Source organism: Streptomyces sp. NPDC019396 (assembly GCF_040632375.1).
In the GTDB taxonomy this organism is placed as follows: domain Bacteria; phylum Actinomycetota; class Actinomycetes; order Streptomycetales; family Streptomycetaceae; genus Streptomyces.
In genome coordinates this window covers 227,665-283,899 of sequence record NZ_JBEYBS010000006.1, presented here as the reverse complement: position 1 = coordinate 283,899, position 56,235 = coordinate 227,665, and the positions used below count along the sequence as shown (strand labels likewise).

Annotated in this window: 50 protein-coding genes and 1 pseudogene (1 of these 51 only partly in view); 15 read left to right on the top strand and 36 right to left on the bottom strand. The window is 71.2% G+C overall.

Annotated features, from left to right (window positions below):
* Positions 1–406, top strand: the 3' portion of a protein-coding gene (locus tag ABZ532_RS09680; protein WP_361280746.1) for a TetR/AcrR family transcriptional regulator. The gene continues 200 nt to the left of window position 1, outside the view; 406 of the gene's 606 nt are visible here — the last part of the coding sequence; the start codon falls outside the window, past its left edge; it ends in the stop codon at positions 404–406.
* Positions 407–435: 29 nt separating this feature from the next.
* Here ABZ532_RS09680 and ABZ532_RS09675 read toward each other — a convergent pair whose 3' ends face one another.
* From ABZ532_RS09675 to ABZ532_RS09650, 6 genes are all read right to left on the bottom strand, one after another.
* Positions 436–1,641, bottom strand: coding sequence for a cytochrome P450 (locus ABZ532_RS09675; protein ID WP_361280745.1), 1,206 nt, complete (start codon positions 1,639–1,641; stop codon positions 436–438).
* Between the two features lie 183 nt (positions 1,642–1,824).
* Positions 1,825–2,478 carry a GPP34 family phosphoprotein gene (locus ABZ532_RS09670; RefSeq protein ID WP_361280744.1) on the bottom strand — a complete coding sequence of 218 codons (654 nt, stop codon included), beginning with the start codon at positions 2,476–2,478 and terminating at the stop codon, positions 1,825–1,827.
* A 27-nt stretch (positions 2,479–2,505) separates the two neighbouring features.
* On the bottom strand, positions 2,506–3,531 hold the full coding sequence (locus ABZ532_RS09665; protein ID WP_361280743.1) for an alcohol dehydrogenase catalytic domain-containing protein: 1,026 nt from the start codon (positions 3,529–3,531) through the stop codon (positions 2,506–2,508).
* A gap of 93 nt (positions 3,532–3,624) precedes the next feature.
* Entirely contained in the window at positions 3,625–4,371 is a 747-nt protein-coding gene (locus ABZ532_RS09660) for a succinate dehydrogenase/fumarate reductase iron-sulfur subunit (protein ID WP_361280742.1), read from the bottom strand.
* The gene (locus tag ABZ532_RS09655) at positions 4,368–6,329 is read right to left on the bottom strand and encodes a fumarate reductase/succinate dehydrogenase flavoprotein subunit (RefSeq protein WP_361280740.1); all 1,962 of its coding nucleotides are present in this window, start codon (positions 6,327–6,329) and stop codon (positions 4,368–4,370) included. Before ABZ532_RS09655 ends, ABZ532_RS09660 begins: the two co-directional genes overlap by 4 nt.
* A gap of 1 nt (position 6,330) precedes the next feature.
* Positions 6,331–6,999 (bottom strand): succinate dehydrogenase cytochrome b subunit, encoded by a 669-nt coding sequence (locus ABZ532_RS09650; protein ID WP_361280808.1) that lies wholly within the window; start codon positions 6,997–6,999, stop codon positions 6,331–6,333.
* 129 nt (positions 7,000–7,128) lie between these two features.
* Here ABZ532_RS09650 and ABZ532_RS09645 point away from each other — a divergent pair, with 129 nt between their 5' ends.
* On the top strand, positions 7,129–8,052 hold the full coding sequence (locus tag ABZ532_RS09645) for a LysR substrate-binding domain-containing protein (RefSeq protein WP_361280739.1): 924 nt from the start codon (positions 7,129–7,131) through the stop codon (positions 8,050–8,052).
* A gap of 176 nt (positions 8,053–8,228) precedes the next feature.
* Here the strand turns inward: ABZ532_RS09645 and ABZ532_RS09640 are convergent, their stop codons facing one another.
* The 3 genes from ABZ532_RS09640 to ABZ532_RS09630 all read right to left on the bottom strand — a co-directional run bounded on the left by ABZ532_RS09640 (position 8,229) and on the right by ABZ532_RS09630 (position 12,543).
* Positions 8,229–10,418: an EAL domain-containing protein gene (locus ABZ532_RS09640; protein WP_361280738.1), complete on the bottom strand. Its 2,190-nt coding sequence runs from the start codon at positions 10,416–10,418 to the stop codon at positions 8,229–8,231.
* Positions 10,415–11,227, bottom strand: coding sequence for an SAM-dependent methyltransferase (locus ABZ532_RS09635; RefSeq protein ID WP_361280737.1), 813 nt, complete (start codon positions 11,225–11,227; stop codon positions 10,415–10,417). Before ABZ532_RS09635 ends, ABZ532_RS09640 begins: the two co-directional genes overlap by 4 nt.
* A gap of 344 nt (positions 11,228–11,571) precedes the next feature.
* Complete coding sequence (locus ABZ532_RS09630) at positions 11,572–12,543, bottom strand: SCO0930 family lipoprotein (RefSeq protein WP_361280735.1); 972 nt, start codon at positions 12,541–12,543, stop codon at positions 11,572–11,574.
* Between the two features lie 202 nt (positions 12,544–12,745).
* Between ABZ532_RS09630 and ABZ532_RS09625 the strand changes: the two genes are divergently transcribed.
* The 3 genes from ABZ532_RS09625 to ABZ532_RS09615 all read left to right on the top strand — a co-directional run bounded on the left by ABZ532_RS09625 (position 12,746) and on the right by ABZ532_RS09615 (position 14,819).
* The gene (locus ABZ532_RS09625; RefSeq protein ID WP_361280733.1) at positions 12,746–13,264 is read left to right on the top strand and encodes a hypothetical protein; all 519 of its coding nucleotides are present in this window, start codon (positions 12,746–12,748) and stop codon (positions 13,262–13,264) included.
* A gap of 15 nt (positions 13,265–13,279) precedes the next feature.
* On the top strand, positions 13,280–14,044 hold the full coding sequence (locus ABZ532_RS09620) for a DUF4239 domain-containing protein (protein ID WP_361280731.1): 765 nt from the start codon (positions 13,280–13,282) through the stop codon (positions 14,042–14,044).
* Positions 14,045–14,255: 211 nt separating this feature from the next.
* Entirely contained in the window at positions 14,256–14,819 is a 564-nt protein-coding gene (locus ABZ532_RS09615) for a hypothetical protein (protein WP_361280730.1), read from the top strand.
* Between the two features lie 90 nt (positions 14,820–14,909).
* Here ABZ532_RS09615 and ABZ532_RS09610 read toward each other — a convergent pair.
* Positions 14,910–15,161: pseudogene (locus ABZ532_RS09610) on the bottom strand (hypothetical protein); the annotation flags it as partial.
* Between the two features lie 1,258 nt (positions 15,162–16,419).
* Between ABZ532_RS09610 and ABZ532_RS09605 the strand changes: the two are divergent.
* Entirely contained in the window at positions 16,420–17,079 is a 660-nt protein-coding gene (locus ABZ532_RS09605) for a class F sortase (protein WP_361280729.1), read from the top strand.
* A gap of 93 nt (positions 17,080–17,172) precedes the next feature.
* Here the strand turns inward: ABZ532_RS09605 and lysX are convergent, their stop codons facing one another.
* A complete protein-coding gene (lysX, locus tag ABZ532_RS09600) occupies positions 17,173–20,496 on the bottom strand; it encodes a bifunctional lysylphosphatidylglycerol synthetase/lysine--tRNA ligase LysX (protein WP_361280728.1) in 3,324 nt (1,107 codons plus the stop codon).
* A gap of 359 nt (positions 20,497–20,855) precedes the next feature.
* Here lysX and ABZ532_RS09595 point away from each other — a divergent pair, with 359 nt between their 5' ends.
* Both ABZ532_RS09595 and ABZ532_RS09590 read left to right on the top strand, forming a co-directional pair.
* Entirely contained in the window at positions 20,856–21,413 is a 558-nt protein-coding gene (locus ABZ532_RS09595) for a sigma-70 family RNA polymerase sigma factor (RefSeq protein ID WP_361280727.1), read from the top strand.
* 210 nt (positions 21,414–21,623) lie between these two features.
* Complete coding sequence (locus tag ABZ532_RS09590; protein ID WP_361280726.1) at positions 21,624–22,148, top strand: hypothetical protein; 525 nt, start codon at positions 21,624–21,626, stop codon at positions 22,146–22,148.
* Positions 22,149–22,294: 146 nt separating this feature from the next.
* On the opposite strand, the gene ABZ532_RS09585 is transcribed toward ABZ532_RS09590, so the two are convergent.
* From ABZ532_RS09585 to ABZ532_RS09565, 5 genes are all read right to left on the bottom strand, one after another.
* Positions 22,295–23,518 carry a histidine kinase gene (locus tag ABZ532_RS09585; protein ID WP_361280807.1) on the bottom strand — a complete coding sequence of 408 codons (1,224 nt, stop codon included), beginning with the start codon at positions 23,516–23,518 and terminating at the stop codon, positions 22,295–22,297.
* A complete protein-coding gene (locus ABZ532_RS09580) occupies positions 23,515–25,332 on the bottom strand; it encodes a cation acetate symporter (RefSeq protein ID WP_361280725.1) in 1,818 nt (605 codons plus the stop codon). The genes ABZ532_RS09585 and ABZ532_RS09580 overlap by 4 nt, the downstream gene beginning before the upstream one ends.
* Positions 25,333–25,354: 22 nt before the next feature.
* Complete coding sequence (locus ABZ532_RS09575) at positions 25,355–25,744, bottom strand: hypothetical protein (protein WP_361280723.1); 390 nt, start codon at positions 25,742–25,744, stop codon at positions 25,355–25,357.
* Positions 25,745–25,906: 162 nt separating this feature from the next.
* Positions 25,907–26,200: a hypothetical protein gene (locus ABZ532_RS09570; protein ID WP_361280722.1), complete on the bottom strand. Its 294-nt coding sequence runs from the start codon at positions 26,198–26,200 to the stop codon at positions 25,907–25,909.
* A gap of 414 nt (positions 26,201–26,614) precedes the next feature.
* On the bottom strand, positions 26,615–27,403 hold the full coding sequence (locus tag ABZ532_RS09565) for a LytTR family DNA-binding domain-containing protein (protein ID WP_361280720.1): 789 nt from the start codon (positions 27,401–27,403) through the stop codon (positions 26,615–26,617).
* Between the two features lie 165 nt (positions 27,404–27,568).
* On the opposite strand from ABZ532_RS09565, the gene ABZ532_RS09560 reads away from it, so the two are divergent.
* A complete protein-coding gene (locus ABZ532_RS09560) occupies positions 27,569–28,255 on the top strand; it encodes a zf-HC2 domain-containing protein (protein ID WP_361280719.1) in 687 nt (228 codons plus the stop codon).
* A 67-nt stretch (positions 28,256–28,322) separates the two neighbouring features.
* On the opposite strand, the gene ABZ532_RS09555 is transcribed toward ABZ532_RS09560, so the two are convergent.
* The 4 genes from ABZ532_RS09555 to ABZ532_RS09540 form a co-directional block, all read right to left on the bottom strand.
* Positions 28,323–29,186 carry a DNA-formamidopyrimidine glycosylase family protein gene (locus tag ABZ532_RS09555; protein WP_361280717.1) on the bottom strand — a complete coding sequence of 288 codons (864 nt, stop codon included), beginning with the start codon at positions 29,184–29,186 and terminating at the stop codon, positions 28,323–28,325.
* A 68-nt stretch (positions 29,187–29,254) separates the two neighbouring features.
* Positions 29,255–30,637: a wax ester/triacylglycerol synthase family O-acyltransferase gene (locus ABZ532_RS09550; RefSeq protein ID WP_361280715.1), complete on the bottom strand. Its 1,383-nt coding sequence runs from the start codon at positions 30,635–30,637 to the stop codon at positions 29,255–29,257.
* Between the two features lie 220 nt (positions 30,638–30,857).
* Positions 30,858–32,945 (bottom strand): SpoIIE family protein phosphatase, encoded by a 2,088-nt coding sequence (locus ABZ532_RS09545; protein ID WP_361280713.1) that lies wholly within the window; start codon positions 32,943–32,945, stop codon positions 30,858–30,860.
* Positions 32,946–33,014: 69 nt separating this feature from the next.
* Positions 33,015–34,442 (bottom strand): DUF6777 domain-containing protein, encoded by a 1,428-nt coding sequence (locus ABZ532_RS09540; RefSeq protein WP_361280711.1) that lies wholly within the window; start codon positions 34,440–34,442, stop codon positions 33,015–33,017.
* Between the two features lie 339 nt (positions 34,443–34,781).
* Here ABZ532_RS09540 and ABZ532_RS09535 point away from each other — a divergent pair, with 339 nt between their 5' ends.
* A complete protein-coding gene (locus ABZ532_RS09535; RefSeq protein WP_361280710.1) occupies positions 34,782–36,224 on the top strand; it encodes a lipase maturation factor family protein in 1,443 nt (480 codons plus the stop codon).
* 85 nt (positions 36,225–36,309) lie between these two features.
* On the opposite strand, the gene ABZ532_RS09530 is transcribed toward ABZ532_RS09535, so the two are convergent.
* The 3 genes from ABZ532_RS09530 to ABZ532_RS09520 form a co-directional block, all read right to left on the bottom strand.
* The gene (locus tag ABZ532_RS09530) at positions 36,310–36,483 is read right to left on the bottom strand and encodes a hypothetical protein (protein WP_361280809.1); all 174 of its coding nucleotides are present in this window, start codon (positions 36,481–36,483) and stop codon (positions 36,310–36,312) included.
* Between the two features lie 353 nt (positions 36,484–36,836).
* A complete protein-coding gene (locus ABZ532_RS09525) occupies positions 36,837–38,333 on the bottom strand; it encodes an SDR family NAD(P)-dependent oxidoreductase (RefSeq protein ID WP_361280709.1) in 1,497 nt (498 codons plus the stop codon).
* 100 nt (positions 38,334–38,433) lie between these two features.
* Positions 38,434–39,138, bottom strand: a complete 705-nt coding sequence (locus ABZ532_RS09520; protein WP_361280708.1) for a (2Fe-2S)-binding protein — start codon at positions 39,136–39,138, stop codon at positions 38,434–38,436.
* A 193-nt stretch (positions 39,139–39,331) separates the two neighbouring features.
* Here ABZ532_RS09520 and ABZ532_RS09515 point away from each other — a divergent pair, with 193 nt between their 5' ends.
* Complete coding sequence (locus ABZ532_RS09515) at positions 39,332–40,333, top strand: DMT family transporter (protein ID WP_361280707.1); 1,002 nt, start codon at positions 39,332–39,334, stop codon at positions 40,331–40,333.
* Here ABZ532_RS09515 and ABZ532_RS09510 read toward each other — a convergent pair.
* Positions 40,214–41,464: a transglycosylase family protein gene (locus tag ABZ532_RS09510; protein WP_361280706.1), complete on the bottom strand. Its 1,251-nt coding sequence runs from the start codon at positions 41,462–41,464 to the stop codon at positions 40,214–40,216. The two genes, ABZ532_RS09515 and ABZ532_RS09510, sit on opposite strands and share 120 nt — an antisense overlap.
* Positions 41,465–41,776: 312 nt before the next feature.
* On the opposite strand from ABZ532_RS09510, the gene gndA reads away from it, so the two are divergent.
* The gene (gndA, locus tag ABZ532_RS09505; protein ID WP_361280705.1) at positions 41,777–43,219 is read left to right on the top strand and encodes an NADP-dependent phosphogluconate dehydrogenase; all 1,443 of its coding nucleotides are present in this window, start codon (positions 41,777–41,779) and stop codon (positions 43,217–43,219) included.
* Positions 43,220–43,248: 29 nt separating this feature from the next.
* Here the strand turns inward: gndA and ABZ532_RS09500 are convergent, their stop codons facing one another.
* The 3 genes from ABZ532_RS09500 to panD all read right to left on the bottom strand — a co-directional run bounded on the left by ABZ532_RS09500 (position 43,249) and on the right by panD (position 44,488).
* Entirely contained in the window at positions 43,249–43,443 is a 195-nt protein-coding gene (locus tag ABZ532_RS09500) for a hypothetical protein (protein WP_361280703.1), read from the bottom strand.
* Positions 43,444–43,691: 248 nt separating this feature from the next.
* Positions 43,692–44,036 (bottom strand): GNAT family N-acetyltransferase, encoded by a 345-nt coding sequence (locus ABZ532_RS09495; protein ID WP_361280702.1) that lies wholly within the window; start codon positions 44,034–44,036, stop codon positions 43,692–43,694.
* Between the two features lie 17 nt (positions 44,037–44,053).
* Positions 44,054–44,488, bottom strand: coding sequence for an aspartate 1-decarboxylase (gene panD, locus ABZ532_RS09490; RefSeq protein WP_361280701.1), 435 nt, complete (start codon positions 44,486–44,488; stop codon positions 44,054–44,056).
* A 599-nt stretch (positions 44,489–45,087) separates the two neighbouring features.
* Here panD and ABZ532_RS09485 point away from each other — a divergent pair.
* Positions 45,088–45,543: an ATP-binding protein gene (locus ABZ532_RS09485; RefSeq protein ID WP_361280700.1), complete on the top strand. Its 456-nt coding sequence runs from the start codon at positions 45,088–45,090 to the stop codon at positions 45,541–45,543.
* Positions 45,544–45,616: 73 nt separating this feature from the next.
* On the opposite strand, the gene ABZ532_RS09480 is transcribed toward ABZ532_RS09485, so the two are convergent.
* From ABZ532_RS09480 to ABZ532_RS09445, 8 genes are all read right to left on the bottom strand, one after another.
* Positions 45,617–45,997 (bottom strand): Rid family hydrolase, encoded by a 381-nt coding sequence (locus tag ABZ532_RS09480; protein WP_361280698.1) that lies wholly within the window; start codon positions 45,995–45,997, stop codon positions 45,617–45,619.
* A gap of 50 nt (positions 45,998–46,047) precedes the next feature.
* Positions 46,048–47,484, bottom strand: coding sequence for an aminobutyraldehyde dehydrogenase (locus ABZ532_RS09475; protein WP_361280805.1), 1,437 nt, complete (start codon positions 47,482–47,484; stop codon positions 46,048–46,050).
* Entirely contained in the window at positions 47,484–49,118 is a 1,635-nt protein-coding gene (locus tag ABZ532_RS09470; protein ID WP_361280697.1) for a thiamine pyrophosphate-binding protein, read from the bottom strand. The genes ABZ532_RS09475 and ABZ532_RS09470 overlap by 1 nt, the downstream gene beginning before the upstream one ends.
* A 144-nt stretch (positions 49,119–49,262) precedes the next feature.
* Positions 49,263–50,600, bottom strand: coding sequence for a M20/M25/M40 family metallo-hydrolase (locus ABZ532_RS09465; protein WP_361280696.1), 1,338 nt, complete (start codon positions 50,598–50,600; stop codon positions 49,263–49,265).
* 14 nt (positions 50,601–50,614) lie between these two features.
* A complete protein-coding gene (locus tag ABZ532_RS09460; RefSeq protein WP_361280803.1) occupies positions 50,615–51,367 on the bottom strand; it encodes an amino acid ABC transporter ATP-binding protein in 753 nt (250 codons plus the stop codon).
* A gap of 8 nt (positions 51,368–51,375) precedes the next feature.
* Positions 51,376–52,323 carry an amino acid ABC transporter permease gene (locus tag ABZ532_RS09455; protein WP_361280695.1) on the bottom strand — a complete coding sequence of 316 codons (948 nt, stop codon included), beginning with the start codon at positions 52,321–52,323 and terminating at the stop codon, positions 51,376–51,378.
* 4 nt (positions 52,324–52,327) lie between these two features.
* The gene (locus tag ABZ532_RS09450; RefSeq protein ID WP_361280694.1) at positions 52,328–53,305 is read right to left on the bottom strand and encodes an ABC transporter substrate-binding protein; all 978 of its coding nucleotides are present in this window, start codon (positions 53,303–53,305) and stop codon (positions 52,328–52,330) included.
* Between the two features lie 111 nt (positions 53,306–53,416).
* Positions 53,417–54,421, bottom strand: a complete 1,005-nt coding sequence (locus ABZ532_RS09445; protein ID WP_361280693.1) for a pyridoxal-phosphate dependent enzyme — start codon at positions 54,419–54,421, stop codon at positions 53,417–53,419.
* Between the two features lie 95 nt (positions 54,422–54,516).
* Here ABZ532_RS09445 and ABZ532_RS09440 point away from each other — a divergent pair, with 95 nt between their 5' ends.
* Positions 54,517–55,443 carry a LysR substrate-binding domain-containing protein gene (locus ABZ532_RS09440; RefSeq protein ID WP_361280692.1) on the top strand — a complete coding sequence of 309 codons (927 nt, stop codon included), beginning with the start codon at positions 54,517–54,519 and terminating at the stop codon, positions 55,441–55,443.
* A 124-nt stretch (positions 55,444–55,567) separates the two neighbouring features.
* Positions 55,568–55,870, top strand: coding sequence for a hypothetical protein (locus ABZ532_RS09435; RefSeq protein ID WP_361280691.1), 303 nt, complete (start codon positions 55,568–55,570; stop codon positions 55,868–55,870).
* Positions 55,871–55,901: 31 nt separating this feature from the next.
* Here ABZ532_RS09435 and ABZ532_RS09430 read toward each other — a convergent pair whose 3' ends face one another.
* A complete protein-coding gene (locus ABZ532_RS09430; RefSeq protein ID WP_361280689.1) occupies positions 55,902–56,156 on the bottom strand; it encodes a hypothetical protein in 255 nt (84 codons plus the stop codon).
* Positions 56,157–56,235: the final 79 nt, after the last annotated feature.

Here is a 56,235-nt window from a genome sequence, read left to right as displayed (position 1 = left end):
CACGGAACTCGAACGGGACGCCGACTCCGTGCCCGCCTCGGTGATCCTGGCGCGGATCCTGCACAGTCTCCTGCCGACCGACCCGGTACTCAGACAGGACTGGCGTCTGTGGCAGGAGTTGTGGGTGCGGGCCCTGCGGGACGACACCACGCAGAAGTTCGCCGTCGACCTCTACGACCAGCTGCACACCTGGGTCGGTAGCGCGCTGCGGCGGGGTGTCGACTCCGGCGAGTTCGCGGCCTTCGACGTGGACGCGACGGCCACCCTGCTGCTCGCGCTGTGCGACGGTTTCGGCATCCGGCTGATGCTGGGGGACCCTCGGGTGACCCTGGACTCGGCCCAGTCGGCGATCTGGAGGGCGGTGGCACCGGCCCTCGGCGTGTCCGGGGAGTTCCCGGAGTTCTAGGCCGCGGGCCGGTGCTGCGTGCGAGGTGGCTACCAGGCCACCGGCAGTTCGACCGGGAAGCGCCTGATGGTCTCCGTGTCCCAGCGCACGTCCGGCGCAGGGATGGCGAGGCGCAGCCCGGGGAAGCGCTCGAGGAGTCGTCCGATCGCCACTTCCAGCTCGGCCATCGCCAACGGGACGGCGATGCAGCGGTGGCCGCCCCAGCCGAAGGTCATATGCGGCACGTTGGGGCGGTCCGGGTCGACGGTGTGGGGGTTCGTGAAGCGCTCCGGGTCGCGGTTCGCCGTCAGGTACGACACATGGACGAAGTCGCCCGCCCGGATCTTCACCCCGCCCATCTCCACGTCCTCCAGCGCCACGCGGGGGATGCCGACCCCCTTGCGGAACGGGATGTAGCGGAGCAGTTCGTCGATGACGGCCGGCAGGCTGTCCGGCTTGTTCCTGACCCGCTCCAGCAGCCAGGGGTGGGTCAGCAGGAGGTACGAGACGTTGCTGATCTGACAGGAACCCGTGTCGTGACCGCTGAGCAGCAAGGTCAGCGCCATCACGGTCAGTTCCTGGTCGTCCAGGGCGTCCTCGCCGTCCTGCGCCGCGGCCAGCGCGCTGATCAGGTCGTTGCCCGGAGTGTGCCGCCGTTCCTTCACGAGCTGGTCGAAGTAGGACCGCAGTGACGCCTTGGCGCTGGCCTCGGTCTGCTGGCTGTCCTCCTCGGTGGAGAGCAGCCGCTGGGCGTAGCCCTGCATCTGGGCCCGCTCGTCGCGTGGGATGCCGAGCACCTCACAGATGGTGTGCTGGGGCAACCGGTTCGACAGGTGCTGCACGAGGTCCGCGGGCGGCCCCTGCTCCGCCATCTCGTCGAGCAGCTCGTCCGCGAGCTCGACGATGGACATCCGCATCTGTTCGACGTGCTGCCGGGTGAACGCGTGGGACACCAGCCGTCGCAGCCGGCTGCTGCGCGGCGGGTCCATCACGTTGATCGACTCCGGGGAGACGATCGGCTCCGGCGTCAGCCGCGGATAGTCGTGCTGCATGATCCCCGCGCGACTGAAGCGTTGATCAGTGGTCACCTGCTTCACACCCTCGAACCCGGTGACGAGCCAGGCCTCTCCGTCGCCGTACGGCAGCCGGATCCGGGTGATGGGGCCCTGGGCCATCAGCTCCGCGAGGGAGGGGTCGAAATCCAGGGCTTCGCTGAAGTCGAACGGACAGAGGATTGCATCGCCCGCTTCGGCCATTGTGTACCACTCCGCTCCGGGATGACGCGCGTTCGTTGCTCACGGGGGGTCATGCGGAAGCAGGACACGACCGGCCCGGTCATGTCCCGCCCATGTGTCTATGTGCGCGCTGCCCCGGCCCCGGACACCTCCCGGCGCCCTAATTGCCCCTCGTGGAGTAATGCGACGAGTGGCGCTACGCCCTCATTGGCCGCGCCAGATGTTGTCGAAGGCGGCCTGCTCGACGGCGCGCCGCTGCCGCAGCGCTTCCAGCTCCGTCAGCGCTCCGTAGACGGCGGCGAGCACGGTGTCCACTGCGTCATCGCCCGTGCTCGGTACATCGGCACCGGAACCGGTGTCGGAGGTGTCTGCGATGTCGGTGGTGTGGTGCTGGATCCGGACCGCCGCCGCGAGGGCGGCCAGCACGGGCTCGTCCGACACCCAGCGGTCCACGGCATCGCGACGGGCCGGTGAATCGGCCAGCTCGACGCGTCCGGCGCGGAAGGTCACCCCTCGGCGGCGAGCCCGACTCAGCAGCCCGTCCGCTTCGAGGGCCGCCAGGTAGGCCGCGGAAAGGCCCCGGCCTCTGCGCCAGAGCCAGTCGTCCACCGACTCGTACGGCTGCTCACGGACGAGTGACTCCGCGGCCTGGTCCAGCAGGGCGTCGGCGGCGGTGGGGCGGTCGCCTGGCACGAGACGATCGCCGTCCAGGGTGACGGCCCCGGCGCCGATGAGGTCGATCGCCTCGGCGCCCGCCAGGGCGAGGGAGAAGTCGCCGTGTTCCACGGAGCGGCCGGGCTCCGCGTCCATGGCGATGATCAGCAGGTCCTGTGCCGTGGTGGTGAATCCCGTGGTCATAGATCAGATCCGCATCAAGACGGTGTGTCAGCCGGTCGTGAGCACCATACGGAACCGAGCGGCGCCCGAGAGCATCTTGTCGTACGCCTCACCCGCCCGGTTCAGCGGAAGGACCTCGATCATCGGGCGGATCCCGTGCAGGGCGCTGAACTCCATGGTGTCCTGGATGTCCTGCGCGGTGCCGGAAGCATGGCCGCGAACGGTCCTGGAACGCATGATCAGCTGGGCCGGGTTGATGCCCAGCGGCTCCGAGTCCGCGCCGATCACGACCAGTTCGCCGCGGTGCGTGAGACCGTCGACGGTCGCCGCGATGGCGGCGGAGTTGGCCGCGGTGGCCAGTACCACCTTGGCGCCCCCGAGGGACTGGAGGGCGTCTGCGACGGACATGCCCGCGGTGCTGTCGATGTAGTGGTGGGCGCCGAGCTGCTTGGCGAAGTCGGACTTGGCGGCGCCGCGGGCGATCGCCACGGTCTCGTAGCCCATCGCGACCGCGTACCGCACCGCCAGGTGCCCCAGCCCGCCGATGCCCAGGACCGCGACCAGGTCTCCGTGCCGGGCGGAGCTCCGCCGCAGACCGTTGAAGACGGTCACGCCCGCGCAGGCCAGCGGGGCCGCATCGGCCGCGGTCAGCGAGCCGGGAATCCGGGCCAGGGCTCCGGCCGGCACGATCACCGCCTCCGCGTAGCCCCCGTCGTAGGCCCAGCCGGGCGCCTTGAGGTTGTCGCAGACGACGAAGTCGCCCTGACGGCAGGGAGTGCAGTGCCCGCAGCTGCCGCCGAACCAGCCGACGGCCACCCGGTCCCCGGCCTGCCAGCCCTGGTCCTCGGTGCCGTCGCCCAGGACCTCGACACGGCCGGCGATCTCATGGCCCGGGACCACGGGAAAGCCCACACCGGGTAGCGCGGCGTTCACGAACATGGCATCGCTGCGGCAGATCCCGCAGGCGTCCACGGCGATCCGTACGTGTCCGGGACCGGGCTGCGGCACCTCGCGCTCGGCGAGTTCGAAGGGTCCGCCCGCGGTGGCGACCTGCGCGACTCGGTATGTGCTCATCTGGATCTCTCCCGGGAACGGGGCAAACATCCCCCACCATCCAGCAGATCAGCTCCGGGCCGTTCCCGCGCGCCGAAGCGGGTGGGGCGGCGCTCAGCGCCCCTTCCCGCGCACCGCCCGCAGCCACTCCCTGTTCATCGCCGCGATCGACGGCAGCGGAATCCCCTTCGGGCAGGCCGTCGCACACTCCCCCGCCAGCGTGCAGCCGCCGAAGCCCTCCTCGTCCATGGCCGCCACCATGCCGAGCACCCGGGTCTCGCGCTCCGGTTCCCCCTGAGGGAGCACATTGAGGTGGTTGACCTTCGCCGAGGTGAACAGCATCGCCGAGCCGTTGGGGCAGGCCGCCACACACGCTCCGCAGCCGATGCACTCCGCGTGCTCGAAGGCGTGGTCGGCGTCGGCCTTGGGAACCGGGGTGGCATGGGCCTCCGGTGCGGCTCCCGTGGGTACGGACACATACCCGCCTGCCTGGATGATCCGGTCGAACGCCGAGCGGTCCACCACCAGGTCCCTGACCACCGGGAAGGCCGAGGCCCGCCAGGGCTCGACGTCGATCGTGTCGCCGTCCTCGAAGGCGCGCATGTGGAGCTGGCAGGTGGTGGTGCGCTCCGGTCCGTGCGCATCGCCGTTGATGACCAGGGAGCAGGCACCGCAGATGCCCTCGCGGCAGTCGTGGTCGAAGGCGACGGGGTCCTCCCCGCGCAGGATGAGTTCCTCGTTGAGGGTGTCGAGCATCTCCAGGAACGACATGTCCGGTGAGATCCCGTCCACCTCGTAAGTGGCCATGGCGCCCGGTGCGCCGGTGTTCTGCTGCCGCCAGACGCGTAGTTCGAGCTTCATGCGTAGCTCCGCTGGGTGGGGTGGACGTAGTCGAACACAAGGTCTTCCTTGTGCAGGACAGGGGGCTTGCCGGTGCCGGTGAACTCCCAGGCGGCGGCATACGAGAACTCCTCGTCCCGGCGTGCCGCCTCGCCGTCCGGGGTCTGGGACTCCTCGCGGAAGTGGCCGCCGCACGACTCGGTGCGGTGGAGTGCGTCGAGGCACATCAGCTCGGCGAGCTCCAGGTAGTCGACGATCCGGTTGGCCTTCTCCAGCGACTGGTTGAACTCTTCGCCGGTTCCCGGGACCTTGATCCGCCGCCAGAACTCCTCGCGGATCTGTGGGATGCGTTCCAGTGCCCTGCGCAGGCCCGCCTCCGTGCGAGCCATGCCGCAGAACTCCCACATGAGTCCGCCGAGTTCGCGGTGGAAGGAGTCGGGGGTGCGGTCCCCGTCGACGGTCAGCAGCCTGGTGAGCCGATCGCGTGTCAAGGTCAGCGCTTCCTGGACGACGGGGTGTTCGCCGGTGACCTTGTCCTGGTGCGGGTTGCGGGCGAGGTAGTCGCCGATGGTCGACGGCAGCACGAAATAGCCGTCGGCGAGGCCCTGCATCAGAGCGGACGCACCGAGCCGGTTGGCGCCGTGGTCGGAGAAGTTGGCCTCGCCGATGGCGAAGAGCCCGGGGATCGTGGTCTGGAGGTCGTAGTCGACCCACAGGCCGCCCATCGTGTAGTGCACGGCCGGGTAGATCCGCATCGGCACCTCGTACGGGTTCTCCGCGGTGATCCGCTCGTACATGTCGAAGAGGTTGCCGTACTTCTCCTCGACCTTCTCCCGTCCCATGCGGCGGATCGCGTCGGCGAAGTCGAGGTACACGCCCTGGCCGCCCGGGCCCACGCCCCTGCCCTCGTCGCAGACGTTCTTGGCGGCGCGCGAGGCGATGTCGCGGGGCACGAGGTTGCCGAAGGAGGGGTAGACGCGCTCCAGGTAGTAGTCGCGCTCGTCCTCGGGGATCTCGTCGGCCGGACGCCGGTCGCCCCCGGCCTTGGGCACCCAGATGCGGCCGTCGTTGCGCAGCGACTCGCTCATCAGGGTCAGCTTGGACTGGTGGTCGCCGGTGCGCGGGATGCACGTGGGGTGGATCTGGGTGAAGCAGGGGTTGGCGAAGTACGCCCCGCGCCGGTGGGCCCGCCAGACGGCCGTGGCGTTGGAGTTCATGGCGTTGGTCGACAGATAGAAGACATTGCCGTAGCCACCGGTGGCGAGCACCACGGCGTCGGCGAAGTATGTGTCGACCTTGCCGGTGATCAGATCGCGGGCCACGATGCCCCTGGCCCGGCCGTCGGCCACGATCAGGTCGAGCATCTCGGTGCGCGGATGCATCTCGACCCTGCCCGCGGCGATCTGCCGGGACAGCGCCTGGTAGGCGCCGAGCAGGAGCTGTTGCCCCGTCTGGCCGCGGGCGTAGAAGGTGCGGGAGACCTGGACACCGCCGAAGGAGCGGGTGTCGAGGAGGCCGCCGTATTCACGAGCGAACGGGACGCCCTGGGCCACGCACTGGTCGATGATCTCGACGGAGATCTGCGCGAGCCGGTGGACGTTGGACTCTCGGGCGCGGAAGTCGCCTCCCTTGACGGTGTCGTAGAACAGGCGGTGCACGGAGTCGCCGTCGTTGCGGTAGTTCTTGGCGGCGTTGATACCGCCCTGGGCGGCGATGGAGTGGGCGCGGCGGGGCGAGTCCTGGAAGCAGAACTGGACGACGTGGTAGCCCTGTTCGGCGAGGGTCGCTCCGGCGGAGCCGCCCGCGAGTCCGGTGCCGACGACGATGACGGTGTGCTTGCGGCGGTTGGCCGGGTTGACCAGTCCTGCCTCGAAGCGGCGGCGGTCCCAGCGCTCGGCGATGGGTCCGTCCGGTGCCATGGTGTCGGCGATCGGGGCGCCGGTTTCGTAGGGGGAGCGGGTGTCGTCGTGGTTGCGCATGTCAGTTCACCAGTCCCGTCATCACGGCGACGGGTACCGAGACGAAGCCCGCCGTCAGCACCAGCGCGAGGGCGTTGGCGGCGGTCTTGAGGATGCGGTCGCGGTTCGCGTTGCCCGCGCCGAGGGTCTGGGCGGCGCTCCAGAAGCCGTGCCGGACGTGCAGGCCGAGTGCGAGCATCGCGGTCAGGTAGACGGTGTTGCCGTACCAGGTGGAGAAGCTCGCGACGACGTTCTCGTAGGGGCGGCCGTGCTGGGCGTTCTCGTTGACGGTCAGCGTGGTCAGGTCCAGCAGGTGCCAGACGATGAACAGCCCGAGGATGACCCCGCCCCAGCGCATGGTGCGGGTGGCGTAGCTCGCCCGGCGGCGCTTGTGGACGTACTTCTCCGGGCGGGCACTGATGTCGCGCCTGCTGAGCTGGTACGCCGAGACCCCGTGCAGCACGACGGCAGCGAGCAGTACCACGCGCAGCGCCCACAGGGCCCACTCGTGGTGCAGCAGTGGCTCGCCCAGGGTGCGCAGCCAGTGGGCGTAGCCGTTGAACTCGCCCCGGCCGAAGAAGATCTTGAGGTTGCCGAGCATATGGGCGACCAGATAGCCGAGCATGATCAGGCCGGTCAGGGCCATGACCGTCTTCTTGCCGACGGTCGATCGCCAGAGCGTGCGCGTCATGGACGGGCGACGGCCCGTCCGCGTTGCCAGAGCCATGCCCACGACGCTAGGACCGACAGGTACGAGAGGTCCAAGACATGGATCCGCTCATCTCCATAGGCGACACCTATCACCGCGTATCGTGGTGGTGTGCAGTTCCAGCAGCTTCAGTACTTCGTGGCCGTGGCGGAGGCCCGGCACTTCACCCGTGCCGCCGAGCGGGTGCACGTCGCGCAGCCGTCGCTGTCCCAGCAGATCCGTGCGCTGGAGAAGGAGCTGGGTGCGGAGCTCTTCAGCCGGGCCCGCGGCAACATCGCGCTCACCGACGCGGGCGAGGTACTGCTGCCGCTGGCCCGGCGGATCCTGGCGGACGCGGACACGGCCCGGCACGAGGTGCAGGAGCTGGCCCAGCTGCGGCGCGGGCGGGTCAGGCTCGGAGCGACGCCGAGCGTCTGCACGGGCCTGCTGCCGGATGTGCTGCGGGCCTTCCACGACCGTCACCCGGGCATCGAGCTGCTGATCGACGAGGGTGGCTCACACGATCTCGTACGGGAGCTGGCGCGCGGCGCGCTCGACCTGGCGCTGGTGGTGCTGCCGCTGCCGACCCCGGCGCCGTCCCTGACGACGGTACGACTGCTGGAGGAGGACCTCGTGGTGGTCTCCGCTCCGGAGCTGCGCCTGGGCGGAGCCCGGGGGGCGGGGCCCCTGCGGATCACCGCGCTCCAGGACGTACCGATGGTGATGTACCGGCACGGCTACGACCTGCGGGAGCTGACCGTGGCCGCCTGCCGGGCGGCCGGCTTCGAGCCGACCTTCACAGTGGAGGGCGGCGAGATGGACGCCGTGCTCGGCTTCGTACGGGCAGGGCTTGGCGTGACGGTGGTGCCGCGCATGGTCGCGGCGCGCTCCGGCCGGGACCTGCGGGTGACGGCACTGGCCCCGCCGGGGCTGCGGCGGACCATCGCCCTGGCGCACCGCAGCGATGTGGCTCCGCCCCGGGCCGCGCGGGAGCTTCAGCGGATGCTGCTGAGTTCGCACGGACAGCAGGGGGCGGGCCCGGGCGTGCGGGACTGAGCCGATGGCTCGGTCCTCACCCGCGTCACCCGCGCCCGCCGAGGCGCGATGGCCGGTGCGGCCCGGGATGAACTCCCGTACTGACCGGGCTGCCGTCGGCTGCAGGGTCCGGGCCGCGCCGCCGCGCCCGGGCCACACCGGCGCGGGCACGGACCGCCCGAGGGCGGTACGGACCGTCACACCGCGTCCGCCAGGGACAGTGCGTGCAGCCGGTCCGGTGGGCCCGGGCGGGCGTAGTACCAGCCCTGGGCCGTGTCACAGCCCAGCTCGCGCAGCTGCTCGGCCTGCGCGCCGGTCTCCACGCCCTCGACCGTGACAGCGAGTTCAAGGCTGTGGGCCAGCGAGACGATGCCTTCGACGATCTTGATGTCGACGGGGTCCGCGGGGTGCTGCTGCATGCCCTGGGTGAAGGAGCGGTCCAGCTTGAGGATGCTCACCGGGAGCCGCCGCAGACTGGCCAGATTCGAGTAGCCGGTGCCGAAGTCGTCGAGGGCGATGTCGACGCCCATCTCCGCCAGTTGCCGCAGCGGCTTGAGGAGGTCCTCGTCCGCGCCGATCAGGGCCGACTCGGTGACCTCGAGACACAGCGCTCCCGGCTCCAGGCCCGAGCGCTCCAGGGCGTCCACGGTGTCCGAGACCAGTCCGGGGTGGTGCAGCTGGGCCGGGGAGAGGTTCACATTGATCCGCAGCGGCCGGGCGCCGCTGTCCAGCGGGAACTGATCGTGCCAGAAGCGTGCCTGCCGTGCGGCCTCCTGGAGCACCCAGCGGCCCAGCGGCACGATGAGCCCGGTGTGTTCGGCGAGTGGGATGAAGCGGTCGGGGCTGAGCACACCGTGCTGCGGATGGCACCAGCGCACCAGCGCCTCGGCCCCGTGGACACCGCCGTCGCCGAGTCGGACCAGGGGCTGGTACTCGATGAAGAACTCACCGCGCTCCAGCGCCGCGGGCAGCGCCGTGGTCAGCCCGTGCCGGGTGATCGCGCGGGCGTCGGCCTCGGGATCGGCGAACTCGTAGCGGTTGCCGCCCGCGGACTTGGCCCGGTACATGGTGATGTCGGCGCTGCGCAGCACCTCGGCCGGGGTACGTTCCCCCGCGGCTCCCTCGACGATGCCGATACTGCCCCGGACCCTGATCTCGCGCCCGTCGAGCATCACGGGAGTGGCCAGTGCGCCGAGGATCCGCCCGGCCAGTTCACGGGTCTCGTGCCCCGTGTCCCTTCCGGTGGTCAGCGCCACGAACTCGTCGCCGCCGAGCCGGGCCACCATCTCGCCGGGCGCGGTGGCGCAGCTCTGCAGGCGGTCGGCAATCTCCACGAGCAGCCGGTCCCCGGCCGCGTGGCCCAGGCTGTCGTTGATGGCCTTGAAGCCGTCCAGGTCGAGATAGCAGAGCCCGAAGCGGTTCCCCTCCCCCGCGGTCAGCGCCTTCTCGAGGCGCTCGAAGAACAGTGTGCGGTTGGGCAGACCGGTGAGCGCGTCATGGGTGGCCTCGTACCGCAGCCGGAGGTTGAGCAGCCGCCGCTCGGTGGTGTCCTCGATCAGGGCGAGCTGGTACTTGGGCCTGCCCTCGGCGTCCCGCAGCAGCGACACCGTGAGATTGGTCCACAGCACGGTGCCGTCGTTGCGGTAGAAGGGCTTCTCGACCCGGAAGTGCTCACGCTCGCCGCGTATGAGTTCCTCGTGCAGGTCCCAGACGTTGGGCCGGTCCTCGGGGTGCACCCACTCGTTGACCTTGCGGCCCCGCACATGGTGCTCGAGCCCGCCGAACATCCTCGTGAGGGTGTCGTTGACCTCCAGTACGTTGCCGTCGAGATCGGCGATGCCGATGCCGATCGCCGCCCCTTCGAACACGGCGCGGAAACGCGTCTCGGTCGCGTGCAGCGCCTCCATCGCGTCGCTGCGGGCCGAGAGCGCCGAGCGTGCGATGGCCTCCTGCTCGCTCAAGGTGCGCTCGCGCAGCGCCCGGGCGTATCCGGCGGCGATGGAGTGCTGGAGCCGCGCACAGCGGGCACGGCTGTCCTCGGCGGGCTCCTGGTCGTTCCCGCAGTACAGGACGAGGTAGGCGTCCACGACGCCGAGCGTGCGGCTGAGCGCGTCCGGGTCGGTGCAGTGGGCGTCGACGAGGGCCCCGCCGACCGTCTGCGCGGCGGTGCTCGCGGCGTTGGCGGCCGTGCCGGAAGGGCGCGCGTGCAGCGCGTCGCGCAGCTTCCGTGCCAGTGGCAGCAGATGCTGTTCGAATTCGGCCCGGGTCAGCGATGTGGCCGTGACCGGGAAGATCGCCCGGCTCCAGATGGTGGCGAACCGCTGGAGTCTGTCCTCGAGGCAGTCCGGCTCAGCCGCTGAGCCCGTCGCCTGTGACGGCAGGTTCACGCCTTGCGCCCCACCCCTGCGTAGCCGGAGAAGGCGTACGGGTCCTCCTGCTCGGCCGGGGTGTCGGGGCGCCACTTGGCCATCGACACCAGTCCGGGCTCGACGAGTTCGAATCCGTCGAAGAACCGCGCTACCTCCTCGCTGGTCCGCATGACCAGCGGGTTGCGGATGTCCTTGTAGACGTCGACCGCACCGCCCACCCGCTCCTTGTCGACCGGGATACCGTCGTAGGAGGCGTGGGTGACCAGGAGCAGGCTGCCGGGCGCGAGTGCCTCGCGCAGCTCGGCCACCGCGCGGTGGGGTTCGTCGGAGTCCTCGATGAAGTGGAGCACGGAGACCAGCAGCAGCGCGACGGGCCGGTCGAGATCGAGAAGCCGGGTGACCTCGGGGCTGTCAAGGATGTCGCAGGGTTTGCGCAGATCGGCACCGGCGATGTCGGCCTCGTGATTGCCCTCCAGCACGGCGCGGCTGTGGGCGACGGCCACCGGGTCGTGGTCGACGTACACCACGCGCGCCCCGGGGCTGGCCTCCTGAGCCACTTCGTGAACGTTGCCGAAGGTCGGGATGCCGGAGCCGATGTCGAGGAACTGGGTGACGCCCTCACCGACGGCGAAGCGCACCGCCCGCCGCATCACGGCCCGGTTGGCCTGCATGATCTTGGGGAGGCCGGGAACGAACTCCATGGCCTTGCGCGCGGCTTCCCTGTCGACCTCGAAGTTGTGCGAACCGCCCAGATAGTAGTCGTAGATACGGGACACACTGGGCACCGATATGTCGATGCCCGGTGGGGCCCAGGCGGGACGCTCCATTGATGTCTCCAACAAGTCGCCACGGGACGTACGGCCATATTGAAGGCCGGTGTTCGAGCCGAGGCTACTGATCGACCGCCAAGAGAGCGAGCAGAAACGGAAATTACCGGTCCGTTCTTGGTCACACATGTCGCTGGCACGTGCAGCCGGCCCGTCTGTGTGCCGTCTGTGTCTCGTCGGCGAGCCGCCGGTGTTGTGCCTGTGTTCTATTGGGGTGCTGCTGATGATCCGCCTGCGTTCCGTAGGTGTGCCACCGACTTCACGCCATTATGCAGGGCGGCCCGCCGTCATGCGTTGGGGCGCATGACGGCGGGCCGAAGGGCCGGAACGCCGCGTGGGGATGGTTACTTGGGCGCTCCGACCGGCTTGCCCTGGGGCGAGACGGCGTACCAGGTGCCACCCACGCCCTGGCCCTCGGTGTCACCGGGCTTGGAGTCACCGGAGTAGGTGTAGATCGGCCAGCAGTCGATGGTCTGCTGCTTGACTCCGTCGGGACGGTCGAAGGTGACGAAGCCCTTCTTGATGATGCCCTCGGTGTCGTTCTTGTCGACCGGCGCCACAACCGGCCACTTCTCCAGGCAGGAGCCCGTGCAGGCCGTCTTCATCGGCCAGGCCGAGTCCCTCATGAAGCGGTAGACGGTCATACCGTTCTTGTCGACGACGATCTCGCCGAGCTTCGGGTCCTTGCGGACGGAGAGACCGGCGAGGTCGGCGGGCTGGCCGCCTTCACCAGCCGCGCCACCCCCACCCGCGGAGGCCTTCTTGCCGTCAGGGGCAGAGGCGTTCCAGGTGCCGCCCACACCCTGGCCGTTGATGTCGCCGGGCTTGGTGTCCTTGGCGTAGCGGTACATCGGCCAGCCACCGATGGTCAGCTGCTTGGTACCGTCGTCACGGGTGACCTCGCCGATCAGGGAGGCGTTGGTACCGGGCGCGGCGGTCACGTCGCCCGCGGCCACGACCGGCCAGGCCTTCGCGCAGTCACCGTTGCAGTTGGACTTCGGCGGGGTGGCGGTGTCCTTCTCGAAGCGGTAGAGCGTGTAGCCCTCGCTGTCGGTGAGGACTTCGCCGAGCTTCTTGCTCTCCAGGACGGCGAGTTGTCCGGCGGTCTTGGCCGCGGAGCCACCAGGGGCCGCGGAGCTGCCGGCGGACGATCCGTAGCCCGAGCCGTATCCGTCGGCGGCCTGCTGCTGACCCGCCGGCTGTGCGGCGACGGCCTGACCGGGTGTTGTCGTGCCCTGTTCCTGACCGCACGCCGTCGTCAGCGCGAGTACGGCTGTCGCGGTGACCGCGAGCGAGGCGTTCCGCCAGGTATTCATGTCAACTCCCGTGAGCCCTGATCCGCTTGTGGCGCCGGTGCGCCGTTCACGGCCCTAAGTACGGGCCGGGGCGTCCCAGGTGTTCAAACGGCCCGGAAAAAACTTCCGGAGCCGCAAACCCGAGCGGCCGACAACCCCTCCATCAGGCGAATCACCACCCGTACTGGCGTGTTCCGGGCATGAGCGGATCATGCTCATCGGCGTGTCCGGATCGCTCGTCGGGCGGCTGTTCTCGGCCGCCGCACTCATCTGGCTGCTGGCGGCCCCGTCGCCCGCCGCCGCCACGACCGCCGACAACTGCTCGCACGCAACGATCGAGCAGGGCGGCCCGCCCGCTCCCGGCTCCGCCGACTCCTTCGACTCCTTCAGCTCCGCCGCGTCGGCCACCGGCACCGGTGACTGCTGGGCGGGTCCCGTGCCCGCACCGGAGCCGCGACGCCCGAAACCACCCCCGCCGCCACCTCCACCCCCTCCCCCTCCCCCTCCGGCGCCCCGCGTCGAGCCCGAACCGGCCCCGCCGCCGCCCCCACCGCCCACGCCCACTCCGTCTCCCTCCCCCACCGCCCGGCCGGAGCCCGCCCCAACGCCCCCGGTCGCCCTGCCCGCCTACCGCAAACCTCCGCGCAAGGAGCCCCGCGGCGGACCGTCACTCGTCACGCTCACACTCCTGGTCACCGCCCCCGCGGTGCTCGCCGCCGCCTTTCTGCGCCCCCGCTCCTGAATCCGGAGGTAGCCCGTGTCGGAATGGGCCGTACTCACCATCGCCATGGCCGCGGCCTGCGCGGTCGTGCTGACCATCACCGTCATCAACCAGCGCCGTGTCGGCGACGACGACGATCCGTCGGAGACCCCCGACGTCATCGAGTACATGACGATGATGATCGGCGTGGTCTATGCCATCGTGCTGGGACTGGCCATCGCCGGTGTCTGGGAGGCCCGCAGCGCCGCCCAGGACTCCGTGCGCCACGAGGCGCAGGCACTGCACGAGGTGTACGAGCGCGCCCAGGTCTACCCGGCCGACGTGCGCAGGCAGATCCGCGCCGATGCCGAGGCCTATGCCACCCATGTGGTCCACTCCGAGTGGCGGCACATGGTCGAGCAGGGTTCCCTCACCGATGAGGGCACCCGTCTGCTCGACCGGCTGCGGAACGATGTGACGGACTACGTGCCGAAGACCGACCACGAGGGGCAGGCGTACCAGCCTCTGGTCGACCAGGTCGCCGCTGTCGACGACGCCAGAGGCGCCAGAGGAAGCAGCATCGAGGCGACCATGCCCGGGGTGGTCTGGTTCGGCCTGATCACGGGTGCCGTGGTCACGGTGGGCCTGATCTTCACCCTCCAGATCCGCCGGACCTTCCGGGAACTGCTCCTCGCGGGGCTGTTCAGTGCGCTGATCGCCTTCCTGCTCTTCCTCATCTGGGACTTCGACGCACCGTTCGGACGGAGCATCGGCGCCACGGCCGAGCCGTTCATCGCGTTCTTCCCGAAACTCGGCGGCTGAGCCCGCGCCCGGGTGGCCGACCGGAGAGATCCGGGGACACGGCGTCTCAAACCTTCCGTAGGCCACTCGGGCGACACAAATAACCCATTCGCCCGACACCGATCGCGCGTACGAGCGGGACACTCCTAGCGTTTCGGATATCGAGGTGCATTCCCTGCCTTTGTGGAAACCCGTTCCGCAACTGCTCCTCGGGGACACGGAGGAATAGACCATGCGCGCGATACCCATCGCGTCCGCCGCTCTACTGGGAGCGGCCGCCCTCGCCCTGACCCTGCCGGCCGCCGCGGCCGCCGGCACCGACAGCGACGGTGCCGCGGGCTCCGCCCGACAGCAGCCGTTCTCGTTCGCCGTATCCCCGTCGACCGTCGCCCCCGGCGGGCAGGTCACACTGACCGTGTCGGGCTGCAACAGCCGGGCCACGGCATCGTCCGGTGTCTTCGACACCGTCACCATCCCGGCCGGTATGACAGGTACCGCGATGGTCGACCGCGACGCCCGGCGCGGCGCCGTCTACTCGGTGACCTTCACCTGCGGCGCGCAGTCGGGGACCACGGACCTGAACATCTCGGGCGGTGCCGCGGCAGCGACCACCAGCTCGACAGCCACCTCTCCGGCCACCTCGGCGACTTCGCCGCAGGGCGTCAGGGGCGGTCTCGGAGGCAGTGTCCGCGAGACGAACACCGGCATGATCGCGACCGGTGCGGTTCTGGTGGCCGGTGCGGCGGGCGGCCTCTTCTACGTGCTGCGCCGCAGAGCGGGCAGCCGGCTCCACTGATCCGCACTCCCGCCACAAGCCCGTCGCCCCGAGTCCTGGACGAGGACTCGGGGCGACGGGCGGTTCGGGCCGACCGGGAGGTTCGACCGGTCACACCCTTCCGCTGCTCATACGCCGGCGGCGGGCGAAGAAGAAGACACCGCCCGCAGCCGCGGCGACGACGAGCCCACCACCCACGGCCATCTCGGCGGTGGAAGGACGGTGCGAACCACCGATACCACCCTGTGCGCCGCGGGCGGACAGCACGGTGAACGTCCGGGTGGCGATCCGGTTGTTGTCATTGCACCGGACGGCGAGGTTGTACTGCCCCGGTGTGGCGTTGTCGTAGATACGGGCCGTGGCGTCGGCGACACCGCTGCCCACCCGGAAGAAGCGGTCATCGAAGTTGCCGCCCCGGCCGCGGTCGTTGAAGTTGTTCCGGCGGTTGTTGTTGTTACCCCGGCCGCGGTCGTTGAAGTTGTTATTGCGGCCTCGGTCGTTGAAGAACGGGTCACGCCGGCCGTTGGCGTCGGCGTTGGCGTTGGCATTCGCGTTGCTGTTCTCGTTCTGATTGAAGTTGAAGTTGAAGTTGCCGTTCCCGTTGCCGTTACCGTTGCCGTTGCCCGAGCCGTCCCCGGTCCCGTTGTTGTTCCCGGTCCCGTTGTCGTCCGCGTCGTCGCGGCCGTTGACGGACGCGTTCCCGTTGGCGTTGCCGTTCCCGGCACCTTCGGCGTCGGCGCCCGTGCCGTTCGCGTTGCCGGTGCCACGGCCGTTGGTGGTGCCGTGGTCGCGGGCCGCGTCATCGTTGCCGTTCGCGTTGGCATTGCCGTTGACGTTCAGATTGGCGTTGGGGGTGGCGTTGCCGTTGGGGACAGCGGTGGTGCTCCCGGTGCCGTTCACGGCGGTGTTGCCGGCCGATTCACCGGCGGCGTTTCCGCTGGCATTGCCACTGGTGTTCCCACTGCTGTTGCCACTGACATTCCCGCTGTTCCTGTTGGGGACGGCGGGAGTGCTCCCGTTGGGGTTCGCGGCGGTGCTCCCGCCCTGGTCACGGTTGGGGCCGTAGGACCCGCCCCGGTCGCGGTCCGTGGTCAGGTTGGCGGTGGGAAAGGCGTTGGACGTGACGACGCCTCCCCGGCCGCAGCCGTCGACCTGGATGTGCATGGTCCCGCCCTGGTGGACCGCCGATGGCGATAGGGTGATGTTCCCCGGGCCGGTGCCATTGCCGTTGCTGGTGGCGGCGACCACGGGCCCCGTGAGCCCCATGGCCGCGCAAGCGGTGACGCTCACCGCGATGGCGCGTGAAGCACGCATGGTTGAACCTCCAGTGGACGGCGCCCCGGAACGGTGCTCCGGAGTTCGATGACAACGCCCTCCATGACGAACACTCACCGGAATGCACTTTCGCCGCATTTCGGGACTGGTCCACCCCAGTGAGCCGACACGCCGGTAGGAGCAGCCCGGATCTGACGGAGCCGCAGGTCACGGACACAAGGCATCTTGTATGGGTAAATACTCGTTTGGGTCACCCCGTGTGGCCGTACCACCCGATCGCCTCTCCCGAGTCGCGGCCCCGCCGCGGGGTGCTTAACGTGCCTGCACACGATGAGATGGGAGAACCATGGGCCAGGACCACACCGGCTCGGAGTCGAGGAGGCGCTCACCCTGGGGCGTACTGGCTCTCGTCATGCTCACCGGCCTCGCGCTGGTGCGCAACGGCGTTGACGTGGGAATGGGGCCGCCCCAGCCGGCCGTCGCCGCCTCGCTCGACAACGATCGCGGCAGGGTGAACTCACTCGCCGCGAACGGAGCGGTGGTGCCGCTGATGTACGCGCCGGCGTCGCGGATCGCCATCCCCGCCATCCGGGTCGACGCACCGATCGTCGACGTCGGCCTCGACCCCAATGGCTGGATCGAGGCACCGCCGCCCCAGGACACCAACCTCGCCGGCTGGTACCAGAACGGCATCGCCCCCGGTTCACAGGGCACCGCCGTGATCGTCGGCCATGTCGACAACGCCGGGGGGCCTGCGGTGTTCTACGGCCTCGGCGCGCTCCAGAAGGGCGTGCACATCGAGGTGGCCCGCTACGACGGCCGGATCGCGGTCTTCGAGGTCTACGGGGTCGAGGTGTTCTCGAAGCAGAACTTCCCGGGCGCCCGCGTCTACGGGGACACCGGCAGCCCGGAGCTGCGGGTGATCACCTGCGGCGGAGGCTACTCGCGGGCCGGCGGCTACGACGGCAATGTCGTCGTCTTCGCCCGCATGATCTCCTCGCGCTGAACGCGCGAGGAGACCAACCGTCGTGGCGGCGCCGCGGCGGTCTCTCTGCGTGTCCGGCCGCGGCCCCCCGCACCCGGCGGCGACGGTCGCCCCTCAGTGGCGGCGTACGAGCGGGAACGGCAGGGTCTCGCGGATGGTGAGGCCGGTCAGGAACATCACCAGCCGGTCCACTCCGATCCCGAGCCCTCCGGTCGGCGGCATCGCGTACTCCAGGGCGTCGAGGAAGTCCTCGTCCAGTTCCATGGCCTCCGGGTCGCCGCCCGCGGCCAGCAGTGACTGGGCGGTGAGGCGTCGGCGCTGTTCCACCGGGTCGGTCAACTCCGAGTAGGCGGTGCCGAGCTCGGTGCCGAAGGCGACGAGGTCCCAGCGCTCGGCGAGGCGCGGGTCCTGCCGGTGCTGGCGGGTCAGCGGGGAGACGTCCGTGGGGAAGTCCTTGTAGAAGGTCGGCAGCTTGGTCCTCTCCTCCACCAGCCGCTCGTACATCTCCAGGACCACGTCACCCCGGGTGTCGTCGGGTGTGTGCGGGACTCCCGCCAGGTCGCACAGCCTGCGCAGGGAGTCCTCTTCGGTGTCCGCGTCGACCTGTTCGCCGAGTGCCTCCGACAGTGCCCCGTAGACCGTCTTGACCGGCCAGATCCCGGAGATGTCGTGGGTGACCAGCTTCCCGTCGGGGCCCGCCTTGTGGGCGACAGGCGATCCGAATGCCGCGGTGGCCGCGCCCTGGATGAGTTCGCGGGCGAGGTCGAGCATCACGTGGTAGTCGGCGAAGGCCTGGTAGGCCTCCAGCATCGTGAACTCGGGGTTGTGCTTGTACGAGACGCCTTCGTTGCGGAAGGTGCGGCCCAGTTCGAACACCTTCTCCAGCCCGCCGACGCACAGCCGCTTGAGATACAGCTCGGGCGCGATGCGCAGATAGAGGTCCAGGTCGTAGGCGTTGATGTGGGTGGTGAAGGGACGGGCGTTGGCCCCACCGTGGATCTGCTGGAGCATCGGGGTCTCGACCTCGAGGTAGCCACGCTCCAGCAGCCCCTGGCGCAGCGCCTGGACCGCGGCCGACCTGGACCGTACGACGGCGCGGGCGTCGGGCCGCGCGACGAGGTCGAGATAGCGGCGGCGGACCCGGGCCTCGGGGTCGGCGAGGCCGAGGCGCTTGTCGGGCAGCGGGCGCAGGCACTTGGCGGTGAGCTGCCAGGAGGTGGCGAAGAGGGTGAGCTCACCGCGGTCGCTGGCGCCGATCTCACCGGTGGCGGTGATGTGGTCGCCCAGGTCGGCTTCCGCACGGAAGCCGTCGATGACCGCTGCGCCGGAACCCCGGCGGGTGAAGGCCACCTGAAGGTCGCCCGACCAGTCACGGAGCACGGCGAAGACGATCCCGCCGAAGTCGCGCACGGCCATGACGCGCCCCGCCACGGTGGCCTGCTCGCCGGCGTGCGCCCCGGGTGCGGTGGGCGAGGGGTGGGCCGCGCGGATCGCGGCGAGCGTGGCGGTGGGCCCGGCGACCCCGACGGGGTAGGGGTCGATGCCCTGCGCACGCAGCCGTTCCAGCTTGCGGTGGCGGATGCGGGTCTGCTCCGGCAGCCGGCTCTCCCCCATCGGGCGCACGGTGTCGGGCCCGGCCAGCTCCAGCGCGTCGATGGCCGGCAGCCCGGCGGTCCCCGCCACGGGTCCGGCGACCCCGTGCGGCCGCCCGTTGCCCCGGAGTCTGCGCAGGCTCGGCACGGAGACGAAGCCTTCGGCGATCGCCGATGCGAGGCCGATACGGGCGAGGGCGCCCGCGTCCCCGTAGCAGAGGAACCGCGGGTACCACGACGGCTGGTACTTGACGTTGGAACGGTAGAGGGCCTCGAGCTGCCACCAACGGGAGAAGAAGAGCAGCAGCCTGCGCCAGGCCCGCAGCACGGGTCCCGCGCCGATCCGGGCGCCTTCCTCGAAGACCGCGCGGAATACCGCGAAGTTCAGGGAGATACGGCGGACGCCGGACTGCGCTGCCTGCGCGCACAGCTCGGCGACCATGAACTCCATGATGCCGTTCGGGGCGTGGTCGCGATCGCGGCGCATCACGTCGAGGGAGATGCCGTCCCGCCCCCACGGTACGAAGGAGAGCAGTGCGATGAGCCTGGCACCGGCCGCCGGGTCGCCGTCGAAGGACTCGACGAGCAGGCAGTCCCCGTCCGCGGGGTCGCCGAGCCGGTCGAGCGCCATGGAGAAGCCGCGTTCCGTCTCGGTGTCCCGCCATGCGTCGGCCCGGTCGATGACCCGCTCCATCTCCTCGTCGCTCAGCGCGGAGTGGCGCCGCACGCGCACGGTGGCGCCGGATCTGCGGACGCGGTGCACGGCCTGCCGGGTGACCCGCATGTCACGTCCGTCGAGGTCGAAGCGGTCGACGTACAGGATCGCCTCGTCACCGAGCTGGATGGCGCCGAGCCCCGCCCGGGCGTACGCCCTGGCGCCGCCCTCGGACGCACCCATCACGGCGGGTACCCAGGCGTAGCGGCGGGCGACCTCCAGCCAGCCCTGGATCGCCGGGTCCCACGCCTGCTTGTCGCCGACCGGGTCACCGCTGGCCAGGGCGACCCCTGCCTCGACCCGGTAGGTGACGGCCGCCTTGCCGTTCGGTGCGAAGACGACGGCCTTGTCGCGGCGGGTGGCGAAGTAACCGAGCGAGTCCTGGGAGCCGTAGGCCCCGAGCAGCGCCCGGATACGGGGCTCCTCGTCACCGTGCAGCGCGGCTTCCATGCGCTGGGACCGGAAGAGGGTCACGGCGGAGTTCAGCAGTGCCAGAGCGCCGAAGAGCCCGAGGACGAAGAAGAGCGCCCTGGGTGGTGCGCCGTCGAACTGCTCACCGGAGACGAGTCCGCCGAGCACCCGGTTGGCGGACCACGGCAGACGCTGTCCGGCCACGAGTGTGCCGGGGAAGAGCTCGACGAGCCCCCAGCCGACCAGCACACCCGCGACGAGTCCGACGACCAGCACGGCGATGGCACGCCACAGCGCCCCCCGCCGGGACTCGGCGCAGAACTCGTGCCGGGCGAAGACCAGCAGCAGGAACGCGGCCAGGCACACCAGCAGATTGGGGATCACTTCCCAGTAGCGGCCGAGCGCGACGGTCAGGACGTCGGCGACGACGATCAGCGCCAGGTAGACGACGACCAGCCACCAGGCCACCTTCTTGCGAGCCCCGATGGCCCCGGCGAGCAGCAGCAGGAACACCGCGTAGGCGAGGTTGGCGCTGACGGGCACGACGTTCTGGTCGAGGAACGTGACCACGGGCAGCAGCAGCCTGCGCAGCGGGGCGATCAGCGCGAGCAGCGCACAGAACACCCCGAGCAGTGCGAAGAACATCGCGAAGCCGCCCGGCACCTTGGCCGTGAAGCCGCTCCGGGTGAAGGCCGAGCGCTCCGCCGCGCTGACACTCATGCTCCGCACTCTAGGGAGACCTGCGGCGAGCCGCCTGTCGGCGGCGGTGTCCGGGATGACGCGGGCGGGTTCCGCGGAGCGGATGGGATCCCGGGAGGCGGCTCCCCAGGAGGCGCCGCGGAGGTACGCCGGGAACCGGGAGCAGTTCGGTGCCCTGCCGACCGGCCGGTATCGTCCGGTCGACCGCTTGGCGCACCATTCGCCGCCCCGTGCGGACCACTCGGCGCACATCGGCGTGCGTCGCCTGTCGTTCCGGACACCGATGCGTTCGGATACGCACCGAACGGCACCGAACGCTCGGACGCGCACCGGAGGGTCCGGGCGCCACCGGACACACCAGCGGGAAGCGGGATACGACGATGGGGACGGCGACGATGGGAACCGCGACGACCGACGAGCGTGCCCTGGTGAAGCTGAAGCGTGAACACGGCCCCGCCCTGCTCAACTTCCTCCTCGGTCTGACGTACGGGGACCGTCAGCGCGCCGAGGACCTTCTCCAGGAGACCCTGGTGCGGGCCTGGCAGCATCCAGAGGCGTTCGCCGCGCCCTACGAGTCGATGCGGCCGTGGCTTTTCACCGTGGGCCGGCGGCTGGCGATCGACGCCCGCCGCTCCCGGCTGGCCAGACCCGCCGAGATCGGCGACGGCGCCCTCGCCGGTACTCCGGATCCCGCGGATCCGGCCGACCGCGCGGTCGCCGCACTGGACGTCCGCGCCGCGGTCCGGTCGCTGAGCCCCGAGCACCGAGCGGTGCTGGTGGAGATCTACTTCCAGGGCCGCAGCGTGGCGGAAGCCGCCCAGGCTCTCGGGATTCCCGCCGGGACGGTCAAGTCGCGCTCGCACTACGCCCTGCGTCAGCTCGCCAGGTCGCTGCCCGGGTACCACCGCGCGGCGGCCGCACCGGCCGCCGTCGCCTGACGAGTGGGGCCCGCGGCCCGTCGGCTCAGACGTTTCACTCCAGCCCCGGTCGCCCCTTCGCAGATCTGCTCTCCCTGGAGCAACGGTCCATGCCCACGGGATTCGGAATCCGCTGCTCGAGTTGAGCAAAGAGCGGCCCTGACGCGTGTCTCTCGGTGGAGGCTCGTCCTCGAGACCCGCGCCGAGCACGACCGGGAGAAGGTGGAGAGAGTGCTGCCCGAGGGTACGAACGGCACCAGCGGAGGCGGTCTGGCGGTCCCCATGGCCTGGCTGTGTGCCGAGTACGTGGCCGACGACGTGCTGCGCACCGGGGGCCTGGTGGAGACGGGTTCGCTCGAGTTCAGAGCGGGGCGGGCGACGCTGGCCCTGACGATCTATCTGTGCGGTGGACCCGATGAGCCGGCCACCGGCGTCCGCACCGTGGCCCGGCTGGACGAGTGGCTGTCCCGCACGGCGTACGGCCATCCCTGGCCGCAGTGGGTACGCGAACGGATCGCCGTGCGTGAGGCCTTCGAGTGCGACGTCACCGGGCCCGACCCGGACCTGGAGCTCGCCAGGAGCACCTGGCGGTGGCTGGAGCACACCGAGGTACTCGCCGCCGACCTCGGCGACGAGTCGGGGCTCTGGCCCCCGGCGCTGCCGCAGGATCCGGCCGTGGACGAGTCGGAGCAGGTATGGACGCCCGCGTGGTGCCTGGGACTGCCGCTCGGGCACCTGGCGATGCATCTGTACTGAGGTACTGGAGCAGCCGACGCATCCGCGCCGGGGTACTGGAGCGGGCGACGCGGCTGAGCTCTCGATGCACCTGCACCGGGACTGAGGCACCGAGCGCCGCGGAGGCAGCACTGGACGCGGACACCGGGCCCACCGGGCCCACCAGCTCAGGACACGCCGGCGCTCGCACCCTTGTGCACGCCCGCGTGGTACTTGGGGATCCGGGCCGTGATCTTCATGCCCGCCCCGATGCCCGTCTCGATGACCAGGCCGTAGTCGTCTCCGTAGACCTGCCGCAGCCGGTCGTCCACATTGCACAGCCCGATGCCCGACGAGCGGGCCGGCTCCCCCGCGAGGATCCGGCGCAGCTCGGCCGGGTCCATGCCGACACCGTCGTCCTCGATCACGACCACGGCCTCGGCGCCCGCGTCCCTGGCGGAGATCGAGATACGGCATTCCCGCCCCGAGTCCTCCAGGCCGTGTTTGACGGCGTTCTCGACCAGTGGCTGAAGGCACAGGAAGGGCAGGGCGACCGGGAGCACTTCGGGAGCGATCTGGAGGGTCACCTTGAGCCGGTCCCCGAAGCGGGCCCCGGCCAGCGCCAGATACTGCTCGATACAGCGCAGTTCGTCGGCGAGCTGGGTGAAGTCGCCGTGCCTGCGGAACGAGTAGCGGGTGAAGTCGGCGAACTCCAGCAGGAGCTCACGGGCCCGGCCCGGATCGGTACGGACGAAGGAGGCGATGGCGGCGAGCGAGTTGAAGATGAAATGCGGTGAGATCTGGGCCCGCAGAGCGCGGATCTCCGCCTCGATCAGCCGGGTGCGGGAGCGGTCGAGCTCGGCCAGTTCCAGTTGGACGGACACCCAGCGGGCGACCTCGGCGGCGGCCCGTACCAGCACCGCGGACTCCCGGGAGCCGTAGGAGACGAGGGTGCCGAGCACTCCCTCCTCGCCGGTGAGCGGGGCGATGACCGCCCAGCGCAGGGGGCAGTCCGGTTCTTCGCACCCGGTGCGCACGCTCTGACTGCGGCCGGAGTCCAGCACCTCCGCCACGCGCGCCATCGCCCACTCCTCGTGGTGCTCTCCGCCTGGTCCGTCCCAGGCCAGAACCCGTTCGCGGTCGGTCAGGCAGAGCACCTCGGTGCCCAGCAGGGGGCGCAGTCTGCGGGCGGCCTTGCGGGCGGTCTCCTCGGTGAGCCCGGCCCGCAGGGGCGGGGCGGCGAGCGACGCGGTGTGCAGCGTGTGGAAGGTGGCCCGCTCGACCGGGGTGCCGAGACCGGGATCGGTGCCGGTGCGGCTGCCTCGTCGCGCGGTGAGCCGGCCGAGCCCGAAGCCCGCCGCGAGCAGGACGGCCGCGGCTGCCCCGAGTGCCGCCAGCGCCATCCCGGTCATGGCTGCCATGGCGGTCTCCCTGAGGTCGCGTCAGCCGATTCGGTCGTCAGGGGCGCGGTGGGCTGCGGGCCTTCGGGCCCGTGGCCGGTCGTCCCCTGCGGCTGCGGCCGTGCCACAAGGTCCTCCGGCAGGTGCAGACGCGCCAGGATCGCGTCGGCCCCGGACGGTATGTACCGGGGCGTCGCCAGCGACACCAGGACCATCGTGAGAAAGCCCAGTGGCACCGACCAGACCGCGGGCCAGGCCGTCAGGGTGTGTGCCCAGCCTTCGGGGACGAGGCCGGCGCGGGTGGCCATCACGGCGGTCAGTGCGGCCCCGCCACCCGCGACGAGTCCCGCCGCGGCGCCCGGCGGGGTGAGCCGCCGCCACCAGATGCCGAGCACCAGCAAGGGGCAGAGGGAGGAGGCGGAGACGGCGAAGGCGAGTCCGACGGCATCGGCGACCGGCACATGGGACGCGAAGACGCTGACGGCGAGCGGCACGGCCATGGCCACGACCGTGGCCAGCCGGAAGTGCCGCACCCCGCGTGAGGGGAGCACGTCCTGGGTGAGCACCCCGGCCACGGACATGGTCAGCCCGGACGCGGTGGACAGGAAGGCGGCGAAGGCACCGCCCGCGAGCAGCGCACCCAGCAGGTCCCCGGCCACACCTCCGAGCATCCGGTCGGGGAGCACGAGCACGGCGGCGTCGGCCGCACCGGTGAGGGCAAGCTCGGGGGCGTAGATCCGGCCGAGGGCTCCGTAGACGGGAGGCAGCAGATAGAAAGCGCCGATCAGTCCGAGCACGACGAGTGTGGTGCGCCGCGCGGCGCGTCCGTTGGGGCTCGTGTAGAAGCGCACGGCGACATGCGGGAGCCCCATGGTGCCGAGGAAGGTGGCGAGGATCAGCCCGTAGGTGGCGTAGAGCTGGTAGCCGTCCCGTCCGCCCGCCAGCGGCTGGGACCAGCTCCACGGGTCGGTGCCGCTGGTGGCCCGCTCGGGGACCTCGGCGCCGCGCGGGAAGCCCAGCTGGGTTCCGGCCTCGATCCGGTGCGTGCCCTCGCCGAGGGCGAGCCGCTCCCCGTCGTGCCGGGCGCCGTCGACGGTGCCCGTGACATCGAGGCTGAGCGGCTGCCCGAGATCGACCCGTACGGTGTCGTCGACGTGCACGACGGTGTGCTCGTGGAACACGGCGGGTGCGTCGAAGCGCGCGCGTGGCGCGTCGTCTCCCGCCCAGGCGGCGGCCAGGAACAGCGCGGGGACCAGCAGTGCGGTCAGCTTGAGCCAGTACTGGAAGGCCTGGACGAAGGTGATGGACCGCATCCCGCCCGCGGCGACCGCCCCCGTGACGACGAAGGCGACGACGACCCCGCCCACCCAGTCGGGCGCGCCGGTGAGTATCTCCAGGGTGAGTCCCGCCCCCTGGAGCTGCGGGAGCAGATAGAGCCAGCCGATACCGGCGACGAAGAGGCTGGCGAGCCGCCGCACGGTCGCCGATTCGAGCCGGGCTTCGGCGAAGTCGGAGAGCGTGTACGCGCCCGAGCGGCGCAGCGGGGCGGCCACGAGCACCAGCAGGACGAGATACCCGGCGGTGTAGCCGACCGGGTACCAGAGCATGCCGGGGCCCTGGAGCAGCACCAGTCCCGCGATGCCGAGGAAGGAGGCGGCGGAGAGGTACTCGCCGCTGATGGCGGCGGCGTTGAGCGCGGGTCTGACGGTACGTGAGGCGACGTAGAAGTCCGAGGTGGTGCGGGATATCCGCAGGCCGAGCGCGCCGATGAGGACGGTGGCGAGGACGACGAAGGCGACCGCCGCCACCGCGTAGGTCTGGTTCACCGTCCGGTCTCCCCTGGCGTGCTCAGCGGCCTTCGACCAGTCCGGTGAAGTCGCGCTCGTTGCGCTCCGCGCGGCGGACGTACCAGCGGGCGACGCCCCACATCACCGGGTACACCAGCACGCCGAGCGCCACCCAGACGAACGGCAGGGGCGAGGGCAGAAAACCGAGCACTTCGGTGGGCAGCGCGAACAGCAGCGGCAGGGTGCCGACGAGCAGGGTGAGCGTGCCCAGCGCGGTGAGGGCGGCGCGCAGCTGGCTGCGCATCAGGGAGCGGACGTACACCCCTCCGATGGGGGTCTGCTCGCTGATCTCGGAACGCGCGGGGGCGTGTCCTGGCGGCCTGCGCCCGGCACGGGGCACGCCCGTGACCACCTCACGGCGGGGCGGCTGCTTCGCAGGCTCCGCAGACACGAACGGCTCCTCCCCGCAGCTCTCGGCGACTCCGCGGACCCCGGCCGTCCGGCCGGTGATCCGGGTCTACGGAGTCTACGCAGGAGCCACCGGTGAGCCCAGGCGTGTGACGTCTCGTCGCGCTCTCGTCCTGGTATCGGACCGGTCTCGGGCCGATCGCGGTCAGGGAGCGGACCCGCGTCCTCGCGTGCAGTCCGCGAGGGCGATCTCCAGCTCCACGTACGACTCCTCGGCGCGGCGGAAGGCGACCTCGAGCGCTGCTTCGGCACGGGGGCCGACCAGGCCCTGTGCGGACTCGCGGATCTCGTCGAGCACATCGGCCCACCGCCCGGCCGCGCTCCGGGCTCCGGCGAGCAGCGCGGCGACCTCCCCGGGGCCGGTGGGCCGGAGCTCCCGCGGACCGCCGAGCTCCTTGAGCGCCGTGAGCTGCTTGAGCAGCGCTTCGATATCGGACATCGGGCACCAAGGGTAGGCGCGGCAGGCGGGAGCGGCTGCCGCACCGCAGCGGCCTGCGGCCGACGGGCCCGCTGGTCGCCGTACGGGCCGGGCGCGGCGACGAGCGGTCCGCCGTCGGCGCCGAGCGGTCGGTGCGGGTCCTGTCCGGGCGGCTTTCCCGGACCCTGACCCCAGGCCGCGGCCTGGGGTCAGGCCTCGTTCTCCGCCACCTGCCCAAGGGCTGTCCGTAACCCCCGGCCGGCGCACGACGCCGGCTGCGGCACTCCCCCTGGCTTCACCGAGCGGTGGCCCCACGCTGCGGTGTCGGGTCGTCCGGATGCGCCGGGTACGAGGACGGCCTCCCCCGACCTTCGATGGGGAGACCCCACGCATCCGACGCCGCACGCTGGTCCACTGGGGCTCACCGGACAGCCCTCAGCCGCGTGCGTGCCGCATCAGCAGATCGCGGAGCTGGCGTGCGTGCCTGCGGCTGACCGGGAGTTCGGCGGTGCCGACCCGGACCGTGGTGGCTCCGGCGTCAAGACGCAGTTCGTCGATCCGGCTGAGGGCGACCAGGTGGCTGCGGTGGATGCGGACGAATCCGCGGGCGGCCCAGCGCTCCTCCAGGGCCGAGAGGGGTATCCGGACCAGATGGCTGCCCTCGGCGGTGTGCAGCCGCGCATAGTCCCCCTGGGCCTCGACGTAGGTGATGTCGTCGATCGCGACGAAGCGGGTGACACCCCCGAGTTCCACCGGTATCTGGTCGGCCGCGGGCACGGGCCGCGGCGCGGGCGGCGCGCTCGGGGCCGCCGCCGGCCGGGAGTCGCGCGCCGTATGCGCGAGCTCGCTGGCCCGGCGTACCGCCTCGGCGAGCCGCTCCCGGCGCACCGGCTTGAGTACGTAGTCGACGGCCTCGAGGTCGAAGGCCTGGACGGCGAAGCCCTCGTGGGCGGTGACGAACACGATCAGCGGGGGCATGGCGAAGCCGGCGAGCAGTCTGGCGACGTCGAGTCCGGTCAGCCCGGCCATATGGATGTCGAGGAACACCACGTCGATGGAGTCATCGCCGTCGGGCCCCGCGTCCAGGGCCAGGGTGATGCGGCGCAGCGCCTCGGTGGCGTCGGTCGCGCCTTCGGCGCTGAGCACCCGCGGGTCGGAACGCAGCAGGAAGAGCAGCTCTTCGAGCGCCGGTTTCTCGTCGTCCACAGCCAGTACACGCAGCATGCTGCGGATCCTAGGCCGGGTCCCCGGCACCGGACCACCGAGCTCAGTCGTGCTTTTACGCGTGCCAGTGAGCAGGGCGGGGCTGCCGTGCGTATTCCATGCCGACACCACGGTACGTACGACTTGTATGGACCGTTCGTAGCGGACGAGCCGAAGGATTGGTCCATGAATCTGCGGGAGCGGCACAGGGATGTGGCTGCCTATGCGCTGGGCGTCCTCGACCCTTCGGACGCCTTCCGCTTCGAGGAGCATCTGTCGGAGTGTGTGCTGTGTGCGGTGCGGCTGACGGACTTCGCCCCGATCGCGTCGGCGCTGGCCGGCCTCGGTGGGCCCGGCGAACCGGAGCCGCCGGTGACCCGGCCGTCTCCCGGGCTGCTCGACCGACTGCTCACCGAAGTCGCGGTGGACCGCCGGCGCGGTTCGCGCCGCAGGCTGCGGCTGGTGGCCGCCGCGGCGGCCCTGATCATGGCGATGCCCGTGATCGTACTCGGTCTGGTCAAGGGCGGTGGCGGCGCCGCTGACGGGGTGGCGCGGCTCACCGCGACGGACGCCGCGAGCGGGCTGGACGGCGCCGTCGATCTGCACCGGAAGGCGTGGGGCACCGCGGTCGCGCTGCGTCTCGCGAAACTGAGCGGACCGCGCACCTGCGAGCTGGTGGTCATCGGCAAGGACGGCACGGAGCACCCGGTCTCCACCTGGTCGGTGCCGCAGGACGGCTACGGTCTCCCCGGGGCGGCCGGGAACGGCAAGCCGCTGGACATCGAGGTGGCCACGGCGCTGACGCTGGACGAGATCGGCCACTTCGAGATCCGTACCGAGTCCGGTGAGCGGCTCATTTCGCTGAGCCGCTGAACCGCTGTCGCGGCCGCAGAACCACTGCCTCGCTGCCGAACCGTTGCCGCGGCCGCTGACCACTGCGTCACTTGAGCAGACGTGACATCCGCCGGTCGGCGAGCGGCTTGCCGCCCGTCTGGCATGTCGGGCAGTACTGCAACGACGAATCATGGAAGGACACCTCGCGGATGGTGTCGCCGCACACGGGACACGGCCGGCCGGTGCGGCCGTGCACCCTGAGTCCGCTCTTCTTCTCGGACTTGAGGTTCCCAGCGGCCAGCCCCCGTGAGCGCCGCACGGCGTCGGTGAGCGTGGTGCGCATCGCCTCGTAGAGGCCCGTGATCTCGTCGCCGGTGAGCTTCGAGGTGGGTTTGTACGGCGACATCCTGGCCGCGTGCAGGATCTCGTCGCTGTAGGCGTTGCCGATACCGGCGATCAGGCTCTGGTCGCGCAGCGCGCCCTTGATCTGGCGGCGTTCGTCCGCGAGGAGTGCGGCGAAGTCCTCCCGGCCGAAGCCGTCGGCGAGCGGGTCGGGCCCGAGCCGGGCGATGCCCGGGACCTGTGCCGGGTCGTGCACCAGGTGGACGGCGAGCCGCTTCGTGGTACCCGCCTCCGTCAGGTCGAAGCCGTCCCCGCCGGTGAGCGCGGCGCGCAGGGCGAGCGGTCCCTTGCCGGGCCTGGGCACTCCGGAGGGCAGCACGTCCTTCCACTGGAGCCACCCCGCCCGGGCGAGATGGAAGACCAGATGGAGCCCGCCCGCCGTCGTGACGTCGAGGAACTTGCCGTGCCGGTGCACGGCGGTGACCTCGGTGCCTTCGAGTGCGGTGAGCGGCGGGTCGTAGGTCTTGAGCACGCTGATCGCCACGGGCAGCACCTTGGCGATCTCCTTGCCCAGCAGATGCTCGTCGAGGAAGTCTCGCAGTGCTTCGACCTCGGGCAGTTCCGGCATGGGACCAGACTGCCGTATCACCCGGACAGGCGCAGGCCAGCCGCACACGATGCGGCAGGCAAGGAGGCTCAGCGGACCAGCGACAGCAGTTCGGTGAGCTCATCCCCCATGCAGCGGGCCAGTGCGTCCACGTCCGGGAGCGCCTTGCCGTCGGCGACCAGTCCGATGTGCACCTTGCCGCCGTACGTGGACATCGCGACCGCGAGCGACTGGCCCCGGGCGAGCGGTGCCATGGGGTACACCTCCCGCAGCGGGCAGCCGCCGAGGGACAGCGCGGAGCGGGGCAGCGGCACGCTCGTCACGAGCACGTCGAAGAGCATCCGGGCGGCGTTCCCGGCGATCGGCGCGCCGAAACGATGCGCCAGCGCGGGGAGTTGGTCGGCGAGCACGGCGACCGCACCCGCACCGCGCAGCGGGCCCGCCGCCTTGTTGCGGTCCATGCCGGTGCGGACCGTGTAGAGCCGCGTCCACGGGTTGGACTCCGTCACGGGAAGCCCGAGCAGATAGGCCGAGAGTCTGTTGCCCGTCCCGGCCGCGCTGCCGGGCCGTCTCCGGGAAACGGGTACGAGGGCCCGGGGATCGCTCAGCGGCAGGGCGTCGCCCCGTGCGGTCATCCAGCGGCGCAGGCCTCCGGCCACGACGGCGAGCAGCACGTCATTGGCGGTGCCGCCCGCCGCCCTGCGCACGTCGTGCACCTCGTCCAGGCCCAGAACGGCCGTGGCGAGCCGGCGGGTACCACTCGACGTGGCGCTCAGGGCGGCGGCGCCGCGCGGGTCGAGCCGCCCGGCCCGGGCGAGGGAGGCGCCGACGAGGGAGGCGCCGACCCCGACGGCGCGCCCCAGGTCCTCGATCCGGCCGCGGGCCATGCCTGCCATCTCCCAGGGGCCTGGCAGCCAGGAGCCCGAGTGGGCTGGGCGGCCGCCGCGCGCGGCGTTCATCCGGCCGAGCACACCGCGGCCCGAGCGGGCGTCGGCGACCTCGTCGAAGATCCCGGCGCCGATGGACACTGCGCGCATTCCGTCGGCGAGGGCGTGGTGCAGTTTGACGAGCACTCCGAACGGGTCCCCCGGTCCACCGGTGAGCAGGTACATCTCCCAGGGCGGCAGGCCCCGTTCCAGCGGACGCTCCATCAGCTCCCCGGCGAGCCCCGTGACCCGGGAGGCGAAGTCCCCTGCGGGAAGCCGCACATGACGCAGATGCCGCCGTACGTCGAATTCCTCGTCCACGGCCCAGGCAGCCCCGCCGACCGGCAGCAGGACGTCGCGCACCCGCATCCTCAACCGGGGGATCGCGCAGGCACGGGTGGCGAGCAGTTCGAGGATCTCCGCGCTGTCCCGCTCGCCGGAGGCGGGCTGGGCGAAGCAGGCGAGCGCACCGAGGTGCATGGGGTGGTCGGCGGTTTCGAGATGCCAGAACGCCAGATCCAGAGGGGCCAGTAGCTCAGTGGTCAAGGGGTCCTCATGTCCTAGAAGGCCGGAAAACCCGGAACACGGGGAGAGGCAAGTCAATCGCCCGCGATCCGTTACGGTCAAGTACCACCAAGTTGCATACGGTTACTAGTCGGTAGCAGTTCGGTCTGCGTTCGGTGTGCGGACCGCTCATTCGCGTCGGTTCACACGGCGGCTCGCACGGGCAGGCCGGTATAGGTGCGCACGGGTGGGTTCGCATGGGTCAGGCAGGTGCCCGCTCGGCGGCGACCGGATCGGACACGGCGAACTCGCACCACACACACTTGCCGCTGCCCCGCGACTCCACGCCCCAGATGTCCGCCAACCGGTCCACCAGCATCAGCCCCCGGCCCGAGACCCCCGACTCCCCGGCGTCCCGGCGCCGCGGCAGAGCGGTCGACCGGTCCTCCACCTCGACCCGCAGCCGCCGCTCCACTCCGGGCAGCACCCGCGCGGTCACGATCGCCCCGCCGTCGGTGTGCATCAGGGCGTTGGTGATCAGCTCGTCCGCGGCGAGCTCGATCTCGTCGGCCCTCTCCGCCGCACCCCACGCCCGCACCGCGGCCCAGATCATATGGCGTGCGGATGCGAGCGCCTCGGGGTCGTTCTGGGCGACGTGCTGCTGAAGCCGCCCGCCCGCATGGGCGGCGGCGACGCCATGGCGACGCAGTAGCAGGAGGGCCACATCGTCCTCGCCCGCCCGCTCGTCGGACTCCTCGCACAGCCGGTCGGCGAGCAGCTGAAGGTTGCGCGGACCGTTGCGGATCAGTCCGGTGAGCGCCCGCAGTCCGTCGTCGAGATCGGTGCCCGGCCGCTCCACGAGGCCGTCGGTGTAGAGCAGCAGGGTCTCCCCGGGGTCCAGCTCGATGGTGGCCACGGGGTACTCGAGCCGGCCGAACTCGGCTGAGAGCCCGAGCGGCATCCCGCCACTCACGGTCACCCGGCGGGTTTCGCCGTCGGCGCCCAGTCGCAGCGGGTCCATATGACCGGCACGCACCACCTGCACGACGCCGGTGGTCGGGTCGGCCTCGGCGTAGACGCAGGTGGCGAAGCGGTCGGTGTCGAGCTCATGGAGGAAGACGGAGGCACGGGCCATGACGGTCGCCGGGGTGTGCCCCTCCGCCGCGTAGGCACGCAGCACGATGCGCAACTGTCCCATGACCGCCGCCGCATGCGTGTCATGGCCCTGGACGTCGCCGATGACGGCACCGACCCGGCCTCCCGGCAGCGGGATGACGTCGTACCAGTCCCCTCCGATGTCGCGCCCGAGCCGGGCCGAGCGATAGCGGACCGCGATCTGCGCCCCGGGTACGGAGGGGATGCGCCGGGGCAGCATCGCCTGCTGGAGCCCTTCCGCGAGATCGTGCTCCTGCTCGAAGAGCACGGCCCGCTGGAGGCTCTGGGCGATGCTGCTGCCGAGTGCCACCAGCAGGTTGCGCTCTTCCGAGGTGAAACCCGTCTTGTCGCTGTAGAGCAGTCCGAGGGCGCCGATCGGACGGGCCTGGGCGATGAGCGGCATATACGCGGCGGAGGTGATGCCGAGACCGCGGACATGGGGCCACAGCCTGGGGTACGACTCGGCGAAGTCCTCCTTGGACTCGATGAACCGGGGAGCGAGGGTGCGGATCACCTCGCTCATCGGGTACTGCTCGTCGACCCGGGTGTACCGCGTGCCGGGCACGAATGAGCCCTCGGGGCCCTCCGCCACGAGGTGGATACGGCCCGCCTCCAGCAGTCCCATGACCATACTGGTGGCGCCTAGGCGTTCGAGACCGTGCGAGTCCTTCAGGACGTCGATGACGTCCTGGACCGTCCTGGCATGGGCCAGCGCCGCCGTGGTGCTCTCGACCACGCTCGTCTGGCGGCGGCGTTCGGCGTCGAGCTCGATACGGGCGGACGAGTCGGCGAGCTCCTGGGTGGCGTCGCGGACGATCCCGATGATCCGGTGGGGGCGGCCCCTGACGTCACGCCTGACCGCCCCCTGGGTGTGCGTCCAGCGCAGACTGCCGTCGCGGCAGCGGATCCGGAAGTACGCGCCGTAGCTGCTGCTGCCGCTTCTGAGCGCCTGGGTCACCAGCCCGTCCAGTCGCGCCGCCTCGCCGTGCGGGACGCGGAGGGCCAGCGACTGGGGGCGCCCATCGAACTCCTCCGCCGTCACGTCGAACACGTCGAGCGCCGACTGGTCCAGGTGCAGCAGCCCGTTGTCGAGATCCCAGTCGAAGGTGCCCATGTGGTTGAGGGACAGCCTGAGATCCGGGTGGGCCGGCCAGTCGTCGGGAAGCGACATGGCACCCGCTGCCCGATCAGCCATGGTGACACTCTGCCATTGTTCGTCCGAATTTTCGAGCGAATGGGTGCCCGCTTGCCCGCACGTGTCCGCTCAGCCCCGGGGCGCACCGGTGGCGCCCGGCGCCTGGTTGCTCACTCCGCCGGGCACCATCGCACCACCGCGGGCGTTCAGCGCGCCACCCGCACCATGGCTGCCGGAGCCCTGGCCGGCATGATTCTGGCCCGCGCCGCCCTGGGCCGAACCCTGGCCGGCATGATTCTGGCCCACGCCGCCCTGGGCCGTGCCGCCCTGCTCGGCGCCCTGCGGCGCGCCTTTCGCGCCGGACGGCGATGCGCCAGGACCGGCGGCAGGGCCGAACAGCACGCCGGAGTCGGTGTCGAACGGCGGCTGGACGGTGCCCCCGCCGTCAGGAGCCATGCCGTCGGCGTAGCCCATGCCGGGGTCGCTCCCCGCGTCCGGAATCGGCATCCCCTGGCCGGTCACGCCGGGGTCGCTCCCCGCGTCGGGCACCGGGACACCCTGGGGTACGTCAGGCTGCGGCCGGGGCGGGGACACGGTCCCCCCTCCCTCCTTCGCCTTCGTGCCCGGGCTCGCGCTCGGGCTGGTGCTGGCGTCGGGCAGGATGGGCCGCGGGCTCGATGTGTCCGCCGGCCCCCCGGGCCGGATGGCCGGGATCTCGGTGACATGGAGGCCGGGGGCGTACGGCGGCAGCACGCCCGGCTTGCGGTCGGCCTCCCCGTCCGTGCCGCTCGACCGCGCCAGCCAGGCGTTGCCCGCGACATCGGCGATGACCAGGGTCTTGATCACATCCGCGGACCTGGTGATCACCACGACGCGGTCGGGATCGTAGCCGGGCCATTCCCTGCCCTGCTCCTCCGTCGCACCGGACTCGATCACCGGTGATGCCAGCGGGCTGCCCGAGGCACACCGGACCCTGGGCGAGCCGTGCTCATCGACCAGCACGGCGGTGCCGCTCTGGAGGACGGACTGGAAGCGCTGGGCCGACCCGGCGCGGTAGCTGTGGCCGGTCACCCGGGCGTCGGCGCGCAGCACCACCGGGGTGAGGCCGCGCAGGAACTCCGGAAGGTCCTCCTGGCTGACCCCCGCGCCATGGGCGAAGGCACGGCCCTTGTTGGCGTCGGCGGTCAGAAAGCGGATCTGCTGCTCGACATCGCAGCTCGCGATCGAGCGGGTGCCGCCGTAGAGACCGGGCGTGGAGCCCAGCACCGTGCGTACGGCCCCGAGCTGCGACGACCCCGGAGCGGGCGATGCCGAGGCGGCGGCACGGGGCGAGGAAGGGGGCCCCGCCGCGCCGGCCAGGGTGGCCGTGGAAGGAGTGAAGGGATCCGGCCCCAGTTCCGAGGCGGGCTGCAACTGGACCTGCTGCCGCGCCTCCGTTCCGCCCTGACCGGAACCGGTGAGCTTGCTGCAACCAGTGACCAGCAGTGCCGCCGACAGGACCGCCGACTGCGCGGCGAGCCTGGCGTACCGGCGATGTGTCGGTGAGCACACGTACATGACCCGCCATCTCCCAGCTGTTATGTCATACAAAAATCCGGAGTGATCACTCCTTGTCTTGCCGTATGGCGCCGCGGCGCGCGACCGGACCCTCGGCGCGGCGCGGGGGCTCCGAGCCCTGCGGGCCCTGTTCCGGCCGCGCTGACCTGCCCGGATGCGGGGACAACCAGCGCCGAACGGTGTATCCGCGGATTCCTCGCGCCCGGCGCGTCCGTTCCGGTGGCACCCCGTGGCCCATGGCGCTGCGCACGCACCGCCTCGCGGCCACCCGTCCGATACTGGAGCCACCGCCGGGTCTGTGAGGGCAAGGCACGTCCACGAGGTCCGCGAGGTCCGCCCATGGAGTGGTTCACGGCACCCGACTACTGGCTCAGCAGGCTGGTCTTCCAGCGGGCGCTGGCGGCCCTGTATCTCGTGGCCTTCCTCGCCGCCGCCATGCAGTTCCGCGCCCTGATCGGGGAACGGGGGATGCTTCCGGTGCCCGGCTACCTCCGTCTGACACCGATGCGCCGGGCGCCGAGCATCTTCCAACTGCACTACTCGGACCGGTTCTTCGCCTGCTGCGCCTGGGCCGGGGCGGTGCTGGCGGCCGGTCTCGTGGGTGGGGCCGCCGACCGGCTGCCCCTGTGGACGGCGATGCTGTGGTGGGCGGTGCTGTGGGCCCTGTATCTGTCCATCGTCAATGTGGGGCAGACCTGGTACGCGTTCGGCTGGGAGTCACTGCTGCTGGAGACGGGCTTTCTCGCGATCTTCCTCGGGAACGAACGCGTCGCGCCGCCGGTGCTGGTGCTGTGGCTGCTGCGCTGGCTGCTGTTCAGGGTGGAGTTCGGCGCGGGCCTGATCAAGATCCGCGGGGACGAGTGCTGGCGCAGGCTGACCTGCCTCTACTACCACCATGAGACCCAGCCGATGCCGGGCCCTCTGAGCTGGTTCTTCCACCACCTGCCGGGGCCGGTCCACCGCGTGGAGGCGGCGGCCAACCACATCACCCAGTTGCTCGTCCCGTTTCTGCTGTTCACCCCGCAACCGATCGCGAGCGCCGCAGCAGCCATGATCGCGCTGACCCAGCTCTGGCTGATCCTGTCCGGCAACTTCGCCTGGCTCAACTGGCTGACGGTGGCCCTGGCTCTGTCCGCCATCGACAGCTCCCTCGTCACCGGGCCGCATCCGTTCCAGCAACCGCCGCCGTGGTACGCGGTCACCGTCATGGCCGTCACGGTGCTGGTGCTCGTGCTCAGCTACCGTCCGGTGCGCAATCTGCTGTCCCGGCGCCAGGCGATGAACCGCTCGTTCGACCCGCTGCACCTGGTCAACACCTACGGGGCCTTCGGCACCGTGGGCCGGGTGCGCTTCGAGGTCGTGGTGGAGGGCACGGACGAGCGGGTCGTGCATCCGGGCACGGTGTGGCAGGAGTACGAGTTCCATGGCAAGCCGGGGAATATCCGGCACTGGCCGCGTCAGTTCGCGCCTTACCATCTGCGGCTGGACTGGCTGATGTGGTTCGCCGGGCTCTCCCCCGCGTATGCCCGCCCGTGGTTCGGCGCCTTCGTGGAACGGCTGCTCGACCAGGACCGGGACACCTTGAGGCTGTTGCGCCGCAATCCGTTCCCCGACCAGCCGCCGCTGTTCATCCGCGCCAGGCTGTACCACTACGAGTTCACCAGCTGGCGGCAACTGCGCGCGACCGGCGCCTGCTGGCAGCGCCGCTATCTGCGGGACTTCCTGCCGCCAACCCGGTTGAGCACGGAGAGTGAGCCCGACGGACACGAGGAAAACGAATAGGGACACCAAAGAGGGTAAAAAGCCCGTACCCCCGAGGCGGGTGCCGCCCAGGGGGTACGGATCAGGCAATCGGTTCGCCGGCGTCTCAGTCGATGCCGGGCAGGATGTGCGGCTCTTCGAGATCGTCCTCGTAGCCGGCGAGCCGGATGGGCGCCGACCGGGCCCAGACTTCCAGGCTTCCGAGTTCGTCGCCGCGCCGTCCGACCCGCTCGCCTCGTTCGGCCGGCCGCTTCTCCTGCTTCATCACTTCAGTTGTCACCGCGCACTCCTCGTGTGTCGCGCAACAGGGGGACTAGGGTCTCTTCGGTCGCGGTGGCGCCGTTCTCTGGCGGGATCGCGGCCGTGGTTGCGGGCCTGTCCCGGGGCGGCCGTGGGGGGTTTCGTGGGCCCCTGTTGGCCATCCGTGCGCCCCAGCTTAACCATATGAGCGCCCTTACGCTCGATGGGGCGCGTCACATCGAGGGTTCTGTACAGAAAAACGTACGGAGGTGACGGCCCATCGGGTATAGGAAACCCCCGGGCGGCCCAAGGCGCCCGGGGGTGACGGCCGAACGGGTTACGTCGGCCACCTCGAAGGGGTGTCGTGCAGGTGACGCGATGACGGCCGCGGCCTCACCAGTTCGACGGAGCGTAGTCCTTCAGGAAGCAGCCGTAGAGGTCCTCGCCCGACTCGCCGCGCACGATCGGGTCATAGACCCTGGCGGCCCCGTCGACCAGGTCGAGCGGCGCGTGGAAGCCCGCGGCCGCGAGCCGGACCTTGTCGGGGTGCGGACGTTCGTCCGTGATCCAGCCGGTGTCGACGGCGGTCATCAGGATGCGGTCCGCCTCGAACATCTCCTGGGCGCTGGTGCGGGTGAGCATGTTGAGCGCCGCCTTGGCCATGTTGGTGTGCGGATGACCCGCGCCCTTGTAGCCCCGGCGGAAGACGCCCTCCATCGCTGACACGTTCACCACGTACCTGCGCTCCGCCGCCGCGGCGGCCATGGCCGGGCGCAGCCGGCTGATGAGGATGAACGGCGCGGTGGAGTTGCACAGCTGGACTTCCAGCAGCTCGACCGGGTCGACCTCGGAGACGGTCTGGATCCAGCTGTTGGTGTCATGGAGATCGGGGACGAGCCCGCCCGCGTCGATTGCGGTGCCCGCCTCGATCCGGGCGAGGGAGGCGGAGCCGGAGACCAGCGCCAGCTCGGTGACGTCTTGGGCCGTGAGCCCCTCGGCGCGCGGTGCGGGCAGCGCCGCCATCCGGTCCACACCGCCGCTGCCGAAGGTGCCGATCACCTCGGCGGCGGGCAGCTCGCCCGCCGGCAGCGGGGCGCTCTCGGCCGTGACCAGCTCGCTGTACGCCTGCGGGGAGCGGCGTACGGTCTGCGCCGCGTTGTTGATCAGGATGTCCAGCGGACCCTCTGCGGCGACCGAGTCGGCGAGCGCGACCACCTGGGCCGGGTCGCGCAGATCGATGCCGACGACCTTGAGGCGGTGTATCCACTCGTCGCTGTCCGGCATCGCCTTGAAGCGGCGGATCGCGTCGTTGGGGAAGCGGGTGGTGATGGTGGTGTGGGCGCCGTCGCGCAGCAGCCGCAGCGCGATGTACATACCGATCTTCGCCCTGCCGCCGGTCAGCAGCGCCCGCCGTCCGCTGAGGTCGGTGCGTGCGTCGCGCCGGGCCCGGTTCTCGGCCGCGCACTTCTGGCAGAGCTGGTGGTAGAAGGCGTCCACCTCGACGTACCGGGCCTTGCAGACGTAGCAGGACCGGGGACGCTGGAGGATTCCGGCGATCTCGCCCAGCACGGACGAGCTCGGCAGCAGGCCCTGTGTCTCGTCGTCGATCCGCTCGGCCGAGCCGGTCGCGGTGGCCTCGGTGACGGTCTTGTCGTGGGCGGTCTTCGAGGCCCGGCGCTCCTGGCGGCGGCGCTGCTTCACGGTCCGGTAGATACCGGCCGTCGCACGGCGGACCGTGATCGCGTCGGGGTGGTCGACCTCGATCCGGTCGAGCTCCTCGAGCACGCTCAGGCAGACGGCCAGGCGCTCCGGGTCGATGCCCGGACCGTAGTCCCGGACCTCCTGGACCGGCCCGATGTCCTGGCCGGGGCCGTCCTGTGTCACCGTCATCGCCGCTGCCGTTCCGTCCTGTGAGCACCCTGGGGATTCCGAAAGCGGAACTTTACGTCAGTCGGGCGTACGTACGCCAAACCCGGCCAGGGGACTCACGTCACAGGCCGCGACGGCTGTCCGGCCCGGTGCCCGGCGCCCGGTCGAAGACGCAGTCGCCGCACAGCCCTCCCCCGGGGCTGCGGTAGTAGAGGCAGCAGGTCGTCCGGCGCAGCGCGGGGCCGTGCACCGTCCCGGACAGTTCCGGGTGTTCCAGCAGGCCGGTGACCAGGCGGGCGGCCCGCCCGGCCACGTCGGGGCGCCCATGGGCCCGGGCCCAGCGTGTGAGTTCGCGCAGGGCGCCCGCGAGGGCGGATCCCGTGTTGCCCCGCAGCAGCCGGGGTGCGATACGCACCTCGGCGCGGAACGCCTCGGCGAGCGGAACGAGCTGCCCCTCCAGTACGGCTTCGCGCAAGGTGTCGACGGTCGCCGGCCGGGTCTGTCTGCCGGACCAGCACAGATCGTCCGGTGCGGTCAGCTCCGGGTCCCAGTGCAGGGTGCCCGGTGCCGGATCGGGGAACTCGCCGCGGAGCACGGCCGGTCCGAGCGCGGTGGACCAGATCCTCGCGGCGAGACCCAGATGCGCGATGGAGGCGGCGACCCGTCGCTCGGGCGTACCGAGCCGGGACGCCACCCGGTCGACACGGGCGGTCAGTACGGTGAGGTCGCCGCCGTGGATCCGGCTGATCGCGGTGTGCCCGCTGCCGGGGGCACCCGTGCGCAGCGCGAAGAATCCTCCGATGGAGGACGGCTCGTCCAGATTCACACGCTCCCCCGGTTCCGTCGGCGCCGCGCCCATCGAAGCACAGCGGCGAACAGGGCTTGTACTGCCTTCACGCTCCGTCACGGGGACCACAACCACGGGGGTACGCCCGCTGTCGCGTACTACGCCGGTCGTACGGACCATTCCCTGCTCAGGAACGACGACCGGGCGGCTCACAAGGGAGATCGTGTTGCCCATGAGTTCCCTCGCCCTGTCCGTGCTGCTGTCGCTGGTTTCCGCGGCGGCATACGCGTCAGCGGCGATCGTGCAGGAGAGTGTGGCGGCCGGTGCGCCCGACGGGCCTTCCGCCTTGGTGTGCAGCGCCCGGTGGTGGGCCTCCGTCGGCTTGAACGCGCTGGGGGCGCTGCTGCACGTGGGGGCACTCGCCTACGGGCCGCTGAGCCTGGTGCAGCCGCTCGGCGCCCTGACCATCGTGTTCGCCCTGCCCCTGGCGGCGGTTCTGGGCGGCCGGAAGGTGGGCAGGGCCGCCTGGCGGGGCACTCTGCTGGCGTCGGCCGGGCTTGCCGGGCTGCTGGCGCTCATCGGGCCCGGACAGACGGGTGTGCCGGGAGGCGCGGCCCGGCAGGCGGCTGCCGCCGTGGCCTTCGGGGCTGTGGCGCTGCTGTTCCTGGCCGGTCGGCGGGTGCGGCGACACCCGGTGCTGCGGGGCGTGGTGCTGGCCGGTGGGGCGGGGGTGGCCTTCGGAGCCGCGTCCTGCTTCACCAAGATCGCCACCGCGGGTCCGGCCGACGCGGCCGGTGGGAGCATGACCGGGCTTTTGCCGGCTCTGCTGGTGATCGCCGGTCTCGCGGTGGCAGGGCTGCTGCTGTCCCAGGTGTCGTATCGCGGCGCCGGTCTGGCGGCGTCGCTGGCGACGGTGACCGTGGTCAATCCGGTGATCGCGGCGGTGGCCGGACTGCTGCTCTTCGGCGAGCGCTTCCTGTACGGCGTGGCGGGAGCCGTCGCCGCGCTGGTGTGCGCGGGTACGGCGGGCACGGGCCTGGTCCTGCTTTCGGCGCAGCGCGGGACCGGTGCCGGCGCCGAGCCGACCGGCCCGGCGCCCGAGGGCAGGGCCGCCTCAGACCGTGATCCCGTGCGCCCTGAGGTAGGCGAGGGGATCGATATCGGAGCCATACCCCGGCCCCGTGCGCACCTCGAAGTGGAGATGGGGACCCGTGCTGTTGCCGGTGGACCCTGAGCGCGCGATCCGCTGCCCCCCGCCGACCTGCTGGCCCGTGCGAACACTGAGCGCCGATAGATGCGCGTACTGGCTGTACTTGCCGTCGGAGTGCCGGATGACGATCTCGTATCCGTACGCACCGGCCCAGCCGGCGGACACCACACGGCCGGGAGCGACGGCCTTCACGGAGGTGCCCGTGGGCACCGGGAAGTCCACCCCGGTGTGGTATCCGCTGGCCCAGGCACCGGCCTTGCGGTAGGGGGTGCCGGTGCCCGCGGTGACGGGGGCGCTGAAGTGGGCCTGACCGGTCCGGCCGGCCTGGCTGCTCTGGCCGGTGTGGCGCTGGGCGCGCTCGGTGTGCTGCGGCCGCTGCTGCTCCCGCTTCTTCTCGGGGGCGGGCTTGGCGGCGGGCTTCGGCGACGCCGTGGACCGTTCGTGCTGCCCGGACTGCGGCCGGTCCTTCGTGGCGGGGCGCTGCGCGGTCGTCTGCATGCGCAACCGCTGGCCGGGGAGGATGAGGTCGGGATCGTCACCGACGACGGCGCGGTTGGCCGCGTAGAGCGCCTGCCAGCCGCCCCTGACCTCGTGGGTCCTGGCGATTCCCGAGAGCGAGTCGCCCTTCGCGACGGTGTACGTCTCGCGCTGCCCCGGCACGGTCGTCGGGGCGGCCTGCTGCTGACGTGAGGCCCGGACCGATGCGGCCTGCGTGGTGACCGCGGCCTTCGCCTCGACGGCACGCCCGCGCTCCGGCGCGATGGCGGGATCCGCTCCTCCGCGCGCCAGCCCCGCATGGGTGGAGCAGGTCGGCCAGGCGCCGGGGCCCTGCCCTTCGAGCACCTTCTCGGCGACTGCGATCTGCTGGTCCCTGGAGGCGAGATCGGCGCGCGGGGCGTAGGCCCTGCCCCCGTAGGCCTCCCAGGTCGACTGGCTGAACTGCAGGCCGCCGTAGTAGCCGTTGCCCGTGTTGATCTGCCAGTTGCTGGTGGACTCGCAGGCCGCGACCTTCTCCCAGACTTCCACCGACGCGGCATTCGCCGTGCCCGCGCCGATCAGCGGGAGCGCGATCCCCGCACCGCTCGCGGTGACGGTCAACGACGCCCGGTTGATTCGGCTCGGCTGGTAGCGGCGGTGCCGCCCGCGTAAGGCCATGGGTCCCCCCCTCGAACGCATCAGCAGCCGCAAAGCTAAGCGCTGCCAACAGCACTGACAAGGGGCGCGAACGGGCGTGAGGTCGCACGAACGTCCGCCCCGGCGGCGGAATCCGGGATTCCTGCGCCGCCCGGGCGACTCGCACCCCCATGAACGCCCCGCTCTCGTGCAGCGTATTCATACTGGCCAGGGGCGGGGCACGGCCGACGACTCAGGGTCGCCGGGGGCATGGACCGGTGGACCGAGGGCCCGGAGGTACGGTCCCGATGACCGATGGACTCGACGCACTCTTCAGACTCCAGGAGCACACGTATGAGTGGTACCGCCCAGATCGGCGTCACCGGGCTCGCGGTGATGGGCCGCAATCTCGCCCGCAACTTCGCACGCAACGGCCTCACGGTCGCCGTGCACAACAGGACCGCGAGCAGGATGCGCGAGCTGGTCGAGGGGTTCGGCCACGAGGGTGCGTTCGTGCCCGCGGAGACGGCCGAGGAGTTCGTCGCCGCACTGGAACGCCCGCGCCGGCTGGTCATCATGGTCAAGGCGGGTGAGCCGACGGATGCCGTGATCGAGGAGTTCGCCCCGCTCCTGGAGCCGGGTGACGTCATCATCGACGGCGGCAACGCGCACTTCGCCGACACGCGCCGCCGGGAGCGCGAACTGCGCGAGCGCGGGATCCACTTCGTGGGCGTGGGCATCTCCGGGGGCGAGGAAGGCGCCCTGCACGGACCGAGCATCATGCCGGGCGGCTCGCCCGAGTCGTACGCCTCACTCGGGCCGCTCCTGGAGAAGATCGCCGCGAAGGCGAAGGACGGCACGCCCTGCGTGACGCACGTCGGCCCCGACGGCGCTGGGCACTTCGTGAAGATGGTGCACAACGGCATCGAGTACGCGGACATGCAGCTGATCGCCGAGGCGTACCATCTCCTGCGCGAGGTCGCCGGATACTCCCCCGCGAAGATCGCCGAGACGTTCCGCGGCTGGAACACCGGGCGCCTCGACTCCTACCTGATCGAGATCACGGCCGAGGTGCTGGCGCACACGGACGCGGCGACCGGCAAGCCGTTCGTGGACATCGTGGCGGACCAGGCCGAGCAGAAGGGCACCGGCCGCTGGACCGTGCAGATCGCGCTCGACCTCGGAGTGCCGGTCTCCGGCATCGCCGAAGCCGTGTTCGCCCGCTCGGTGTCCGGCCACGCCGACCTGCGCGCGGCCTCGCAGCAGCTGCCGGGGCCGGTGCCGCAGCCGCTCGGCGGGCAGGAGGCGGCCCGATTCGCCGCACAGGTCGAGCAGGCGCTGTACGCGTCGAAGATCGTGTCGTACACCCAGGGCTTCCACCAGGTCCAGGCGGGCAGCGACTCCTACGACTGGGACATCGACCTGGGCGCGGTGGCGGCGATCTGGCGCGCGGGTTGCATCATCCGGGCCGCCTTCCTGGACCGGATCCGCTCGGCGTACGACACCCAGCCGGACCTGCCCAGCCTGCTCTCGGACAAGCAGTTCGCCCAGGAGATCGGCGCGGCACAGGACGACTGGCGCGCCGTGGTCGCCACGGCGGCGCAGCAGGGCGTGCCCACGCCCGGCTTCTCCGCGTCACTGGCCTACTACGACGCGCTGCGCGCGACACGGCTGCCCGCGGCGCTGACGCAGGGCCAGCGCGACTTCTTCGGCGCGCACACCTACCGGCGTACGGACCGGGACGGCTCGTACCACACCCTCTGGGGCGGCGACCGCTCGGAGGAACGCACCGCCTGATCCGACCGGGCTTCCCGCGCCCGGCCCGCTCACCGCATCGGGCCTGGCGCGGGCTCCGGATCGGGCACCGGATCGGGGCCGGGCGGCTTGGGAATCGGATCCGGCGAGGGCACCGGGTCGGGCGCGGGGCCGGGCGGTGGCACGGGGCTCGGCGGCGGCACGGGCCCGGGTGCGGGGTCCGGCATCGGGGGTACGGGGTCGGGGTGCGGGTTCGGGTGCGTCATCGCTGGCTCCCTGGGGTGCGGGGCGTATGGCTCCAGGTTCCATCGTTGCGACTGCCCAGGCACGGCGGGTCCACGCGTGGGTGGGCGGGTTCCACGGCGTGGCCGCACCCCCGCGCGGTGCGCCGGGGTGCGGGCCCTACTCAAGCTCTCCCTGACGTCGTCGGGGCGCTCCCGGACGGGCCAGGTCATCGGGGTGGCACACCGTGCTGGTGAGCGCGGACACCGAGCCCCAGGGTGCGCCGTCACCCTCAGAGATCCGGGTGGCTTTCCCTGAGCTGGCGCACCGCCTCGTCCACCGACCCGGCAGCCGGCACCGGCGCCTCGTCCGGGTGCCGTTCGGCCCACGCCGCGGCGTACGGGCACAGTGGCACGACCGGGACGCCCTCGCGGGCGGCCATCGCGTAGAACGCACGCACCAGCGAACCGGCCACGCCCTTGCCCTCGTGCTCGGGCCTCACCACGGTGTGCACCGCGACGAGCGCGGGCGGCTCGCCCCGCATGGTGAAGTAGGCGACGTGCCCGGCGAACCGGCCGTCCTCGAACGCTTCCAGCCTGCCCTTGTCCCGGTCGTCGCGGATCTCGCGATCAGCCATCGCGCACTCCTCGTGTCTCAGACGCGCGCGGCTGCTGACGCGACCGCGTGCGGGCTGGCCTGGGTGTCGCTGCCGGGAACGGGCCGGGAGGGGTCGGAGCCAAGCTCGACGATGCGGTTGCCGGCGTCGACATGCACCACCCGGGGCACCAGGGTCCGCGCCTCGGCGTCGTCCACCTGGGCGTAGCTGATGAGGATCACCAGATCGCCGGGGTGCACCAGATGCGCAGCGGCACCGTTGATGCCGATGACACCGGAACCGCGTTCCCCCTCGATGACATACGTCTCCAGCCGTGCGCCGTTGCTGATGTCGACTATGTGCACCAGCTCACCGGGGAGCAGGTCGGCGGCCTCCATGAGGTCCGCGTCGATCGTCACGGAACCGACGTAGTGCAGGTCGGCCTGGGTGACGGTGGCACGGTGGATCTTGGACTTGAACATGGTACGCAGCATCGAGGCACTCCTGAACCTAGGCTCCCTGCCTGCGTTTTTGCAGGTCAAGGGCGGTTTCCCTACCCTACAGCGAGTCGCGTGTCCGGGCAGCGTCAGCCAGGCTCTTGAGGACTGACGCCGACCACTTGCCGACTCTTCCGGCATGCCGCCAGGTGGGTTTGGGGGGCTTCTCCGCTCCCCGGACCCCACTGCGACGACGGCAAGCCTACGCAGCGCCCCCCGAACGACGCCCGTGATCACCGTCACTCCGGCCGCCTGGGCGGCGGTCGGCGGCCGTCGCCCTTCGAGGCGGCCGAGGATCACCTGGCCGTTCGGTCGGCGGACGGCAATGGGGGCTGCAGTTGCAGTGCACGGGGATCTTGCCGGTGATGGTGCTGTCGGCGATGTTCACGCCGGTGATGGATACCGCCGACGCGGGGGCGAGGGAGCGGTGTTGTTGCTGACGCCCGCACCGTAGCGACCGAAGATCGGCAAGAGGGCAAGAAGAACTTATGCACTGCAGTACTAAATATCCCTTTCTAGCTATTTTCACCGGATACAGCATGAGTGCATCAGGAGTTCCACACCCTCCACGGAGTGCTGAGACACCAGGACATCCCATGACTACGACGACTCGGCTCACGCAGATGCCTCCGCCCCGGGCAGGAGCCGTCCGGCGGCTCCTGCCGCTGAAGGAGGCGGCCCGCAGTGCGCGGGCATGGATCTCGGCGGAACTCCGGGAGTGGAGGATTGCGGCGCTTCTCGACGAGGCTGCGCTAGTGGCGAGCGAGCTGGCCGCCAATGGGATCCGGCACGGGCTCGCTCCGGTCTCGATGTCCCTGAGCAGGATCCGCCACCCTCGCGGGGCGCCGGGCGTCAGGATCGAGATGTGGGACCGGGGGCCCGGGTTCGACGCCTCCGAGGTCCGCGAGGGCTGGAAGCACCGGGACGACGGCTTCGCCGAAGGGGGACGAGGGCTGCGGCTGGTCGACGCGCTCGCGGAGAGCTGGGGCAACGAGACGCGGACCGGCAGCCATGTCGTATGGGCCTGTCTCTACCTTCCCGGCATGGAGTGACGGGTGCCCGGGGCCGTGCGGCCCCGGGCACCCGCGTTCTCTCGGCGAAGTGCGATGCCGCGGGAGATCGGTGTCAGTCCACGATCGCCAGTACGTCGATCTCCACCCGCGCCCCGGGAGCCAGTCCGGCGGCCACCGTGGTGCGGGGCGGGAACGGTTGACCCACGACATCGCGGTAGGCGGCGTCCATCTCCTCGAAGTCGTCGTCATCGGCGAGGTGGATGCGCACCATCAGTACGTTCCCCCATCCGGCACCGCCCGCGGACAGCACGGAGGTGACCTGCCCCAGAATGCGCCGGGTCTGCGAGGCGACGCCGTCGTCGAGGAGTCGTCCGGTAGCGGGGTCCGCGGCCAACTGGCCGCTCACCTGGAGGAAGGGCCCTATGCGGCGGCCCTGGCTGTAGGAGCCCGCGGGCGCGGGGGCACCTGAGGTGGACAGTGTGGTGAAGGGCATCTCTGCTCCGGGAGGCTCTGGGGAAGTCCGGGTACGGCCGGGGCGGAAATTCAGGCCGGGGCACCGAGGGCGCTCGTGACGTGCTTGACGCGGGTGTAGTCGGCGAGGCCGTAGGCGGAGAGGTCCTTGCCGTGTCCGGAGTGCTTGAAGCCGCCGTGTGGCATCTCCGCGGTGAGGGTCCCATGCGTGTTGACCCATACCGTGCCGAAGTCGAGTTCCGCCGTGGTGCGCAGGGTTCGGGAGTGGTCCCTGGTCCAGACAGAGGCCGCCAGGCCATAGGGCTGGTCGTTGGCCAGTGTGACCGCCTGCGCTTCGGTGGTGAACTTCTGCACGGTGAGGACGGGGGCGAAGACCTCTTCCTGGACGATCTCGTCCTGCTGGTCCAGTCCCGAGATGACGGTGGGGGCGATGTGGTAGCCGCGGTCGCCGACTCGGTGGCCGCCGGCATGGACGGTGGCGTGGTCCGGCAGCCGCTCCAGCAGTGTGAGGACACGCCGGAGCTGCGCGGGGCTGTTCAGGGGGCCGATGCCGGGCCCGGTGCCCGCGTCCGCTCCGCGGACCATGGCGTCGGCGCGCTTGGCGAGCGCGCTCACCAGAGCGTCGTGAACGCGCTCGTGGGCGAGCACCCGGGTGGCGGCGGTGCAGTCCTGGCCCGCGTTGTAGAAGCCCGCGGCGACGATGCCCGCAGCCGCGGCCTCGACGTCCGCGTCCTCGAAGACGAGCACGGGCGCGTTGCCCCCCAGCTCCAGGTGGGTCTTCTTCAGATCCGCCGAAGCCGCCCGGGCGGCTTCGATGCCGGCCCGGGTCGATCCGGTGAGGGAGACCATCGTGGGCACGGGATGCTCCACCAGCGCCCGGCCGGTGTCCCGGTCGCCCAGGACGACGTTGAAGACTCCGGCCGGCAGGAAGCGGCTGGCCAGCTCGGCGAGCATGACAGTGCTGGTGGGGGTGGTCTCGGCCGGTTTGACGACGGTGGTGTTGCCCGCGGCGAGAGCGGGCGCGACCTTCCACACGGCCATCATCAGCGGGTAGTTCCACGGTGTGATCTGCGCGCACACACCCACCGGCTCCCGGCGGACCAGGGAGGAGTGCCCGGCAACGTACTCACCGGCCGCGCTCCCCTCCAGCAGACGGGCGGCCCCGGCGAAGAAGCGCAACTGGTCGGCGCATTGCGGGATCTCCTCCGCGAGCATCTGGTGGCGGGATTTTCCGGTCTCCCGGCATTCGGCGTCGGCGAACTCGTCGGCGCCGTCCTCCAGCGCGTCGGCCAGCCGCAGCAGCGCGCGCTGCCGCTCGGCCGGAGTGCTGCGCCGGAATGTGCGGAAGGCCTCCTGCGCGTTGCGCAGCGCCTGGTCCACCTCCTGCAGCCCGGAGACGGCGGCATGGCCGACCGTGTCCCCTGTACGGGGGTCGACGAGCGGCAGTGCGGCACCGGTCGCACCGCGTCTGCGTCCGCCGATCAGGTTGGTGAGGATGTCGCTGGTGATCACGTGAACTCCAGATGGGTGGGGGCGAACATGCGCAGCAGACAGGGCAGGACGACGACCTGCGGGCCGCCCGATGCCAGGGCTGCGGCGAGGTCGTCCGCCAGCGTCTCGGGGGTGGTGGCTGTGGCGGGGATGTCGAAGGCGGCCGCGAGCGCCGCGAAGTCGGGGCGGGCCAGTTCGGTGGCGGTTGCGCGCCCGAAGGCGTCGTTCATGTACTCCCGGAGGATGCCGTAGCCGCCGTCGTCGATGATCAGCCAGGTCACGGGCAGGTCGTGCTGGCGCAGGGTGGCCAGTTCGGCGAGGGAGTACATCGCGCCGCCGTCCCCGCTGACGGCGAGCGCGGGCCGGCCCGTGGAGGCGGCTCCCAGGGCTGCGGGCAGGCCGTAGCCGAGACCTCCGGCGCCCTGGGCGGAGTGGAACGGGGCGCTACGCGGGTCGAAACCGGACCATGCCCAGTAGGCGAGGATGGTCATGTCCCAGAAGCTCGGCACGGCGTCGGGCAGTGCGGTGCGTACCGCGCCCAGCACACGCTGCTCCAGGTCGAGATCCTGCTCGGCGAGGCGGTCGTGGATCAGGGCCAGCACTCTGGCGACGGCCTTCTCAGAGGTTCCGGCGAGCGCGTTCCCGGTCACCGCGGCGGCCAGTGCTTCCAGGGCGACGCGGGCGTCGGCGTGGATGCCGAGCGCGGGGTGGTTGGACTCCAGCTTGCCGAGCGCGGCCTCGATCTGGATGATCCGGCCGCGCGGGGAGAGGGTGTGGTAGTGGCTGGAGAGTTCCCCCAATCCGGAGCCGACGACGAGCAGCACGTCGGCGTCCTCGAGGAATTCGGTCAGGTGGCGGTCCTCCAGCCAGGACCGCAGTGAGAGGGGGTGTTCCCAGGGGAAGGCGCCCTTGCCGCCGAAGGTGCAGGCCACCGGGGCCTGCAGGCGTTCGGCGAGTTCCAGCAGCGCGGCCTGCCCGCCGGCGCGCACCACGCCGCCGCCGGCCAGGATGACGGGCCTGGTGGCGTCGTCCAGCAGGCGGGCCGCCTCGGCGACCAGTTCGGCACGGGGTGCGAGGAGGGCGGGGGCACCGCTCAGGTTGCGTACGGGGGGAATGCCGGCCGGTCCGAGCAGGACGTCCTGCGGGATCTCCACCCAGGCCGGGCCGGCCGGTGCGGTGGCCGCCTCCTGCCAGGCGCGGGCGATGGCGGAGGGTATCTGGGAGGCGGACCTGACCAGTTGCGCGTGCTTGACCACGCCTCGGGCGACGGCGGCCTGGTCAGGCAGCTCGTGGAGGAACCCGCGGCGGGCGCCGCCGAGACCTGCGGCCGGGATCTGGCTGCTGACGACCAGCACCGGTGCGGAAGCGGCAACCGCTTCCTGGAGGGCGGCGAGCGCGGTCAGCGCGCCGGGCCCGGTGGACAGCAGCAGGGGGGTGACCTCACCGGTGACACGGGCGTGTCCGTCGGCGGCGAAGGCGGCGTTGTTCTCGACGCGGCCGGAGACGAACCGCAGCCGGCTGCGGTTCAGCGCGTCGAACAGCCCGAGCGCGTGCTGGCCCGGGATACCGAAGACGGTGCGGGCTCCGAGTGCCTGCAGTGACTCGACGACGACATCGCCGCCGTTGCGCGCGGTGGCCGGGGATGTGGTCATCGCGCCCACCGCCCGGACTTCGAGCGGGCGAGGGGTGTCCCGGCGTGCGCGAGCCGCCGGGTCCGGGAGAGGAACGGAATGGCCATGAGGGGTCTTTCTGGTGCGGTTGACGAGATTTCGGGCCGGGCGCCGCGCGGGCGCTCCTCAGTGGTCGGTGAGGAAGCGGTGCAGGGCGGATGCGCCGAAGCGCAGGCTGCTGAGAGGTATGCGTTCGTCGACGCCGTGGAACATGCGGGCGAAGTCGAAGCCCGCGGGCAGCCGGAGGGGTACGAAGCCGAACCCCTCGATGCCCAGGGCGGCGAAGGAGGCGTTGTCGGTCGACGCGGAGGAGCAGTAGGGGACGACCGCCGCTGCCGGGTCCTCGGCGAGGAGGGCCCGGTGCATGGCAGCGATGAGCGAGCTGTCGGGGTCCGATTCGGCCGACGCCGTATGGTCGATGACCTCCATCTCGATGCCGGGGCCGACGAGGGAGCCGACGGTGCGCAGGAAGTCCTCGTCACGACCGGGTACGAAGCGGCCGTCCACCAGCGCCTCCGCATGGGCCGGGATGACGTTCACCGTGTCCCCGGCGCGCAGCACCGTGGGATTGGCGACGTGCCGCAGCGAGGAGCCGATCAGCCCCGCGACGGGTGCGAGTGCCGTGGCGTCGAGGTCGTCCTCGCGTATGTCGATGCCGGTGAGCCCCTTCAGTTCGGTGGCCATGCGCGTCGTGGTGCGGGTGAGCTCCAGCGGCCAGCAGTGGCCGCCGAGCCGAGTGACCGCCGCGGCCAGCCGTACCGTGGCGTTCTCGGCGGTGACCATCGATCCGTGGCCGCGAGTGCCCCGGGCCCGCAGGCGGAGCCAGGCCACACCTTTGCGGGCGGTCTCCACGAGGTAGACGCGCTGCCCGGTCGGCGAGCCCGGCACACTGACGGAGAAGCCGCCGATCTCACTGACGGCCTGGTCGCAGTCCTCCAGCAGGTCGCGGTGGTGCTCGACGAGCCAGCGCGATCCGAGAGCGCCGCCGGACTCCTCGTCGGCGAGGAACGCCAGCACGATGTCCCGGGCGGGCAGTGCGCCGTTGCGGGCCAGCCGCCGCACGGCCGCGAGGATCATCGCGTTCATGTTCTTCATGTCCACCGCGCCGCGGCCCCAGAGGCAGTCGTCGCGGATCTCCCCGGCGAAGGGGTCCACCGACCATGCGTGGCGGTCGGCGGGCACCACGTCGAGGTGGCCGTGCAGGAGCAGCGCAGGCCGTGACCGGTCCCGGCCGCGGATCCGGGCCACCACACTGGTGCGTCCCGGTGCGGCTTCGAGCACCGTGCTCGCGATGCCCACCTCGTCGAGCCGGCGGGCGACGTACTCGGCCGCCGGACGCTCGCCGGGGCCGGAGCCGTCGAAGTGGTTGCTGGTGTCGAAGCGGATCATGTCGCGGCACAGCCCGACCACTTCGTCGAGTGCCCGCTCCGAGTCCGCGGTCATCGGGTCGTCCGCCCTCGTCATCGTCCGTCCCCTCGCTACAGGACCTGGGCGAGGAAGGCGCGGGTGCGCTCATGGGCCGGTTCGCCCAGGACCTGCCGAGGGGTGCCGTGTTCGAGGACGCACCCGCCGTCGAGGAAGGCCACCTGGTCGGCGACCTCACGGGCGAACCCCATCTCGTGGGTGACGACGACCATGGTCATTCCGGAGCGCGCGAGGTCGCGCATCACCTGGAGGACCTCGCCGACCAGTTCGGGGTCGAGAGCGGAGGTCGGTTCGTCGAAGAGCATCAGTTCGGGACGCATGGCCAGGGCCCGGGCGATGGCGACCCGCTGCTGCTGGCCTCCCGACAGCTGGGACGGGTACTGGCGCTCCCGCCCCGCGAGTCCGACGCGGGCTAGGAGTTCCCGGGCCTCCTGCTCCGCCTCCCTCCTCGAACGGCCCAGGACACGCTGGGGAGCCTCGGTGATGTTCTCCACCGCGGTCAGGTGCGGGAAGAGGTTGAAGCGCTGGAAGACCATGCCGATCCGGCTGCGCTGCACGGCGATGTCCTTCTCGGACAGCTCCTGGAGGTGGTCGGAGTGCCTGCGGTAGCCGATCAGCTCGCCGGCCACGTGGAGCTGTCCGGAGTCGATACGTTCCAGGTGGTTGATGCAGCGCAGGAAGGTGCTCTTGCCGGAGCCGCTGGGGCCGATCAGGCAGGCCACCTCACCCTGCCGGACGGTGAGGTCGACCCCCTTGAGGACCTCCGTGTGGCCGAAGGACTTGCGGACGTCGACGGCGCTGACCATGAATGTGCTCACCGCGAACTCCCTGAATCGGTCGCCTTGTCGCGACTCCTGAGGCCCTTCGAACGGCGGGGTGCGCGCGAGGGGCCGGGCAGTGTGCCGCGGCCGTAGCGCCTCTCCAGATGCCGCTGGACGAGCGTGAAGAGGGCGGTGAGCACCAGGTACCAGGCCGAGGCGACCATGAGCAGCGGGATGACCTTGTAGTTCTGGGAGTAGACCTGCTGCAGGTTGGTCATGAGGTCGTTGCCGGCGATCACCGACACCAGGGACGAGGTCTTGAGCATGGTGATGACCTCGTTGCCCATGGGCGGCACGATCACCCGCATGGCCTGGGGCAGCACGATGCGGCGCATCGTGGTGGCCGGTCTGAGGCCGAGGGCGGAGGCGGCTTCACGCTGACCCGGGTCCACGGACTCGATGCCGCCGCGGACGATCTCGGCCGCGTAGGCGATCTCGTTGAGTCCCAGGGCCAGGATCGCGGCGGTCGTCGCCGACACCAGGCTGCTGGTCGGGGCCGAGTACAGCTCGACTCCGGTGAACGGGACGCCGAGGGTGACCGTGGGGAAGAACGCCCCGATGAATCCCCAGAAGATGATCTGGACGAGGACCGGGGTACCCCGGAACAGCGCGGTGTAGCCGTTGGCCAGGGAGCGCAGGACGAAGTTGTCCGACAGGGCCATCACCGCGACCAGGGTCCCGCCGACGACCCCGATCACCATGCTCACCACGGTGAGGTAGAAGGTCACCCACACGCCCTGGAGGGTGAGCTGGGCGAACAGGTACGCCCCGAAGGTGGCCCAGTCGAGGTTGGGGTTGGTGGCGAAGCTCCAGGCGATGCCCAGAGCGCAGACCGCCACCAGCGCGGCAGCCACGGTACGGCCCGGTCGGCGCAGCCTGCGGACGCGAAGGTTGCCGTCGAGGACTTCCGGGCGGGCGGCCGTGGAGGCGGTGGAGGTCATCTGCTCATTCCCCCGCCTGGTTGACCGTCGGCGCGTCGATGGCGATCTGGGCGACGTCGTAGCGCGCGAGTATCTCGCCGTAGACGCCGCTGTCGATCAGGTCCGCCAGCGCACGCCGGACGGCTTCCCGCAACTTCGGCTGGTCCTTGGGCAGTGCGATGCCGAGAGGGGCCGGGTCGTAGCCCTGCGGCGCCGTCGGGTCCTCGACGGACTCGACCGAGTCGTCCCGCTCGGCGGAGTACCGCAGCACGGGAAGGTCACCGACGATCGTCTCGGCCTTCCCGGTCTTCAGGGCCAGCAGCGCGTCGGAGAACTGCGGGAACGTCTTGACCGTGATGGCCTGCTCACCGTCCTCGATACACCGATCGCTCTGCTGCTTCAGCAGGTTGATCTGCTGGGCGCCGGTCTGGGCGGCGGCCTGGTGGCCGCACAGACCGTCCAGGGTCGTCAGCTCCTCCGGGTTGCCCTTCTTCACCAGCAGTGCCGAGCCGGATCGGCCGTAGTCGACGAAGTCGACGGTCTTCTCCCGCTCTTCGGTGTCGAACAGCGCGGCCATCAGCGCGTCGTACTTCTTCGCCTGGAGCCCGGGCAGCAGACCGTCGAAGGGCTGCTGGGAGAACGCGAACGGCACTCCCAGCCGGCGGCCCAGTGCCTCCCCGAGGTCGATCTCCAGCCCGGCCAGCTTCGTGCCGCCGGATCCGGCGAACATCTCGAACGGCGGGAAGGGGGCGTTGGTCGCGACCCGGATGCGGCCGGCCTCCCTGTAGGCGGCCGGCACCATCGCGTACAGCTCGGCGTCGCGCTTGACCGCGGTCTCCGCCTTCGACGCCGTCGAGGAGGGCGCCGCGGACGTGGATTCCTGCGGGTTGGCGCATGCGGAGACGAGGGCGAGACACGCGCCCGCGGCGATGACCGTGGCGGAGAGAGGACGCCGTGGACGCCGACGTCGCGATGCGGCTGCTGGTCCGGGGGACGATGCCATGGTTTTCTCCCTTGCGGAGTGAGGGGCGGCGGTTCAGGGCGAACCGGGGAAGCGGGGCGGGCGGCGGCCGGGATCCAACCCGGTGCGCCCGTGGGCGGACGCCGAGGTGTGCTACGCCTCGGCGGATCGCAGGACGGTGGCGAGGGCGGGGAGCGTGATGTTGCGGCCCGAGACGAGGGCCACGACGGGCCCGCGGGAGCCGACCTTGCCCGCGAGCAGTGCGGCGGTGGCGGCGGCTCCGGCCCCCTCGGAGACGCAGCCACGTTCGGCGGCCAGGTAGCGGATCGCGGCGCGGATCTCCGCCTCGCTCACCGTCACCAGGTCGTCCACGTACCGGCTGATCAACGCGGGTGTCACGGAGCCGGGTTCGATGTTGCCGACCATGCCGTCGGCGAGACTGTCACCGATCTCGGCGGTCACCTGTCCACCGGCCGCGATGGCCGCGCTCACCGCTGTGGAGACCTCGGCCTCCACGCCGACGATCCGCACGCCCGACCGGGCCGACGCCCACAGACCCAAACCGGAGGCGAGGCCTCCGCCGCCGATCCCGCACACGACCGTCAGCTCGCCCAGATACTCGGTGAGCTGGTCGTCGAGCTCGAAGCCGATGGTTGCCTGGCCCGCGATCACGTGGGGGTCGTTGTAGGAGGAGAGGTAGTGGACTCCACGGCCGACCAGTCCCAGCGCGTGCGCCTCGGCCTCGTCGTACGAGGTCCCCACCTGCACGAGGTCGACGCCGAACCGCCGCAGCAGCGACACCTTGGCGGGGGAGGCGTTCTCGGCCACCACCACGGTGGCGGGGCGGCCCAGGGCGCGTGCCGCGTAGGCGACCCCGAGCCCGTGGTTGCCCGCCGACGCGGTGACGATCCGGCTTCCCTCCTCGATCGCGGACAGGGCGCTGAGCGCGCCGCGGACCTTGAAGGAGCCGGTCGGCTGAAGGGACTCCAGCTTGAGCAGGAAGTCCGGCCCGGACCCCCCGGGCGTGCCGAAGTCCACCGGCGTGGGCCGCAGGTGGGCATGGACGGTACGCCAGGCCCGTTCCAGATCGGTGAGCGCGGGCTCGACCACGGCGCGGGGGGCCACCTGCCGCCGAGGATCGCTGGCTGAGGGAAGCATGGAGTCTCCGGGGGTTCGTCGATGTCGAGCCAGACTCGTCGCTCACGAGCCCCGGAAGAAGTGACGGATCCAAAACCTCAGCATAGGGTTTGCTTATGCTCGATCCCCGCAGACTCAGCCTGTTGCGCGACGTGGCCCGGACCGGTTCGATCGCCGGAGCCGCGCAGCGGGCGGGCTGCACCGCCTCGGCCGCCTCACAGCAACTGTCGGCCCTGGAACAGGAACTCGGGGTCGCACTGCTGGAGCGGTCCGCGCGCAGCGTGCGCCTCACCGAGGCGGCCCGGGTCCTGGTGGAGCACACCCACCGGGTCCTGGCGGAACTCGACGACGCGGCACGCGCCGTGCACGCCGTGTCCGGACTGCGCGGCGGAAGCCTGCGCGTCGCGGCGTTCAGCACCGCGGCCACCACGCTGGTCGTCCCGGCGCTCGTCGCCTTCCGGCAGCGCCACGGCGAAGTGCGCCTGTCCTTCGCGGAAGCCGAGCCCGAGGACGCCATCCCCGCCGTCGCGGCCGGAGACCTCGATCTGGCCGTCACCCACCAGTACGGCCACCTCCCCCGGCCCGACCTGAGCGGACTGCGGCAGGCGCTTCTGCATCACGATCGGCTGCTGCTCGCCGTGCCTCCGCACCTCCAGCGCACCGGCCAGACCACCGCGCGGTTGCGCGACTACGCCGCCGAGACCTGGCTGTCCACCCTGCCCTCCGAGGGGTTCCAGGCCGTCACCGAGCACCTCTGCCGCACTGAACACTTCGAACCCGACATCGGCTACCGCTCCGACAGCTACGACCTCCTCCTCGCCCTGGTCGCCTCAGACTTCGGCGTCGCGCTTGTCCCCGGGCTGGCGGCCGCTCCCCGAAGCGGCGTGGCCTTTCTCGAGGTGTCCCAGCCCGAGGGGCTCGCGCGTGAGATCCACATCACCACGCGTGCCGCCGACACCTCCGCCGCCACCAGGGCCCTGAGGAGCCTGCTGATGCGGCGCCGACCCGGTGGCGGCGAGCCGGGGCAGGACGGCGGCGGGTAGCGGCGGCGTCCTGCCGCGGGTCGCGAAGGGAGCACGTGACCACGGGTTGCACGCCTCACCGGAACAACCCGGGCGGCGATTCGAACGTCTTGGTGTTCCCGCCCACCTAGGGAGATTTTTCGCCATGCCCGTGGTCAGATCCGGCTTCAGCATCCTGTCCGAGGCGTTCGCCGCCGACCCGTACCGCTACTTCGCCTGGCTCAGGGAGCAGGCGCCGGTACACCACGAGGCGGGCATCGACAGCTACTTCGTCTCGCGATACCAGGACGTGAAGCGGGTGCTGACCGACCATGAGGTGTTCACCACCAAGACGTTGCAGCTGGATCGAGATCTCGGACGCACCGTCCAGGGGTGGAGGGCCCGGGCATGTATGGAGGGCCCGGGGAGCCCGGCGTCATGCCGGGGCCGTGGGCCGGCCCCGGCGTGACGCCGGGACCAGCCTGCGGATCATCGGGCGCTCAGCCCTCCGCCGCGGCCTTGATCCTCCCCAGGGTGGTGCGCATACCAGCCCGGTTGATCTCCGCGCGGTCGGCCGGGGGCGTACCCGTGAACACCCGTCCGAGGAGCTCGGCCAGCGGGGCGCCGCGGCCGGTCCGGAGGTCCTGCCAGTACTCGGTGACCCTGGTGCCCGAGCCCTCGGGTTCGCAGCGGTAGCCCCACTCGGCCACCGGCAGCCCGAACACCGTTACCCGGAAGGCGTCCGGGACGCGCACCGACGCCCGCCAGGGTTCCTGATCACCGCCTGCGATACATTTTGCCGCGCTCCGACCACTAACGATTTCCAGACACGAA

Bases quoted from the DNA above. Each gene is read 5' to 3' on its own strand.
- ABZ532_RS09675 (WP_361280745.1), bottom strand. From the start codon at position 1,641: ATGGCCGAAGCGGGCGATGCAATCCTCTGTCCGTTCGACTTCAGCGAA.
- ABZ532_RS09670 (WP_361280744.1), bottom strand. From the start codon at position 2,478: ATGACCACGGGATTCACCACCACGGCACAGGACCTGCTGATCATCGCC.
- ABZ532_RS09665 (WP_361280743.1), bottom strand. From the start codon at position 3,531: ATGAGCACATACCGAGTCGCGCAGGTCGCCACCGCGGGCGGACCCTTC.
- ABZ532_RS09660 (WP_361280742.1), bottom strand. From the start codon at position 4,371: ATGAAGCTCGAACTACGCGTCTGGCGGCAGCAGAACACCGGCGCACCG.
- ABZ532_RS09655 (WP_361280740.1), bottom strand. From the start codon at position 6,329: ATGCGCAACCACGACGACACCCGCTCCCCCTACGAAACCGGCGCCCCG.
- ABZ532_RS09650 (WP_361280808.1), bottom strand. From the start codon at position 6,999: ATGACGCGCACGCTCTGGCGATCGACCGTCGGCAAGAAGACGGTCATG.
- ABZ532_RS09635 (WP_361280737.1), bottom strand. From the start codon at position 11,227: ATGGAGCGTCCCGCCTGGGCCCCACCGGGCATCGACATATCGGTGCCC.
- ABZ532_RS09630 (WP_361280735.1), bottom strand. From the start codon at position 12,543: ATGAATACCTGGCGGAACGCCTCGCTCGCGGTCACCGCGACAGCCGTA.
- ABZ532_RS09615 (WP_361280730.1), top strand. From the start codon at position 14,256: ATGCGCGCGATACCCATCGCGTCCGCCGCTCTACTGGGAGCGGCCGCC.
- ABZ532_RS09605 (WP_361280729.1), top strand. From the start codon at position 16,420: ATGGGCCAGGACCACACCGGCTCGGAGTCGAGGAGGCGCTCACCCTGG.
- lysX (WP_361280728.1), bottom strand. From the start codon at position 20,496: ATGAGTGTCAGCGCGGCGGAGCGCTCGGCCTTCACCCGGAGCGGCTTC.
- ABZ532_RS09595 (WP_361280727.1), top strand. From the start codon at position 20,856: ATGGGGACGGCGACGATGGGAACCGCGACGACCGACGAGCGTGCCCTG.
- ABZ532_RS09585 (WP_361280807.1), bottom strand. From the start codon at position 23,518: ATGACCGGGATGGCGCTGGCGGCACTCGGGGCAGCCGCGGCCGTCCTG.
- ABZ532_RS09570 (WP_361280722.1), bottom strand. From the start codon at position 26,200: ATGTCCGATATCGAAGCGCTGCTCAAGCAGCTCACGGCGCTCAAGGAG.
- ABZ532_RS09565 (WP_361280720.1), bottom strand. From the start codon at position 27,403: ATGCTGCGTGTACTGGCTGTGGACGACGAGAAACCGGCGCTCGAAGAG.
- ABZ532_RS09560 (WP_361280719.1), top strand. From the start codon at position 27,569: ATGAATCTGCGGGAGCGGCACAGGGATGTGGCTGCCTATGCGCTGGGC.
- ABZ532_RS09555 (WP_361280717.1), bottom strand. From the start codon at position 29,186: ATGCCGGAACTGCCCGAGGTCGAAGCACTGCGAGACTTCCTCGACGAG.
- ABZ532_RS09545 (WP_361280713.1), bottom strand. From the start codon at position 32,945: ATGGCTGATCGGGCAGCGGGTGCCATGTCGCTTCCCGACGACTGGCCG.
- ABZ532_RS09540 (WP_361280711.1), bottom strand. From the start codon at position 34,442: ATGTACGTGTGCTCACCGACACATCGCCGGTACGCCAGGCTCGCCGCG.
- ABZ532_RS09535 (WP_361280710.1), top strand. From the start codon at position 34,782: ATGGAGTGGTTCACGGCACCCGACTACTGGCTCAGCAGGCTGGTCTTC.
- ABZ532_RS09525 (WP_361280709.1), bottom strand. From the start codon at position 38,333: ATGACGGTGACACAGGACGGCCCCGGCCAGGACATCGGGCCGGTCCAG.
- ABZ532_RS09515 (WP_361280707.1), top strand. From the start codon at position 39,332: ATGAGTTCCCTCGCCCTGTCCGTGCTGCTGTCGCTGGTTTCCGCGGCG.
- ABZ532_RS09510 (WP_361280706.1), bottom strand. From the start codon at position 41,464: ATGGCCTTACGCGGGCGGCACCGCCGCTACCAGCCGAGCCGAATCAAC.
- gndA (WP_361280705.1), top strand. From the start codon at position 41,777: ATGAGTGGTACCGCCCAGATCGGCGTCACCGGGCTCGCGGTGATGGGC.
- ABZ532_RS09500 (WP_361280703.1), bottom strand. From the start codon at position 43,443: ATGACGCACCCGAACCCGCACCCCGACCCCGTACCCCCGATGCCGGAC.
- ABZ532_RS09495 (WP_361280702.1), bottom strand. From the start codon at position 44,036: ATGGCTGATCGCGAGATCCGCGACGACCGGGACAAGGGCAGGCTGGAA.
- panD (WP_361280701.1), bottom strand. From the start codon at position 44,488: ATGCTGCGTACCATGTTCAAGTCCAAGATCCACCGTGCCACCGTCACC.
- ABZ532_RS09485 (WP_361280700.1), top strand. From the start codon at position 45,088: ATGACTACGACGACTCGGCTCACGCAGATGCCTCCGCCCCGGGCAGGA.
- ABZ532_RS09480 (WP_361280698.1), bottom strand. From the start codon at position 45,997: ATGCCCTTCACCACACTGTCCACCTCAGGTGCCCCCGCGCCCGCGGGC.
- ABZ532_RS09470 (WP_361280697.1), bottom strand. From the start codon at position 49,118: ATGACCACATCCCCGGCCACCGCGCGCAACGGCGGCGATGTCGTCGTC.
- ABZ532_RS09465 (WP_361280696.1), bottom strand. From the start codon at position 50,600: ATGACGAGGGCGGACGACCCGATGACCGCGGACTCGGAGCGGGCACTC.
- ABZ532_RS09460 (WP_361280803.1), bottom strand. From the start codon at position 51,367: ATGGTCAGCGCCGTCGACGTCCGCAAGTCCTTCGGCCACACGGAGGTC.
- ABZ532_RS09455 (WP_361280695.1), bottom strand. From the start codon at position 52,323: ATGACCTCCACCGCCTCCACGGCCGCCCGCCCGGAAGTCCTCGACGGC.
- ABZ532_RS09450 (WP_361280694.1), bottom strand. From the start codon at position 53,305: ATGGCATCGTCCCCCGGACCAGCAGCCGCATCGCGACGTCGGCGTCCA.
- ABZ532_RS09445 (WP_361280693.1), bottom strand. From the start codon at position 54,421: ATGCTTCCCTCAGCCAGCGATCCTCGGCGGCAGGTGGCCCCCCGCGCC.
- ABZ532_RS09440 (WP_361280692.1), top strand. From the start codon at position 54,517: ATGCTCGATCCCCGCAGACTCAGCCTGTTGCGCGACGTGGCCCGGACC.
- ABZ532_RS09435 (WP_361280691.1), top strand. From the start codon at position 55,568: ATGCCCGTGGTCAGATCCGGCTTCAGCATCCTGTCCGAGGCGTTCGCC.